The organism is Priestia sp. 10L35, from assembly GCF_056395685.1.
Map to the genome: position 1 here is coordinate 863,593 of NZ_JBFTKA010000001.1, position 55,457 is coordinate 919,049.

A 55,457-nucleotide genomic window follows, 5' to 3' on the forward strand; every position below is an offset into this window, starting at 1 on the left:
ACTTAGTGCTGAAACATTTAAAAAAGATAGCAAAATCCGAACAAGGAAAATAGCAGGTAGATGCCTAATAAATAAAAGATAGCCGAGATAGATCATTACATCTCTCTTAGCTATCTTTTATTGTGTATACGGCGATGGTAATGAAAAAAGAATGGGTATAATTACCTTTCTATTTAAACTGCTGAAATTTTAGACATACTATTGCCGAATTGTTCATAAATGTGTATAAGGTAAAACTTCAAGCAGAAGATGGAGTGAACCTATTTTTAAGAAAAATAAGGTACGCTAATCCGTTCAAACGGGATAAGGAGTGATATTGTGAAAGAAATCGAAGTGGTCATTGATACGGAAGAAATTGCGGAGTTCTTTTACAATGAACTAGTCAAGCGAGGCTATGTTCCCGCTGAAGAAGAGCTAGGCGAATTAGCGGATATAACTTTTGATTATCTCATTGATAAATGCATTATTGATGAGCAAGATGAAGAATAAAAAGATAGATACATCTGTAACGACGGGGAAACTCGTCGTTTTGTTTATGAGACAGCGGCTATGAAAAAGGGTTAGCAGCTTTAATAGCAGATTGCACTTTTATATGATGCTGAAGAGGAATTTTTTTAACGGAAGAAGCGGGAATAGACTCAAGGAGAGAAAATATGCTTTCTTCTTCAAACCACTCATCTTTTCTTAAAAAAAGGTGTACGCGGTCTCCCCAGCTCATATTTAACGTCGGGCTATACAGCTTTTTGGAATGAGTTCGATTTTTTGTAAATATATCTGAATTATAATCGCTTCGAGACCCTGTGTGGGGGTGTTTAAGGCTAAATGTATAGATAGAATCATGCAAGTTTGAATAAAAAAGAAGAACGTATAAAGTTTTTCCCACTTCAATCCGTTTTAAGACAGACTCGAAATGATACACTTTTGTGCCACTTAAATCAATGTTATTACCTGAATAATAGGGAAAGACGATTTGAGTCATACCGAGAAAGTTTTGAGTGTGAAACTGCCAAGAGTGAAGAACATCCCGCTGAAACTCTTTTTTAAAGAGAACATTTTTTTCGATATGATACTGTTCGTTCACAATCAGAGCTATTGATAAGAGCGTTTTGTTTCTATGCTGCCAAAAGTCATTCCAAACAGTTTTCATAAAAGAAGATATGTGAAAAGCGGAGAGTAAATGAAACAGATTGCTGTTTTGCTCTTTGCTTTTTTCATAGAGTAACAGCTGAGCGTAAGCATCATGAAAAATGGCGGAATTGGAATGTTCTAAAAACAAGAAGTACGCGTGCTGTTTTTCTGGAGAAAGCAGGGATTTTATTAAGGTAGTGGAGAGATCTGTCATGTAATAGCCGCCGTTCCGTGAAACCAAGTGTGCTAAAAAAGCCCAGTGAATTTCGGGATGTTTTTGATAATAGTCTAAATAAGCTTGGGTACGTGTAACATTGTTTTGATTAGCTTTTTTTACTTTTTTTCGAATCTCTTTAATCAATTTTACGTCTTCTCCGATAAAAGATAGCGGGAGGGTAGCAGGAGGTTTGAGCTGCATCATCTGCTGCAGGCGAAGAACATCCTCCAATCTAATGAGGGGATTTGTATTAGTAGAAGTCATGTTAAGCCTCCTTTGAAACGTTTAACTATATAAAAAAAGGGTAAGGGACTTTTTGAAACCTTTATAACATTTCGTACGTATAAAGGGTAACAAATGTTAAGAAAAGAGGTTTTCTTTATGTTCAGAAAAATTTTTGAATCATTAACTGGATCTAAACATCGACGCTACAGCAGCAGCGATCGACACTATCGACGTCCTCGTCACTACAGCAGCAGTGATCATCATTACAGACGTCCTCGTCACCATAGCAGTAGTAGCGATTATAGGCGAAGCAAATATTATGACAGCCACAGTCATTCAAAATATGGACACCACCACTATAAGCGTAAGCGTAAAAGCGGAAGTTTCTTCTCAAGCTTTTTCTCAAGTTGATTTATGATGAAAAATCGAATGTTCAAATATCTTCATCGCTGGCTAGTTGACCGCCCTTTTAAAAAAGGAAAAGTCATTTGCGGGCGCTATGAAATCATAGATGTACTGGGAATGGGAAGCTATGGTATAACATATGTTGCTAACGACATTGTGCAACAAAAAAAGGTAGTCGTAAAGCAGCTCCGTAAAACGAAGCAGTGCACGTCCCAGGGGCTGAAGTCTTATCATTATGAAGCAAAATTGCTGTCTCAATTAAATCACCCTCAAATTCCTTCACTGTATGAAGCTATCGAAACAGCTGAAGGCTGTTTCTTAGTGATGGAGTTGATTCAAGGGAAAACGTTTGAAGATTTAATTTTTGAAGAGAAGTGCGTGTATACGGAAGAACAAGCGCTTAACATTTTACTTAATATTCTAGACGTAGTTTCTGCTATTCATGAGCAAGGAATCGTTCACCGTGATCTTCGTATTCCAAATATTATTGATGTTAACGGAACCATCTATGTTATTGACTTTGGTCTTGCTAGATTTTTAGGAGACCATGAAGAAACAAGCACCCTTATAGAAGAACAGCAGTTTATGAGACAAACATCTGCTGCAAGCGATATCTATGCACTTGGTCATTTTCTTTTATTTTTATTATACTCTGGCTATGAGCCGACGGAAAAACAAGAAAGAAGCTGGGAACAAGAGTTACATTTGTCGGCGCCTATTAAGACAATCATTCAAAAAATGCTGAGAGCAGATGAATCGTATGAAAGCATTAAAAGTTTACAAAAAGATATTTATGACTATATAAATAGTAAGAACTCAGGGAGGGGAAAGTATGGCGCTATTTAATAAAGCGTTAGCCCGCATTGGAATTGGTGCAGCGCGAGTGGACGCTAAGCTTGTCAATGATGAATTTCGTGCTGGTGAAAAGATTGAAGGAATTGTTGAAGTGTACGGAGGCAATGTTGAGCAGAAAATTGACAGCATCTATCTGCGTCTATTCACAACTTATGTAAAAGAAAGGGACGATAAAAAATACAAGCAGGATATTGAGCTTAATACGTTTAAGATTAACGACCCGTTCACGATTCAACCATCTGAAACGAAGTCTATTCCTTTTACCTTTCAGCTGCCTGATGATACGCCTGTTACATTAGGGAGAACCCGGGTTTGGGTGGCGACGAGCCTTGATATTAAAGACGCCGTTGATCCGTCAGATATTGATCATGTAAAAGTGCTTCCTAACCTTATGGTAACAAGCACAATTGAAGCTATGGAACAGCTTGGCTTTCGCTTGCGCCAAGTCGAGTGCGAAGAAGCCCCTCGCCGGATGAGAAAAAGACTTCCTTTTGTTCAAGAATTTGAATTTGTTCCAAGTGGTGGAGTGTACGCTGGGAAAGTAGATGAAATTGAAATCATCGTACAGCCGAGCGGCTTACATGACTACGATTTATTTATAGAAGTAGATCGACGTGCCAGAGGGTTTGGCGGCTTTCTATCTGAAATGCTGGATGCAGATGAGTCGCTCGTTCATGTTCATGTTTCTGAAAAAGAAATTCCTCAGTTAAAAAATATATTAACCAGTATTATTTCACGCTATAGCTAACGTGCATAGCTCTCCTTTATTTTTCGTATATTAAAGACAGTAAAAAGAAAGGAGAGAGGTATATGCCGCAATCAAAGCAAACGAAAAAAATAAATGCAAAAGAGGAGTTTTCGGCTGAATTTGTCGTTCATCAAGCTCCTAAGCCAGAAGACTATATTCAGCCAAAACGTGTGAATAAGTAAAGCATGTAGAACACTACATGCTTTTTCTTTTAATAGGTTGGAGGAAATAAAAAATGGTAAACCGCACTACAAAATATTCTCTATTTATTGTATCGCTTTTAGCTTTCTTTTTACTGATTTTATTTACATTTAATACACCTTGGGTGAAACAGCTTGACTTTAATGTGCTTCATACCATTGAAGGATGGAGGACGGACACGTTAACACCCATCATCATATTTATAACAACCGTAGGATCTTGGTATGTTACTGCGCCAATATGGTTTGCAATTATAGTATTTCTTCTTTATAAACGAAAAGGATTGCTCGTTTTATATATCACGCTCGTTTTTTGGGGAGTTCGCGCTTTAAATTGGGGATTGAAGGAGATTTTTGCAAGACCAAGACCTGATTGGAGTCAAGTCGTTCCCGCCTCTCACTATAGTTTTCCGAGCGGACATGCCATGAACTCAATGGCGTTTTACAGCGGAGTACTTTTGTTAATATGGATGTATACAAGAAGCAGGGCTATCAAAACGGCAGCTGCATGCGTAATTGCTATTGTTATTTTATTAATTGGATTTAGCCGTTTGTATTTAGGCGTACACTTTTTAACGGATATACTAGCAGGATATTGTTTAGGACTTGCTTGGTCCTTAGGGGTCTACCTCCTTTCTAAGCACCTATATAACCAAAAATAGGAGCAATGGTTACATTTTTTTCGTTAATATTTCATTTTGTTTAAGTAGGCCTATTGATTCATCCATTCAAAAACAACTAATGATAAAATGGGAAACAAATATTTTATGTACATGTTTAATAAGAAAAAACTAGTAATTTCGACAAAAAACGTTTTGATTCGATAAAGGATTTTCGGATTTTATCACTAATTATATAAGAATACATGACGTAAAAGAGTAAATACTTGCTTTTGGGTGGAGGGAAGAATGTTGAGTGTGTGGACCACAATAAAAAAACAATTTAATATTAGCACAGAATATGATGTAACCATTATGCAAACAGAAGAAAAAGGCGAAAAGCGCGGATATAAGCCTGTCCATCGTCTAACGATTACAGCATTCGATCATCAAGACGCAGCAACACAAGTATTTCAGATGTTTAATATTGCTGATAATTTGCCAAAAGATTGTGATGCGAGGTTTATCAGCACAGGCGATATTTTGTTAATTGATGAAGGTACTCGAGGAAAGTATTACTACAAGCTATGGACAGACGGCTGGCAAAAAGTGAACCGCCTACACGTACGCTAAACATAAGGTAAAAGCGACCTACCTGGCCGCTTTTTATTTATATGTTGACCCTTAGTAATCACGAGTATGATGGCCAGGGCCATTTTTTCGGTTTGTTGCTGAATATTCATCTCCATGGGCTTCATGTTCTGCTATAATTGCTTCTTTTGGAATATGATTATTCTTTTTAGGCGAATTAATTCGATTGCGATGTTTTTTTCCCATACATATCACCTCAGCTAACGTTAGTAAATCCCTTGCGCTATTAGCGTACCCTTATATAAAAAGACATACTACGCCATTTTTTGGGCCGTATGTCTTTTTATTTTTGACGCATAATGTTAGAAGTAAATAGACAAGCAAGGGATACAATATGGTATAGTGAAAGCGTAAGATTTTTTACATATAGGAGGTACGAAATGAGCGTACATATTGGGGCAAAACAAGGTGATATTGCAGAAACGATTTTACTTCCAGGTGATCCACTTCGTGCAAAATACATTGCAGAAACATTTTTAGAAGATGTAACTTGCTATAACGAAGTGCGCGGTATGCTTGGATTTACAGGAACATATAAAGGAAAACGCGTTTCTGTTCAAGGAACAGGAATGGGTGTACCATCAATTGCTATTTATGTAAATGAACTAATGAATGAATATGGTGTCCAAAATCTAATTCGCGTTGGTACATGCGGAGCAATTCAAAAAGATGTAAAAGTACGTGACGTTATCTTAGCCATGTCTTCGTCAAGTGATTCACAAATGAACCGCGTTAAATTTGGTCCTATCGACTATGCACCGACAGCTAACTTTGATTTATTAAAGCGCGCTTACGATGCAGGTGTTGAAAAAGGCCTTCAGTTAAAAGTAGGAAGTGTATTTACATCTGATCAATTTTACAATGAAGACGGCCAGCTAGAAAAATTGGCAGCTCACGGCGTATTGGCAGTTGAAATGGAAACAACGGCTTTGTATACGCTAGCTGCTAAATACGGCCGTAATGCTTTATCGGTTTTAACAGTAAGTGATCACATTTTCACTGGTGAAGAAACGACGTCAGAAGAGCGTCAAACGACGTTTAACGATATGATTGTTGTTGCGCTTGAAGCAGCAATTAATGAATGAACATAAAGTCGTTTATTTGCTGAATGGCAGCGAAAAGCTGCGACGTAACAAATAAAAAGACGAGAAGCAATCAAGCTTCTCGTCTTTTTATTTGTGAAAATTAATTGTTTCCAAACGGGAAATTGTATGGTACGATTTGATACGTTAAAAACGGCTTTGATTTTCGTGAAAGTCGAAAATCGTATAAAAATTCATAAGAGGTGATAAACCATCATGATGGCAAGTATTAAACAGCAGTGGTTTTCAAACGTTCGAGCAGATATTTTGTCTGGGATGACAGTTGCTCTTGCGCTTATTCCAGAGGCCCTTGCTTTTTCCATTATCGCCGGTGTCGATCCCATGGTTGGCTTGTATGCATCTTTTTGTATGGCAATTGTGATTGCTTTTACAGGCGGAAGACCAGCTATGATTTCAGCTGCAACAGGAGCAATGTCTTTATTAATGATTAATTTAGTCAAAGATCACGGCATTGAGTATTTATTTGCAGCTACTGTTTTAACCGGAATTATTCAAATTTTACTTGGTGTTTTGAAAGTAGGAAGGTTTTTATCATTTCTTCCTCAAACAGTTATGATTGGATTTGTAAATGCGCTAGGTATTTTAATTTTCACAGCACAGCTTCCGCATTTTCAAGGAGCAAATTGGATGATGTACGCAATGGTAGCCGGAACGCTGCTCATCGTCTATTTGTTTCCGCTCATGACCAAAGCCATACCATCTCCGCTTGTTGCCATTGTCTTGATGACGATTGTAGCGATTGTCTTTCATTTAGATTTAAAAACGGTAGGAGATATGGGGAATATTACGCGTTCGCTGCCGGTTCTTCACTTTCCAAAGGTTGATTTATCAGTGGAGACACTGCTTATCATTTTACCTTATTCGCTTCCTTTAGCGATTGTAGGCCTACTTGAATCTATGCTAACGGCAACGGTACTGGACGAAATTACAGATACGCCTTCGAATAAAAATAAGGAAGCGCGCGGTCAAGGCATCGCTAATATTGTAACAGGTTTCTTCGGAGGAATGGCTGGCTGTGCCATGATTGGACAATCTATGATTAATGTAAAATCAGGGGGACGTGGAAGGTTATCTACCTTAGTCGCCGGAGTCTTTTTATTGTTCTTAATTATGGTGCTTGGCGATGTTGTTAAACAAATTCCAATGGCTGCTCTTGTAGGCGTTATGTTTATGGTAGCTGCTGGTACATTTGATTGGCAGTCCCTTAAAGACTTAACGAAATATCCGCTATCGGATGCTGTTGTAATGGTTGTTACGGTGGTTATCGTATTGTTTACACATAACTTAGCATTAGGAGTAATGGTAGGTATTGTTTTAAGCACCATTGTATTTGGCTGGAAGATGGCTAAAATCAAAACAACTTCACAAACAGAAGGCAATATGAAGCAATACAGGGTTTCAGGGCAATTATTTTTTGCCACGATCAGCTTCTTCATGGATGAATTTCAGTATGAAACAGACCCGGATGCCATCATTATTGATTTTAGTTCTTCTCATATATGGGATCAATCGGCCGTGATCGGCATCTCAAAAATTATCGATAAGTACGAGCGATTGAATAAAAAGGTTATTGTAAAAGGACTAAATGAAGATAGTAAAAAAATCGTAAGGCAAATTGGCATAACGTCGCTGTCGAACAAATAAAAGGTGTGCAGTAGCACACCTTTATTACTTGTTTCGTTTTAGTAGCTGTATGAGCCAGGTGGAAAAAGAAGTTGTAGATGGAGGTACGGATGTCTGTTTTAACAAAATAGCATAGGCTTTGCGCCGATATTGGTAATCAAGCATGCATATCTACTCCTTTTAAAACAGGATTTGGAAGCGTTTTCTTTATTGTAGCATGCTTAATAGGGAGATAAAAGAAAAAAGAGAGACCATCGTCTCTCTTTAATCATTTCCAAACATATAGCGTTTATGATGCCATGAGATTCCAAACATCAGACCCATTGCAAACATGTTCCCCATCAGTGAACTACCTCCATATGAAATAAAAGGAAGTGGAATTCCGGTAATAGGCAAGACTTGAATGGTCATACCGATATTTTGAAATACGTGGAACGTAAGCATTGAAATAACGCCTACACATAAGTAAGAATTGAATTCATTTTTTGTTTCAAGGCCTAGCTTGATCAAGTAATAAACGAGTACGAAGAAAAGACTAATAACAATGCTGGCGCCGATAAAGCCAAACTCTTCTCCAATAACCGCAAAAATAAAGTCGGTCTGCCCCTCTGGCAAATAGACAACTCCATTTCCGATTCCTTTACCGTTTACCATTCCTGATCCAATTGCATCTAACGATTTCTTTAAATGATAGCCCTCTCCCGAACTATATGACTCAGGATCAAGCCAAGAATAGATACGTCCAAATTGGTATTGCTTAACCCCTAGATACTTTTCTAATAGGCTAGGTGCATAAACAACAAGTCCCAAAATGACAGAACCAACCGCTGTAATACCTAAAAATGCAGGCGCGATGATTTTCCAGCTTACGCCTGAAACAAATACAAGTCCAACCGTGATTGCTAAGAACACAAGAGCGGTACCTAAGTCAGGCTGCTGCATGATTAATAATAAAGGTAAAGCAAGTACAGCACCCAGTTTACCAAGCAGTAAAAAATCTTCTCTTACTGTCCGAATACGATATTTTTCATTGTGTTTAACAATGACCGTACTCAGTGTGATAATCAAAAACACTTTCATAAACTCTGATGGCTGTAACGAAAAGCCGGGAAGTGTGAACCAACTTTTTGCCCCGTTAATTTCTCTGGCAATGCTTGACGGAGCCACTAGTAAAAGAAGCAATAAAAAGTTCCCAAATCCATAAAAAACCCACGTTAGCTTTTGAAGCTGATCGGAGTCAAAACGCATGACAAACCCTATAATCACCATTCCGATTATATAAAAAACAACTTGCTGCGCTACGAAGTTCTTATCATACTGCCCAATTTTTTCAGCACTATGGATTGCCACAACGCTTACGCAAAACAATAGGAAGATTAGGAAAGCCAAGTTCCAGTCAAATCTACTAACATTTCTTTGATTTTCACCCATATTATTCACCTGTCACTATTAAATCTCATTCTTTCTTTATGATAAAAGAAAAATGCTGGTTTTTAATGCAAAGTCGATTAATGAAGAGTCGCACTAACCCCACTTTGCAGTTTTTGCTTTGAATATAGACTTGCTAAAAGTAAGAAAAGATATGTCGCAAGCTGCGTTACCATACAGCCTTTTATTATACATGAATTATTCTATAACATAAATAGGAGAAATGATAACAATTTCTTTTTTCTAAAAACTCTATTTGTAGGGATTTATTCAATTCATCTTCTTTATCTCCTTAAAGGTTAATATGAAAACATATTATAGGAATTTATCTTTTTTTGCACGTGAAAAGATAAAGAAACGTGTATATATATAACGAAAGAAAGGGCAAATAGTTTCATATGAACGACTGAAAAATTCTAAACTGCGAGGACTAAATCTAGCAAGCTATACATATGAATAATAGTAAAGATAAGAGAAAGTGTTCTACACTATCTTTTTCTACATGCAGACATTCAACTTCTTAGCACTCCTACAAGTAAACAGTTGAGACAAGAATATAGTTATATTCGACTTTCTTGCTGATGAACGAACGTATGGAAGGTATATGGATAGATTATCGAATCAGACACATAGGATATTAGGAAAATAATAGATAGAGATTAATAGAATCATAACGTAGAGAGGTGTGTTTATGATTATAGGGGCAAGTGTGACAGCATTTTTATTATTATGGTGGACAATTTTTTATAGCGGGCGCTACTATCATTATGTTTCAGAGCCTGTTGGCAAAAGAATTTCCCTTCACGTAGGAATACATGTCACCTTAGTGGTTGGAGTGAATGCATGTCTCTGGCTTGAGCAGCCGCTGCTTTTTTCTAGCATTTTAGCAGGGTGTGCAGGACTAGGAGCCGGATGGTTTGTAGGGATTCCTTTTTCGGTAAAAAGTATTTTAAGTGGAATAATGGGGGGGATAGGAACGGGTGTTAGTTTTTATATCTCTATGAGCATGTGGATGGATCAATTTAACTGGCTATCTTTTTTATTGATAGGAACGAGCGTTATTTTTAGCGGAAGCTCGTTATTTCAAGTGTTAAAATCGATTCCGTCATTTGAAAAGGTACTGGTGAAAATGTGGATTCAACATCCTTTTCTGATAGCTCCTATTTTGATTACCGTATTTTGGCTGTATAATTTTATTGAAAAATATTTTCCGCAAGCAGATCCAACACGCAAGTAGTTTCCGTGTTGGATTTATTATTTCCTCTGATAAGACTCCCCTTTAAGTTTACCAAGTTTAACATCGTTCAATTAGTCTATAGAAGGTAAAAGTAGACATTCACCTATCTTCATTATGATGCATATTGTAACGTAGCAAGCATTATAAAGGGGGAGTGCGTATGTATCCATATCAATACGATCCACGTTTTCAAAATTTGTTTCCACCTGGAGGAGGCCAAGGGTTTCCATCGTTTCCGCCTGGAGGAGGAGGCCAAGGGTTTCCATCGTTTCCGCCTGGAGGAGGAGGCCAAGGATTTCCACCGCCGCCACCTGGAGGAGGAGGCCAAGGATTTCCACCGCCGCCACCTGGAGGAGGAGGTCAAGGATTTCCACCACCGCCACCTGGAGGAGGGGGCCAAGGGTTTCCGCCGCAGGGAGGAGCGCAGCCGCCTTCAAGTCCGCCGCCAGCTTTTACACCTGCACCAAAGCTAGGTTCAGGAGGTCCATCACTTTATGCTGTTGATCCAGGCGCTATTTCAGGGTGCTTATACCGATACACCTATATATGGCCGAGAAATGGTCGACCTTACTGGTTTTACCCAACCTTTGTAGGCAGACGCTCAGTTGCAGGATATCGCTGGACAGGATCTTTCTGGGTGTATGCTGGGGTAGATGTAAATCAAATTCGAGAATTTCAATGTGTATAAAACTCCGCTTGCGGAGTTTTTTTGTGCGAAAAGGTTGACGCAAAAAAAATGGCGTTATATAATAAATCTCGAATTAAAGATAATTTGTTTAGTAATATCTTGAACTAATGATAATAGACACTTTTTAGGAGATGACATTTATGGCAAATGTATTATATGTAAAAGTAAATCCGCAGATTGATGAAGCATCATTTTCAACTCGTTTAGCACAGGTTTTCTTGGATGAGTATAAAACAGCAAACCCGACTGATACAGTGACAACGCTTGATTTGTATAAAGAAACAGTTCCATTCATTGATGGAGATGTTTTAGCGGCATGGGGAAAAGCTGGAGCTGGTGAAGAATTATCAGCTGTTGAATTAGAAAAAGTAACGCGTATGGGTGAATTAGTAGAGCAGTTTTTACAAGCTGACAAAGTTATTTTCTCAGCTCCAATGTGGAACTTAAGCTTCCCTCCACTAATGAAAGCATATATTGATAACATTTTAATTGCAGGAAAAACGTTTAAATATACTGAAAATGGTCCAGTAGGATTAGCTTCAGATAAAAAAGTAGTATTACTAGAAGCTCGCGGAGGCGTGTATTCAGAAGGCCCTGCGGCAGAGCTAGAATTTACTCAAAGCTATTTACGTACAGTGATGGGCTTCATTGGGGTTCAAGATTTCCAATTGGTTGTTGCAGAAGGCATGGCTTACACACCAGCAGAAGCAGACAATATTCTAGCAAAAGCATCTGAAAGAGCAAAAGAAGTTGCATCAACGTTCTAATGTCAAAAGCCCTTTAAAAGGGCTTTTTTTTAGGTTTAAAATTTAATACCCCTCCTTCGGAAAATATGCAAAGGGTTACATAAAATGCAGCATAGAGAACGCACTTCTTATAAAAACGCTTATACATTTTTATTTACAAGACAAAAAAAGCATGGTTAAATAATGACCATGTTAACGTAACATCGGGATAGGGGAAGTTTTTCTGCAGAATCATTGGGGTATGCTACAAGTACAATCTAAAAAAGGGTGATTGAGATGTTTAAAAAATTATTTGGTAATAAGACAAAATCAAAAGAAACAACCGTTCTAGCTCCGCTTTCAGGTAATATCCTGCCAATCAGCGAAGTGCCAGATCCAGTGTTCGCACAGAAGATGATGGGAGACGGTTTTGCAATCGAACCTTCAGAAGGACAAGTTGTTTCACCTGTTGCTGGGGAAGTCGTTCAGCTGTTCCATACAAAACACGCGGTAGGCTTAAAAACAGAAGCCGGTACGGAAGTATTAATACATATCGGCCTTGAAACAGTGGCAATGGAAGGCGAAGGATTCGAAGCTCACGTGGCACAAGGTGACAAAGTAAGTGTAGGAACACCTCTTATCACATTTGATTTAGCGCTTATTCAAGAAAAAGCGAAAAGCATTATCACACCAATCGTTATTACAAACAGTGATGCAAGTGAAAGTTTCGAAATTTTGGCTCAAGGGACGGTTCAAAAAGGCGAAACGGCTTGTGCAAAAGTAACGATGAAGTAATTAGCAAAGCCTTTTCCTTTAAGAAAGGAGAGCGCATTTGAAGATTTTAAAAGTGTTAAATAACAACGCCGTTGTCTTTAAAGAAGGCGGAGTTGAAAAAATTGCGATGGGTCCCGGTATTGCTTTTCAAAAAGGTAAAAATGATCTTATTAATGCTGCAAAAGTGGAGAAAGTCTTTGTCATGAAAGAAGAGCAGGAGAAGTTTCAAGAACTATTAAAAAACCTTCCTGAAGAGCATATTCAAGTGGCGGAAGAAATCATTTCTTATGCTGAGCAGCAGCTTTCTGCTACATTAAGTCATCATGTGCATATTGCTTTGAGCGATCATTTATCCTTTGCTGTCGAAAGGATAGCCCGCGGAATTTCCATACAAAATAAATTGCTTAATGAAATTAAATCTCTCTATCAGCCTGAGTATGCAATAGGAGTATGGGCTCTTAAGCATATCAAAAAGAGACTAGATATCACGATGCCGATTGACGAAGCGGGATATATTGCGCTTCATATTCATACGGCGAAACTGAATTCACCGGGCATGCAGCAGCTCATGATGAATACAACGATTATTAATGAAATGGTTACGATTATAAAAAAAGAGCTGAATATGGAGGTTGATGAAAACAGCATGTCCTATCAGCGGCTGCTGACTCACTTGCGCTTTGCGTTAAACCGTTTAGCGCAAAATGAACCTTTTCATGAGATGGATGAAGAGATGCTTGACGTATTAAAAGTCAAATATAAAAAATCGTATCAGTGTGCTGAAACGATCAAGCAATTTGTCAAAGATGAGTACGAAATTAATTTTCCAGAAGCGGAGTTAGGATATATCACGCTTCACATTTGCCGAATAGAGCAAAGAATATAGAAAAAAGCATTGACGAATATTGTTGCTTTGAGTACAATGAAAGCGTATTAATTGAATAATCGGGATTGTGACTGGTAAAGCAGGCAAGACCTAGAATGCGCATGAAGGACAAGTATGTCTTTTATAAGCGTGTTTTAGGTCTTGCTTTTTTTATGACATACAACAAGGAGGAAGTAAGATGGACGTAAAAGAAATTGCTAAAAAGCTTGTTCCGCTTTTAGGAGGAAAAGAAAATATTGCTAGTACGCAGCACTGTGCTACGCGTTTGCGCCTCGTTATTCGAGATGAAAGCAAAATCGATCAAAAAGGTTTAGATGAAATAGAAGATGTAAAAGGGGCTTTTTCAAATTCAGGACAGTTTCAAATCATTTTTGGAACCGGTCTCGTTAATAAAATCCACGCTGCTTTTGTGAAAGAATTAGGTGCTGACGAGGCTGCTGCCCCAGCGGATCATCAAGAAGAAATGAAAAAGAAAATGAACCCATTTGCCCGTTTTGCCCGCATGCTTTCCAATATTTTTGTTCCGATTATTCCAGCCATTGTAGCCAGTGGTTTACTAATGGGGCTGCTCGGGATGATGAAAGCGTTCCACTGGGTCTCAGAAGATAGCGCGTTATTTGTGTTATTGGATATGTTCTCAGGCGCAGCATTTATCATTTTACCGATTTTAATCGGGTTTTCAGCTGCAAAAGAATTTGGTTCAAATCCTTATCTAGGAGCGGTTATCGGAGGGATCTTAACGCATCCGATGTTATTAAATCCGTGGACATTAGCAGATGCTAAGCCAGAATATATGGATTTGTTTGGCTTAAGTATTCCGCTGATTGGCTATCAAGGTACGGTCGTTCCGATTTTATTGGCTATCTACGTCATGAGCAAAATTGAAAAGGGACTCCGGAAAATTGTGCCGAATTCGGTTGATTTACTTGTTACGCCTTTTTTAACGGTTATTATCACAGGCTTTGTGTCACTTGTGTTTATTGGCCCTTTCGGTCGCTATATTGGAGATTTAATTTCGATCAGCCTTCAGTCTCTATACGATGTAGCCGGAGTGTTTGCAGGAATTTTGTTTGGTGGCTTGTACTCAACTATTGTATTAACAGGTTTGCAGCATAGTTTTCATGCTATTGAAGCAGGACTGCTTGCTAATCCGAAGATTGGCGTTAACTTCTTACTTCCTATTTGGGCCTGCGCGAATGTGGCGCAAGGAGGAGCAGGGCTGGCTGTTTACTTTAAGACGAAAAATGCCAAAACGAAAAAAATTGCGATTCCAGCGGCTATTTCTTCCTTCTTAGGAATTACAGAACCGATTATTTTCGGCGTCAACTTAAGACTTCGCAAGCCGTTTATTGCTGCGGCTATAGGCGGAGCAGCCGGGGGCGGCTACGTGGTACTTATGCACGTAGTAGCCAATGCCTACGGACTTACAGGTATTCCAATGATGGCCATTGCTGCGCCGCTTGGTATGAGCAATTTAATTCACTATATAATCGGCATGATTATTTCTGTAGGTGTAGCATTCGGCGTTACGTGGTTCATGAAACTAAAAGAAGACTGAGAAGCAGCAGTAAGCATACGAGAATAAATAATGGTATTAGATTTGCTCATCATATTTTATGGTGAGCAAATTTTGTGTCGTAAATATGAAACTTTTTAAAAAGTAATACGTAGAACAGTCAAAGAGATAAGTTGATGTTGTGTAACAGGAACGTAAATGCTACACTACATATATTGGATTGTACTATTATAGTCAGAAAGAGAGCTGGCACATGGAATTTTATCACGATCTTTTTCTATATGCGCCGTATTTATCTGCTTTCGTTTTATACATCCTCTGTTATTATATGCTTCGTGAAGCTAGGTTTACGGCTTTTCATGCGGAACCTGTCACCGACCATGTAAATGCAGGGATTGATCCTTCAGTATTAACAATATGGAAAAGACGAAATGTATTTATACATGTGTATAGAAAAACACCAGTTAAAGAGAAGAATAATGATGAAGAAGATCCTTTCCTTCTGAAAAACACTTCATACATTTAGTCATTATTAGGAGGAAAGAATATGAAAAGAAATAAAAAATTATTATTGCTTGGTTTAATGGGAGCGCTTCTTTTAGCTCTAGCCGGCTGTAGCAGTACAAAAACACCGGTCACGGCTACAAGCGGCGGATTCTGGGATCATTATTTTGTTTACCCTTTATCTATGGCATTAACGAAAATTGCTGAGTGGGCAGGCGGAAGCTATGGTCTGTCTATTATTATTGCGACGGTTATCATTCGTTTAGTTCTATTGCCGCTTATTTTAAAGCAGCAAAAGAGCACGATGGCTATGCAAGCACTTCGTCCAGAGATGGAAAAGATTCAAAAGAAATATGCTGGTAAAAAAGATCCTGAAACACAGCAAAAGCAGCAAAAAGAAATGATGCAGCTTTACCAAACGCATAAAATTAATCCGGTTGGCGGATGTTTGCCAATCTTTATTCAAATGCCTATTATTATCGCATTTTATAATGCCATTGCACGAACGCATGAAATTGCACAGCATTCATTCTTATGGGTAAGTTTAGGAAAGCCAGATCCTTACTTCATTTTACCGGTAGTTGCAGCGATTACGACATTCTTACAAATTCGTGTAAGTATGACAGATGAAATTCAACCTCCAATGAAAATGATGATGAACATTATGCCAATCTTCATCTTAGTAGCGGGAATTTCACTTCCATCTGCTCTTGCATTATATTGGGTAATTGGTAACTTATTCGGAATTGGACAAGGTTACTACTTGAAAAAACGTATGAGCTTATTAAAAGAAAAAGATGCGGCTAATAATACAGCACAAGCTAAAACAAAACCATCACCAAAATCTAAGTCAAAATCATAATATACAAAAAGCGCAGCTATTCGCTGCGCTTTTTTATTTTTTCAAAAATGTGATGAGATGAGGAGATTTGTGTAACGCTATAAAAAAAGACAGGAGTGAACATGGTGAAAAAAATAGCGTTATGTCTGCTTTTTCTTATGTTGTTCCCTATGCAAATAAATGCTGCCAATACAGTGAAAGTCAGTTTTATACGGCAAGGAAACCTATGGGTATATGATAACGGTACCGAAAGGCAGTTATCCTATGCCCTTCATGCCTCTATGCCTCAATGGTCATCACATGGAGATATGGTTGCTTATGCAGAAAATAATTCTTTAATGATTGCACCGTTAAAAGGAAAACCGCTACTTGTTGAACATGATGTGACTCATTATCAATGGTCACCGGTTGCTGAGGAACTTGCGTATATTTCGAATGGAATCTTAGTATATTACAACGTTAAAACGCATGAAAAGAAGCGTGTAGCCGTAGGGGTTGATCAGTTTTCATGGTTTCCAGAAGGAGATCGATTTTTAATTACGTCAGCTGCTGTGCTGGCGCCGACGGGATGGGGACCGGTAAAGCTATATACAGTGAGCAAATATGCAGGGTTAGATGTAAAAAAAGTGGAGGCTTTTACGACGCTCCCGGCAGAAAATGATTCGTTTTTTGCGTATACAACAAGCAGCTTCAAATGGTCTCCTAACGGTCAATGGATTAGTTTTATCGCTATTCCAACGGCTTCGATGTCTGCAGATGCAAATAAGCTGTGCATCATTACAAAAGAAGGGAAAGCTTTTCAAGTAGTGGGAGATATGCTTAATGTACCTAATTGGTTTAAGTGGAGTAATGAAGAGCAAGTACTGGCATTTATTAATGGAGAAGGAAGGTTTGCCACTGAAAATAAAAAGTTCACTTTAAAAGAGATGCCGGTTTTTAAAGAACATGTGTTTACTCCAAAAGGCTTCGCAGATTGGGATTTTACTTGGACAGAAAAAGATAACATCATCATTTCACGTGTGCCCGAAGCAAGGTGGTCGAATGATGAAAAAAAGAGGCCACTGCCTTTTTTGTATAGCATGGACGTAAAGACCAATAAGCAAAGTCAGTTCACATTTCCACAAAAAGGCTTAGGAGATTATGCGCCTGTTTATCATAAAGCAGCGAATCAAACGATGTGGATTCGTACAAATCGAAAACAAGCAAATCTTTTAACACGCCTAAAAGATACGAAAAATGATAAGGTGCTTATTTCAGGCTTAGACTTGCCGGGAAATTATTATGAGCTGTATCGGTGGAATGAAGTATTTAGCGTGTACCACCCTTAATAGCTAATTAAAACATAAGAAACTAAGGTGAAAAAATGAATATACGATTGTTGGTAAAAGAAGACGCTGACATATACTTTGAACTCCGGCTTCGTGCTTTAAAAGATCATCCCGAAAGTTTTATTTTAAGTTATGAAGAAGAATATGAAAAAGAAATTGCTGACATCCGAAATTATTTTCCGAGCAGCCAATCAGAATTTGTAGTAGGAGCTTTTATGGAAAAACAGCTTGTGGGGATCGTAGGGTTTCAGCAGCAAAAGCCTTTAAAAGTTCAGCATAAGGGAGATATTTGGGGGATGTACGTAGCCCCTGAAGCAAGGGGGAAAGGTCTTGGAAAGAAGCTGTTAAAAACAGCTGTTGAACAAGCTTTTTCAAAAACAAATGTTTTGCAAATCTACCTAGCCGTTGCTGCTAAAAATGAAGGAGCAAAAGCCCTATACAAAAGCCTCGGTTTTACTTCTTATGCGTATGAAAAAAGAGCTCTTCAAGTAGATGGTGAATTTATTGATGAAGAGCATATGGTATTGTGTATGAAAAGCCTTTGATCATATCAAAGGCTTTTTTGTGCGGGAAAAATTTAGCTGAAACGTATAGAGATGGAAGCACATTCCCCATAAATATGCTATGATTTAACATATAGGATTATGGAGAGGCGAGGCAGCAGATGGAAAAACTGATTGAATTAAAAAATGTTGCAAAAGTATACAAAAAACATACCGTATTAGAAAACATTCACACGACCCTTTATAAAGGAGAGACTGTGGCGATTGTTGGAAAAAACGGTGCGGGAAAAAGTACGTTTTTAAAGCTAATTGGCGGATTATCTAAACCGACTAAAGGGACAGTTCACCTTCATAAAGAAACCGGTACGCCTGGATTTGTGGTGGAACAATTTCCTCAGGAGCTGCGTTTTACGCTAGCAGGTTATTTGCAGCACATGGGACGAATTCAAGGATTGTCTAAGAAAAAGCGCAGCTCTAGAATTGAAGAGCTGCTCGAAACTTTCGAAATGGTAGAGTTTAGACATGAAGAAATCATTTCTTTTTCAAAAGGAATGAAGCAAAAAGTCAACATGATGCAAGCGCTGCTGAGTTCGTCTAAGCTGCTATTGCTTGATGAACCTCTATCAGGATTAGATGCTCGTGCTCAGCTAGAAGTAGAACGAATTTTTACAAAGCTCAAAGAACGAGGGATGACCATTGTATTTACGTGTCATGAAGAAAGGCTCATTCATGCTGTAGCTGATCGTGTTATCACCATTGGCTCACAGCGCATTTTAAAAAATGAGCGCGTTCAACTCATTGAGCATTTAACGGTTATTGAGGCAAATGTCATTCTCAATAAGCCGCTTCGCTTATTAAAAGAAAAGTGCACGAAAATTGAACAGCATGGAAACTACTGGATTTTTTATATAGATAAAAAATATGTAAACGAGTTTCTTGCAGAATTGCTTGCTGTTCAAGCTGAAGTTGTAAAGCTATATCATATGGAAAGGGAAGAAATTTAAGATGGGTGCATTGATTCGCTATCATTTTATTACATACATTAAATCGTATCGATATATTCCGCCACTTGCACTTTATATTATTTCGTTGTGTATGAACTATACATATAGACCGAACCCGGTGCTTGATAGCTTTTTTAATACGGCACTTTTCCTCTTTTTTCTAACCACTTGGTTTACGATGTCGCTGTTTCACGCGGAAGATTCCAGTCAAGAAGTTATTACAAAACTTCACGTAGGGAAAAAGAACAAGTACTTTATGAGCAAGCTTATTAGCTGTATGCTGCTGTTTACATTTTTATCAGCGGTTTCCATTGCTTATCCTGTGCTCCTTGATATGTTTGGAGTGGACATATCCACTAAGCAAATGGTGTTTGGGTTTATTATTCACTGGACGTTTAGTTTGCTTGGTATGAGCATAGGCCTTATTTTCACAAGAGATGTTGTAAGAGAAGGCAGCTTATCGTGGTTTGGACCTCTATTTATTTTAATCGTTACGCTTGCAGCGGCAGGCGTTTCATTTCCGTATCAAGGAGGGGGACTGCTGCTGTATGTTTTGCCGCCCGTATCTGCAATCATTCAATTTATTAACGAAGGATTAAATAAATTTTTGGTGTTTGGCTGGGCTTTGCTTTATGCCATAGCATTAATTAGCCTGTACTTGTGGAGAGCGAATAGAAGAGATGTATAAAGAATAAACACTTGCCGCGGCAAGTGTTTATTTATTATGAAGCACGTTATAAAGGCGATCCGGGTAATTAGTAAACATGCCGGTTACGCCCCACTCGATAAGCATTCTCATTTGCTTTTCATCATTTACGGTATAAGGATGAACGTCTAAATCATATGAGCGAGCTTTTTGTACATATGGTTTTGTCAGCGTGTTTGCGTTCGGACCGATGCCGTTCGCGTACGTTTTGATTTGTCTGAACTGCTGATCTGTTAACATATTGGTTTGCTTAGAACGAATCAGTTGAATTAGTTTCATAGTAGGTCGGTATCGATGGACGGTTTTTAAGCTTTCAGGACTAAATGATTGTACAATGACGTGATTGGTATGAATGTTGTACTTAGCCATCAGCGTCAGCAATTCCTTTTCCATACCTGGATATTCATGAGGAGATTTTGTTTCAATATAATAGTTTGTTCGATTGCCAAACGTAAGGAATATTTCTTCTAAAGTTGGAATGACGGCTTTTTTATTACCTTTTCCTGCGTTCAAACGCTGAAGCTGCTTCACTGTATACTGTTTTACATATCCTGTTCCATTTGTCGTTCGGTCAACTTTGTAGTCATGAATTGCTACAAGCTGCTGATCTTTAGACATATGAAGATCAAGTTCAATGTAATCCGCTTTTTGCTGAACGGCTGCGAGATAAGATTGCATCGTATGCTCTGGCTCATAACCTGATGCGCCTCGATGAGCAATAATGGCTACTTTTTCTGCTTGAGTAGAAGCTGCCTGCGTATGTATAAACATAAAAATACCGCATAAACAAAGAGTGAGTGAGCTTACAAACCACCATTTTCGTCTCATATCAAAACTCCTTTTTATTGAGGGGTCGTGCATTAGTTTACTAGCGAGATGTTGTGTTCATATTAAGGCTGTGTAAATATTTAAATAAAACGAACGAGTATGTAATTAAAAGTAATAAACGCCGATGTTTAGTGAGAAACATCGGCTGTTTTTTCCGGGCGGAGGCTTGTATAAATAACGAGCCTGCGCTCATGAGTTTTCTGTTTATGATCAAATGTTCCCGTACAGGTGATTAAATTAAGCTGGTGTTGAAAAGTTGGACCGAAAATCTCTCTGATAGGAGCAGAATCTCGAGGGTAAGAAGCTTTATTGGTAACAACAAAGGTCAGCTGATCCCCTTGCTGATCGGTTACAAAAATTTCATCTCCTTTTGTGAGCTTGTCGAGATGATAGAAGATAGCGGGTCCTTTTTGATCATCAACATGTCCTGCAATGACCGCATTTCCTTCCTCTCCGGGTCTTGCTCCAAGCTTAAACCAAGCTACATCATAACCATTATCAGGAACGCTCATTTCACCTTGGTTAGTAAGGCCCATTCCTTTTATAAAAGCCTTGATATGAAGTTTCGGAATAATAAGCTGAGATGGAAGAGGCGTAGAAGCATTTCCTGAAGATTTCAAGGATTGAGCTGATTTTGTTTCAGCCATCTTCACAACAAAATCCGTCGAGCTGTTTGCAATTGCTGATTGGGCAAACCAGCTGCTCATGAATAGTATAAAAGAAAAGGTGAAAACCCCTCCTATCCATTTCATTCGCTTTCGTATCCTCTGTGACGACGAACAACAAATATAGCGACCGCTCCAATTCCTAATAAAGTAAGAACTGGCACAATTGAATTATAATTATCCTGTGAAGCACCGCCCATACCTGTTTTTGGCATTTCGGAAGGCATAGCCGTATTATCTTTTAATAAAAGCGTTTCAAGACTGTCGGCTTTGTTAATAGCGAGCACTGTGTAAACCGTGTTGGCTTCTAAATTAAGGTTTGGGATGTCCAGTACTTTTTTATTGTCTTGACTAGTTGTAATGGTCAAATCATAGGTTCCGGCATCTACTTCAGAATAGTTTGTCATTTGTTTAAAAGCAGTGTCTTTAAACAAAGTAGGGCCGTGATTAATACCTACATCAACAGCAGGAGCGTCTGGAGAAAAGTGAGCAATTCGGATTTTACTCTTTCCTTTAGCTACGTTCATATCATCTTGAGCTACTTTTAATTCCAAGTGTGCAACTTGGTTAATAGCAGCAAGGGTATAGGCTTTGTTTGCTTCGACGGTTACATTAGTGGAAATGACAGGTTTTTCTTTTCCTTTTGTACCTATGGCATATACCTCTACTTTATGAGAACCTGCAGGTACCTTAAGGTAATCTGTCACATCTTTAAACGATGCGCCGACTACGATGCTTTGATTGTCCACATATATATCTACTTCAGGTGCATCAGGTGACGCATGGACAACTCGTATCATTGCCTCCTGCACAGCTGCAGAAGTGAAATTATCTGAAAAAGCTAGCAATAAAACTGCGAGTAAAGAAGCAGCAATAATCTTTACACGGTTCATAACGTTTTACTCTCCTTTTAATCTAAGTTTGTCCTGTTAGTCCCGTATGAAAAGTGGTGGGCATGCATTCACTTTTGAACGTACTCGGGCATTTATTCACTTGTTATCATCTACAATTTTATCCAATATATGCATAATTTATTTCATTAGATGAAATTTTTGTAAAAGAGCAGGTAAATAGTTTGAATTTTGTGATAATATTAAAATAAGGATTTGGTTAGTAGCTGATGTCTCTATCATAAAAGGAGGGGAAGTTATGTGCTGCAAACGAATCATGAAATAAAAAAGGTTGTTCATCGTTCGCTATCAGCTAAAATGATTGTAAAGCGCATGCTGTTTATTTTAGTGGGAGCCCTTTTAATGGCCGGCGGGCTAGAATTTTTTCTTGTCCCTAATGAGGTTATTGACGGTGGAATTGTAGGTATATCTATTATTTTATCCCACTTAACGGATGTTCAAATCGGCTTTTATATCTTCGTATTAAATCTTCCATTCTTTTTCATTGGCTATAAGCAAATTGGAAAAACATTTGCGCTATCTACGCTTTTAGGTGTTATCATTCTATCCATTGCTACCTCTATTTTTCACGACTTACCGGTCTTAACAGGTGACCCTCTTTTAGCCACTGTGTTTGGCGGAATTGTTCTCGGTGTGGGAGTAGGAATTGTTATTCGGTACGGAGGTTCGCTAGATGGCACCGAGATATTAGCTATTTTATTTAATAAGCGTACGCCTTTCTCCGTAGGTGAGACGATTATGTTTTTTAATTTATTTATTTTGGGAAGTGCCGGTTTTGTATTTGGCTGGGATCGCGCTATGTATTCTTTAATGGCTTACTTCATTGCTTTTAAAACGATTGATATTGTGATTCAAGGTTTAGATGAGTCTAAGTCAGCTTGGATTATCAGCGAACAATATGAACAAATTGGCGAAGCAATTCTTGCTCGTTTAGGGAGAGGCGTCACGTATTTAAATGGGGAAGGGGCGTATACGGGAGATGATAAAAAAGTCATTTTTTGTGTGATTACCAGGCTTGAAGAAGCAAAGCTAAAAGCGATTATCGATGAGATAGATCCATCTGCTTTTTTTGCTGTAGCAGCTATTGCTGAAGTTAGAGGAGGGAGGTTTAAGAAACGAGATATTCATTAGTGAAAGTTGTCTGCTAATGAGGCTGTCCCGTTATTACATGTAGCAGCCTTTTTAAATTTCTCTCTTTGTTTCGAGTATATGGAATGGTTTATGTCGCTTCTGCTGCGTCCTGCTTTGGGCATATCGAACTTCTCTTTTTTCTTGTATATCTTTAAAACAAACATGTAAAATGTCTAAAAGATATAAAAAGAGTACATAGTAAAAAACAGAAAGAGGGAGTGACATGAAAAAAACGTTAAAAATAGTAGGAGTCGGTCTTGCGGTTCTTGTTTCAGTAACCGTGGCTTTTTTTGTCATATGGTCAGGTTTTGATTATGAACCTTCAAAGGAGCTTCACTCACTAGTAGATGAGAAAAAAGTAGTGAAGAAAGACGATTATTACGTATTTAAGCCTCAAACGAACAAAGAGATAAAAGCCGGCTATATTATTTATCAAGGTGCTAAAGTAGAGCCGTTAGCATATGGCTATTATGCTCAGCAAATTGCAAATGAAGGATATCTTGTTGCTGTTGTAGATTCTCCGTTTAATATGAGTTTTTTTAGTCAAAATAAAGCGACGGATATTGTGAAAAGCTATCCGAAGATTTCCGCATGGTTTATCGGAGGGCATTCCCTTGGAGGAGTGAGTGCAGCCTCTTATGCGTATGATCATCAAAACTCAATAAAAGGCTTAGTTCTTTTAGCATCGTATCCGATGAATAAAAATAATTTTTCAACTTCCACTTATCCTATTTTGTCTTTAACCGGTGAGAAAGATGGTTTGTCGACGCCTGAAAAAATTAAAGAAACCAAGCATTTACTTTCAAAAAATACGGAGCTGGTCCAAGTAAAAGGAGCTAATCACGCACAGTTTGGAATGTACGGGAAACAAAAAGGCGATAACAAAGCCAGTATTTCCCCTAAAGAGCAGCAGGATGAGCTGGTAAAAAGAACGGTCAAGTGGTTAAACAGTCAAATAAAAAAGTCCGTCAGTAACTAACTGACGGACTTTTTTTCTTTTTTTGGAAATAACACTTGAAAAAATAACCAGTTAGTTATATAGTTAGTTACATGAGTAATGAACCACTTAAGTGAGGTAGTCAAAATGAAACAATCATTAGATCATCAGCGACCAATTTTTCAACAAATTAAAGAAACCATCGAAGAGAATATTTTAAATGATGCTTTTCCAGAAGAAGAAAGAGTACCGTCTACGAATGAATTTGCCAAAATGTATCGCATTAACCCTGCAACAGCAGCTAAAGGAATTAATCAGCTAGTTGACCACGGAATATTGTATAAAAAGAGAGGGATAGGGATGTTTGTATGTGCGGGCGCCAAAGAAGTATTGCTTACACAAAGAAAAGAAGAATTTTATAACCGTTTTATTGTTCCCCTGAAAAAAGAAGCACAGCATTTGGGGATTACGGTAAACGAGTTAAAAGAGCTGTTAGACAAGGGGGAAATAAAATGAATATAGAAGCGCAGCTGTTAAATAAATGCTATGGATCTAAACAAGTGTTAAAAGACATTTCACTTACGCTAGCAAAAAATAAAATATACGGGTTACTAGGTAGAAATGGAGCGGGCAAAACGACTCTGATGCAAATTGTAGCCGGGCATATTCCAGTTACGACAGGAGAGGTAAAAGTGGGCAATCAATCTCCATTTGAAAACCGCTCTGTCTTGCAAAACATCTGCTTAATTAACGAAAGCGGAAATTTCAAAAAAACATTAAAAATCAAAGACGTGTTAAAAATTGCGTCACTTTTTTATCCTTACTGGAGCGAAGAAGCTGCTGAGAGGCTTATGGAAGAGTTCGATTTAGATTGTAATATGAAAGTGAAAGCATTATCTAAAGGTATGGAATCAGCATTAGGAATTATTGTTGGGCTATCTTCCCGAACGAGCATCACAATCTTTGATGAACCTTATATTGGACTTGATGCTGCGATGCGAGCGCGTTTTTATGAGCTTCTATTGGATGAATATGAAGAATATCCACGCACGTTCATTATCTCAACGCATTTAATTGATGAGGTAAGTAATTTATTTGAAGAAGTACTCATTATGCAAAAAGGAAAGCTGATTCTTCAGGATACGGCAGAAAATTTGCAGCAGCGCTGTGTAAGTGTGAAAGGACCTAAAAGTCAAATTGAAGAATATGAAAAAGGAAAGCAAGTAATCCATGAACAAGTATTCGGAGGAGAGAAAAAAATAGTCCTCTTTAATGAAGATATTTATGCTGAGGAGCTTGTCGACAGTTCATTTCATATAGAAGCTGTTCATATACAGGATATTATGATTTATCTTACAGCAAATCGTGGAGGTGTAGCGTAATGAAAGGACAGTTTGCCGCCATTAGTTATTCGCTCTACGTTGAACTAAAGTATTTAATGATTCGCTTTTGGACGATTCTGTTAGCTTTTGTTGTAGTAGATATTTTAGTTTTCAGTCAGGTGAATGAGCATCTTCTATTAGTAACAAGTATGCCGCAGTACATCTTTTCAGGTATTGTAAGTTTTATTATCATTCGAAAAAGTTTTTCCTTTTGCTTAAAGTTAGGAGCTACTCGTAAAGCATATCTTTTAACGATGACCTGTGTTTTTGCTTTATTTGCAATTGTAATGTCCCTTATCAATGTTGTCATCATGAGCATTTCCATAAAGGTGATTAATAGTTTGAATTTAATGAATGTTCAGCTTTATTATGCGAGCGATTTTATCTTTCATGACCCTACTGTCACTGTTCACTTTTTAACGGACGCTGTATTTATTTTTTTTGTTACAGCAGCATCGTGTTTGCTCGGCAGCATCGTTTACAAATTCGGGCAAACAGGAGGGATGATCACCGGTGCTGTTTTAATTTTACTGTTTACGATTCCAGTGACAAAAGAACCGGTTATTCATTTTATAAAAAGCTTTTCGAACGGGTCGTTGTTACTTACATTCGGAACAATGGTTATCGTAAGCTTCTTATTCTTTCTTATCAACTGGCTGTTTTTAAAAAAAGCGTCTCCTGTCCATCAAGCCTAATAAAAAAAGCAATCATTCCTTTACTGAATGATTGCTTTTTTTATTGTACTTTTTTAGAGCAAGCTGCATCAATATCTAGAATCCAGTCGTGAAACTTTTGCTGAAGAAGTTGAAGAGAAGACTGATTGTTCGATACAATGTCCAGTCCGCGCTCGTCGTATAGGTGGAAGATGGTTTCTTTATTCAAATTCACAATGTAACACTCTTCTTCAATAGCCGGATGAATATGAAGATCGCGGTTGGCAATTGATTGCAAAAGAAGCTTTTCTTTCACATCATTTGTTTTACAGGCAATAATATACTCAGCGTTATTTAATAATGCTACGGATTGAACTTCTTGTTTCTTCAGGCGAGAGCGAATGAATTTTTTAATAGCTGTTTCTTTTTTCTTTTTTAAAAGTAAATCATCCTGTGCAGCATTCGCTTTGAAAACAAGTAACAGCTCATCATTTTTTTCATGGAGTGTCTCAAAAATTTCGTAAGCGCGTGCGTACACATTTTTCATGTATTCTCGTTCCCATACGCCTTTTTGATTGGTAAGCGTAAAACGGATACCTGCGGGCGCGTTATAAAAAAGAGGTCTTTTCATTTGAACATTTGGAAACATTGTTGTTAAGTATGATTGAAGCCGCATTGTAGTCATACGCAACACCTCATTTAGTTTAGTCCTGACTTAATATGTTGAGTTTAGTCTATCACGTGATTAGTTAAATTTGTAAAGAAGTAATGTTATTTAATCAAAAGGTAACCAAACTGTTATATTTTGTTGATTTTGCATTATTTCTTTACACAACCTTTGCGGATGAACAGGTTTTTTCATACGCCTGTCGTATTACTTAACGTAGTAACGACGTGAAGAAAGGATGATATACGGTGAAAAAACAGCTTGTTCTTATTTCAATTATTACAGCTGCTTTCTTTGTGCTCATTTTTCACAAAACGATCTTTCAAGAAGGTAATCCTCTTCCTATTGCATGGAGTATTGTAAAATTAAAATCTTCGGATGAAGATGTTGTTCAAATATCCGATAAGCCTAAAAGGTATCTCATTCATTCAAATGACTACTTAACGTTTATTAAACAAATGAAAAAGAAAAAAGTGAATTTTCAATATCAAGATGATAAAAAATTTTATTTTAATAACGACAATGAACGCCAGCTGTTCGTCAGCAAAAACTATACCGATAAGTTCACGATTATGGAACTAAAGAAAAAAGAGCTGACTGAAGCTGGCGTTGAGTAATAAGAGCTAATCTCTACCCTGTGTTCCAAAATCTTTAATTTGAACATGAATATGATAGTCGATGGTCGACTGGCTAAATATTTCATCCCATTCATGCTGATGTTTTTTCCAAAAATGAGGATGATGAATTCGTACGTAATCATGCAGGTCAATCACATCAGCTTTGTAATTATTTTGTAATAAGCGAAGTGTTTTTTCTGCATCTTTTCGAATGATTTTTTCTATTTTTTTTTCGGTGTTCTTTACATTAGAGGCGGCAAGAGCCTGTTTTGAAGTCTCCCAATCTTCTGATACCCTGCCGCTTGCTTGAACGTTGATGTCAAAATGAACGGAGTGATTTGAATCAATGCGGGCCTTCACATCTTGCTGAACATCTCCAATTTCATAGGAAAAGGGGTATGGACCGTGTTTGCCGTAAATAATTCCGCCTTTAATATTCCCCGTTAACCACGTTAATGCCTCCACTTGGTGCTGAGTTAAGGTGAATTTTGCTTTTTTATCTTTTATGATTGCCGCGCCGTCTATTTCAACGCTATTTTTTATTTTAGAAAGCCGCTGTATTAAAAAGCTTTGATCTGTTTTTAACTTAGCCGATAGCTCTCCCATGGTTAGGGGATTTAGAATTTTGTTCGTTTTGAATTTATTATAAACAAGCTCGTAAATTAAGTTTATAGGCGGTACAGACATTCCTTGAATCGTTAAAACGTTTTTAGCATCGCCTTTTGTAACAAACGCAAGGCTGCTGCGGCGTATTTCATTATCACGTACAAACTGATTGATAAGCGCATCAAGAGGGATGGTCTTGCTTGCTTTTTCTCCTATTAAAAGTGCTCGCTGATGCTGGCTGTATATAGGATCAGATTTCAGCGAAATATTTCGCGTGATTTCATGAATTGTAGGACCAGCTGTTGTAATGTTTTTGTATGGAATGGAAGAAGACATATTTCCGGACTCTGTCTCGGTTAACGTTTGATGAGTCAGCACAAGCTGATTTTTTCCTGTTTTTGGTTCTATTTTCGATGTGATATCCATTGCCACGCCTATAACAAGAGCAAGTTGTTCAATGTTTCGATGATTTGTACAGCCGCACAATAAAAAAATGGTCATCATGACAGGAAGACATTTTTTCGTCATTTGAACACAACCTTTTTTATTTTCATTAACATGCTGAAAAAAAGAGGGATAACCAAAAATGTCACTAAAAATGCCCAGCCTAGAACAGTTGAATAATTCGACACGTCGCTTGCTGTTTTGGGGGCTAAAGAGCTCATAAATAAAACGGGTACAAGAAAGATAATATTAGTAGTTGATCGGTTTTTGAAAATCTTTTTAAATCCTGAAACAGCTAAAAAGAAATACATTACAAAGGTTAAAAAAAACTGAAGAAGCCAGACAATAAGTAAAAATAATTCAAGCCTCTCAAAGAAAATTCCTTTTACTTCATGCGTCTGAACAAATTCAATCGTAGGCCAGACGGTCGTTTTTACCTCCGGAACGGATAACGCGCCGACAACTAATACGTAAGTGATAATATATAAAAGTAAAGGAATGGAAAATCCGATGATAGAAACTTTTCGTAAATGATTTTTGTTTTTCATATGCTTTGGAAGAAATACAATCGTTTCAATCCCTAAAAAGGAAACAGAGACGGTTGTAAAAGCAGCAAGAAGCGGGCTGAATCCATCGGCTAACACGGGCTGTAAGTTTTTTAAATCGACCATTCCGATACTAAGAAGATATAAGATAAGAAGAATGATGACCGTTACAGGAAAACATAGGGCCATTACTTTTCCAATAGAATTAATACCCCCAGTGATTAAATAGACGCCTGTCAAAATAAACGAAAGGATAATTAACTCAATGGGCATCGTTTCCAGTAAATAGAAATGGATCATTTCTGCCATAGCTCTTACTTCAAAACTTGCTACAGATGTGAAATAAACGACTATAGCGAAGTTGAAGATATTTCCAATCAACTTGCCGGTTACTTCTTGCGTGAAGTCAAACATACAGCTAATCGTAAAATATTTAACCATCCAGACTAAAAAAAGAACAATTCCAATAAACAAAAGGCCGTCCATAATAAGTACAATCCATCCGTCTGCATTATTTGTCTGGTTTGTAATGCTGCTTGGCAGTGTTAATAAACCGACGCCCAGCATGGTTGAAGAGATAATTGAAATGGCATAAAAGTCTGAAAGAAGCTTGCTTGATTGTGACTGTGATTGTTCCATATGGTCCTCCTTTTGTCAGTTTTATTTGGCTTTATTTTTAGACTGTTTTAGACTTTTGTTTGGCAGACGAATATAAGAATCTTTCCACGCTTTTTTATTTAACGCAAAAAACGGTTTGAAGTAAGCCATACCAAAACTTTCGAGCTTGGTTAGATGAATGACGAGAACAAGAAAAAACATGGTAACTCCGTATAATCCAAATATTGCTGCAATCATCATAGATACGAAACGCAAAATTCGAAACGAAAGGCCAATTCCGTACTGAGGAACGGTAAAGGACGCAATTGCCGATACAGATACAACAATAATCATAACGGAGCTAACGATATGGGCTTCCACCGCTGCTTGACCAATCACAACCCCGCCTACAAGTCCAACTGTTTGTCCCACAGGAGTAGGGAGACGCAGACCGGCTTCGCGCAATAATTCAAGCGTCACTTCCATAACCACTGCTTCGATAAAAGGAGAAAAAGGAACGTTTTCTCGTGTGGCCGCAATAGTAATAGCAAGCTCCGTCGGAAGCAGACCTTGGTTAAACGAAACGAGTGAAATATAAATAGCTGAAAAGAATAGGGTAATAAAAATAGACAAGTACCTTAGTAATCTTAGCAACGAACCAGCTATCCATCTTTCGTAATAATCGTCGGGTGATTTCATAATCATATCGAAAGTTGTAGGCACTAAAAGAGCAAAAGGAGAGCCATCTACTAAAATGGCTACTCGCCCTTCATTCACCGCAGCGAGAACACGATCCGGTCTTTCTGTATTTTGTACTTGAGGGAACGGTGAGTAAGGTGCTTCTTCTAAAAATTCTTCAATCATTCCTGAGTCTTGAATGTTATCTAAAGGAATGTCTAATAATTTCTCTCGGACTTGATTCACGATGTGAGTTTGACAGTGTTTATTATGAAAAACGATACTTGTTCGATGTTCCTTTGTATTTCCAATATAAATGTCTTCAATCACCATTTCTTCTTCGGTAGAACGCTGCCTTAAAAGACCAAGGTTTTCATCTAAGTTTTCGATAAGAGCAATTTTAGGGCCGCGCACTACTTTTTCTGTTGTAGGTTCACTTAAAGAGCGCTGTTTGGTCATAGACATATTCAGCGAGTATGCCGTGGTGCTTTCGCTAATGAACAGCAAGGGCTGACCTTTAAAAAAACACGAGATCGCTTGCTTGTATGTATAAACTTCTTTGTCTTTAATGACAGAAATAAACGAATCGATGTCATCGAGTGTTTGCGTTTCACTTTTTGCTTTTGTCTCAACAACATGCTGAGTAAGATTATCAAGTTTTTCTCCGTCTACTAATCCTTGGAGATAAATAATACATATATATTTTGTGGGAGACAGCCATAATTTTTTGGAACCAACGTCTGTATTTTGACCCACCAAATCTAGAAACGTTTGAACGGTGTAGTCTGCATTGGGCTGAAATTTTGAATCGAGCATAAATAAACTCACCGCCTGTTGTGTTAATGAGCTTAGTGTTTACGATGTAAAAACGAGTTATGCGAAAAATGTGGAAGAATAGAAAAGATATGTTATGGTAAAGAAAAGAGGTGATGGTATGCTACATTCATTTACGTTAAAAACGAATAAGCGTGACGAAATGATTGACGTGACGAGTCAGGTACAAGCATTAATAAGAACAGAAGGATTAAAAGAAGGGGCTGTAGTTGTTTACTGTCCTCATACAACCGCTGGTATAACAATTAATGAAAATGCGGATCCGGATGTAAAAACCGATATGATCCGACGCTTCGATGAAGTATATCCTTGGGAACATAAGTTAGATCTTCATATGGAAGGAAATACGGCGGCGCATCTCAAAGCGAGCACGGTCGGCTCCTCTCAGCATATAATCGTTCACGATGGGCAGCTGCTGTTAGGAACGTGGCAAGGAATTTATTTTTGTGAGTTTGATGGACCGAGGACTCGTACGTATTATGTAAAAATTTTATCGGCACAATAACTTTTTTTCATACGTCATTGTCCAACTTTTTTCTGAAAATTGTTATAAAACAAAGTTAATTTAATATAAATGTTATATAACAGTTAAAGGGAGAGATTGAACAATGGAAAAGATAAGTGCAGAACAAGAAGCAGTAAAAAAAGAAAATGAAAAAACAAATTTTACATGGGTGGAAGAATACCCAACCATTTTAGACATTGTCAATGAATATTACAGTACGTGTCGATAAATAAAGTGAAGAGACAAAATTATTTTAATTGAAAGAAGATCCGAATGAGTTTGATTCTTGCTTGAGAATTTAACGCGTTCGGATTTTTTCATTGGTAGGGTGGACGTAGGTTTCGTATATGTAGACGAGGAGGCTCATCGGACGCTGACGGAAAACGAAGTCTTACACGGAAATCAACAGCGATGCAACAAGCGGTCGAGATCATTTATCTCACTTGTTCGTCTTTAGGTTGGATTGATTTAGTTATGTCTTAATATCTTTTTTTATAAAAAAAGATATAATAGTAGCAATTTTCCTAAAAGGTTTAATATAATAAATATTAGGGTACTGAATTGTATGAAATAAAGATAAGACGCATCGTTTCATACTATTTCCTTTTTTACCGCTAGTATAGCCTTGAAGAAAAAGTTTCATTTGATATACTAACTATACGCTTAGTCTTTAAGAGAAAGATGAAGATTCATTGTCATTGTTACACGCAGTGAATGAGCTGCCTTTGCTTGGCGAAAACGTCGTACAAACAAAGACAGATAGCGAATTGTTTTGGGTGCGTTCATTTAGTTCAAAACAGGGAGGCGATTAGTCTATGTTACTTGTACGTATGGCCATGATTGGTTTCTTTTCATTAACAGCCATATCATTGTTTTCTTTTCAGTCCGTTGAAATTATCCATGCCATTATGGACTTTTTCTCATCAGCTGATAAGTACTAAAAAACGATATCTTTTTTAAATAAAAAGCGGATAACCCTTAGGGGCTATCCGTCAAAAACCGCCCAAAAGGCGGTTTTTTTATGCTTATAGCTGTGCTAACAAACGCACTGCATTCATTCTCTGATGACAAAGTCCACGTGTTTTTTAGCTTAACATTCGTTAAAATAAGTATTTACGTACTGTTCAAACTGAAGCCAATCGTCCACGCGAGGGACATTTACTTCTTCGTTATACGGGTAGCTCATGGCAACAGCATGGCGACCTGTAGCTTGAAAAGCCTTCAAATTATGCGGTGCATCATCAAATAGCAAGTCTCCGTATATTTTATCTTTTTGGTGTGTAAAAACGATATTGTATTTTCCGATAAACGGAAGGTGTTTTTCAACCCACTGCTCTTTTTCTGTATAAGCATAGGTACGGCTGCTTGTGACAATTAAAATGGAAAACCTTTCATAAAGTCGTTTAAGAACCTCAACAGCATGAGGCAGAGGTTGTAAATGTAAAAAAAGCCCCGGCTGATCGAGGTAGTCATAAATTTTTGTCCCGCATTCCGGCTTTACATACTTTTCTGATTCCCAGCATTTTAACTTTTCAACCGATAAGCTGTCGCAATAATCTTTGTTATATTGGTTATGCCAATCCGTCATAAGATCACAAATGACAGAATCCATGTCAATTAAAAGGGTGTGCATTTATTCAACTTCCTTTACAGTATTCATCTACACGCTTGGTTTTGCAATGTAATGTGCTGCTTCTACTATACCAAATCTTTTACATGCAGAAAAAGAGCAAGCCGCATCAAAATCGCACAGCTTGCCCTTTTTATAGAAACTACATTCTTTTAGCACCTAAATAGCGTTTGCTCCAATAGCTCTCTTTTAGAGAAGAGATGCTCACACCTTTAGATGAAGAGCAGTGAAGAAACTGGTTATTTCCTAAATAAATTCCTGCATGAGAAGGCCCTTTTGTATAGGTTTGGAAGAACACAATATCTCCAGCTTTTGGACTTGAGACGCGCGTTCCTTTTTGATAAATTTGAGCTACTGTTCGAGGAAGCTGAACCCCGCCGCCATGTTTGAACGCATAGCCAATAAAACCGCTGCAGTCAAAGCCGCTTGGCGTTGTTCCGCCCCAGCGATATCGAACGCCCATATACTGTTTTCCTTTGTTAATCACTGCGTTAGGGTTATAGCGCGCTGAGCTAGAAGGCGATTTGCCCTTTGCTGAAACGCCTAGTTTAGCATACGTTCCTTTTCCGACAATACCATCTGCTGCTAGTCCATTTTTGCGCTGAAATGATTTTACAGCAGAAGTTGTAACAGTCCCAAAGTATGTAGTCGTATTCCCTTTAAAATAACCTTTATTTTTCAACGTTTGTTGTAGTTGTTTAACATCTTGGTGATTCATGCCTTGGCGAAGCGTTTGGTCGCCTAGAGCCGCTTGGCTGACAATCGGGCTAGTAGAAACAATAACGCCAGCAAGCGTAAGAGCTGCTATTACTTTTTTCATAAAACTAGTACCCCCTGAAAATTTTTCCTGATTTGAGTAAATTCATCATATCATCTTTCGACAGTGTTCTACGTTACAATTTCATTACATATATGAAAAAAATGAAATATAAAGGTGAATATAGTCTTATAAAAGCTGTAACTAAAAGGGTTCTTTAGATGTGCAATATTGCTAGAAAAACTTTGAATATTTGACGGTAAATAACTAAAAGATATGAAAAAGTATGTACATTTAAAATTTAACAAAGAAATATGTTGTGAATTACTACACAAAAAGTTCGAACTCGGGTAAAATGTAGAACTATAATATAGTAGTCATGTATGTGACTTTGATGAGGTGAAAGTAATGAAAAGAATAGGTGTATTAACAAGCGGCGGAGATTCTCCAGGTATGAATCCTGCGGTTCGTGCTGTTGTGCGTAAAGCAATTCATGAAGGTATGGAAGTTTACGGTATCTATCAAGGGTATCAAGGATTAATAGAAGGAAATATTAAAAAGCTAGAAGTTGGAGATGTCGGTGACATCATTCAACGCGGCGGAACTATGCTTTATTCTGCAAGATGTCCAGAATTCAAAACAGAAGAAGGGCGTTTAAAAGGTATTGAAAACCTTAAGAAGCACGGTATTGAAGGCTTAGTAGTTATTGGTGGAGACGGATCATATATGGGAGCTGTAAAACTAACAGAGCTTGGTTTCCCTTGTATCGGTATCCCAGGAACAATTGATAACGACATTCCAGGAACAGATTTTACATTAGGATTTGATACGGCTCTTCATACGGTTATCGATGCTATTGATAAAATCCGTGATACGGCGACTTCTCATGAACGTACGTTTATTATTGAAGTTATGGGTCGTAATGCAGGAGACATTGCTCTTTGGTCAGGTCTTGCTGGCGGTGCGGAAACAATCCTTATTCCAGAAGCAAAAGATGAGTTCCAAGAAATGGTTGACCGTTTGAGAAAAGGACAAGAGCGCGGTAAAAAGCACAGCATTATCGTAGTAGCTGAAGGCGTAGCCAATGGTAATGAAGTAGCGAAGCAGCTGCATGAAGCTGCAGGTATTGAAACGCGTGTAACAGTATTAGGACACATTCAGCGCGGTGGTTCCCCAACTGCTCAAGATCGTGTGCTAGGAAGCCGTTTCGGCGGTCGTGCAGTCGAGCTTCTGCTAGAAGGTAAAGGCGGCCGTGCAATCGGTATCCGTAAAAATGAAATTGTAGATTATGATATTATGGAAATTTTAGGTGAACCTCACCATATCAATGCTGATATGTACCGTTTATCTAAAGAGCTTTCAATCTAATCACAGTATGGCTGAGGCGAAACTTCTTATATGGAAGGAGTTTCGTCTTTTTTTGATTGCATCCCTGTTCCTTCGCAGTGTTTGCATGTTTTCATGTAACCGATACCAGGAATAACGGCTAGCTTTCCGAGTCCTTTGCAAAAGGTGCAAATTAATTCAAAACCAAACATCGTTCCATCCCCTCTGTACAAGTTTTCTTTCAGTTTATCATAAAAGTAGACAAATAATTTTAAAAATTATAGAAATAATCAAAAAAATGATTACATTTGAACAGCGAGTGATATAGTAAAGAGAGAAGACCATTTTACAAAAGAGGAGAGGAAGCGTGATGTTTAAACGAATTTTACTTGCCTCAGATGGCTCAGAGCATGCAGCTAAAGCAACAGAAAAAGCCGTTCAGCTCGCTCAGCTGACGGAAAACAGTTTTATTCAGGTCATTTATGCAGTAGAGGGTGATTCAAGATTAAAATCACTTAGCCGCGATGAGGAACGTGAAAGCCGGATACATACAACAGATGAAATTTTAAAGCAAGGAAACGTGGAGTATGAGATTACGTTTATGCACGGAGACGCGGCTAAAACAGTGATTCAATTTGCTAATCAAAATTCATTTGACCTTGTAGTAATAGGAAGCAGAGGGTTAAATCCTGTAAAAGGCATGCTGCTTGGAAGCGTGAGTTCTAAGATTGCACAGCAAGTAACGATTCCTGTGCTAATTGTTAAATAGGAGAGAAATGCAATGGTAAAACAGTACAAAGAATTAAAACAGCTCATTAATGATGCTAAACACATTTGTTTTTTTACGGGAGCAGGAATGAGCACAGAGTCGGGCATACCGGACTTTCGCTCTCAAAATGGCTTATATCGCCAAAATAAAAGCTTTGTGGACATAGTAGCTGCTGACTTCTATGAGCAATATCCTCATGAATTTTGGCCGCTGTTTAAAGAAATTTTTCATATTAAAATGCTGCATCAGTATAAAGCAAATACGGGCCATCGCTTTATTGCTGAACTAGAAGAAGCCAAAACCGTGCATGTAATTACGCAAAATATTGATGGCTTGCACCAAGATGCAGGAAGCACGAACGTTTTTGAAATTCATGGGTCCATTAAGAGAGCTCATTGTCCGAGCTGTAAAGAAGAGTATGACTTAGCGTATTTAAATCAGTCAGCTCTCCCACAATGTACAGCGTGTGAGCGCCTTTTAAAGCCAAATGTTGTTCTTTTTGGAGATGCCATTCATCAGTTCGATGAAGCAGTTACAGCAGCGCTGTCATCTGATTTATTCATCGTGCTTGGTTCATCGCTTGAAGTAGCACCGATTAATCAGATTCCGCTGCTTGTGAGCCGGTACAATCGTACAAACATGGTGATGATTAATAAAGAACCTACGCATTACGATTATTTGTTTGATTTGGTTATCTATGATTCCATTGGACAAGTGGTCGCAAATTTATAAGCGTCTATGCATGGACATAGCGCTTTTTTAGCATTTAGTGATAAAGTGTAGGGATGTATCATATGGTGTAGTACATCATCCATTCGCTAATGGATAGAAGGGATGTTTGCGCATATGAGTGGAGGCTTGAGAGTTTGTCTCTTCATTGTTGGTATTGCACTCAAAGTGACAGCTGTTTTGACTTTGATTTTTGAAATGAATCTTGTCCCTATTCACGGAAGGAGTCTCACTTATTATGCTGAAGCAATAGGTATGAAACTCCCCATTATCTGTTTTGTCCTTGGGTTTTTTTGTGTAGCAGCAAGCTTTTATTTACCTGCTAAAAATCGCCGTACCAGTAAATAGCAAGGGCAGGAGACTAACTAAAACGTTTGACTGCAAAGTTTTTAACATTTAAAATAAAGTCAATAAGTTTAAAAAGAAATAGGATAATTATTCCTTATTCTTTTTAGATATACGGAAATAGAGGTGATTGGATGGGGCAGTGTACCACGTTGGCGAAGTAGCATTATATGCACCAGTGTCAAAGCGTACAATACAGTATTATATAAACCTACATTTGCTTCACGCATATCGCTCTTTATCACATAATCGCTCTTTTAAGACGTTAACAGACTTTAACTTTATAAAGATTGTAAACTACTAAATTTTTTATAAATGAATGGAAGAGAGAATCAGCGCTGAAGCAACATCATGAAATGAAGCGATGTGAGCCATTGCTTCACATCTAGAACAGCTGAATAAAGAATGACCTGCTACATTAACGAGTGAAACGTGAGATAAGGAAGAAAGACTGGCAGTTTTGCTCCATATAAAAATGTTTATACATTTATCATTTGATTCCTCCTTATATGCACTTTTCCAAGTGATCAGTACAGGGATAGAGTTCTTTATCCAAATTTTTTATTTTTTAGGAGGTGAGTCCTTACTCGTTTTTAAACGAGCTAAGGAACTTGATTGGACATATTTAACTTGATTTTACTAGCGGTACTGATTGCATTAACTGCTTTTTTCGTTGCTACCGAGTTTGCGATTATTCGCGTGAGGAGTTCCAAAGTGGATCAGCTTATAGCAGAAGGGAGCAGCAATGCAAAAGCTGCGAAGCAAGTTATTTCAAACTTAGATGAATACTTATCTGCGTGTCAGCTTGGTATTACGATTACTGCGCTGGGAATTGGTTGGTTAGGAGAGCCTACACTTTCGCATCTCCTGTCCCCATTACTTGATCAACTAGGGATAAGCGGAGCTTTAACAAAAGTACTATCTGTTGCGATTTCTTTTGCGGTTGTTACATTTATAAACGTTGTGGTCGGAGAGCTTGCTCCGAAAACATTTGCAATTCAAAAAGCAGAGAAAGTCACTTTATTATTTGTTCGTCCGCTTATACTCTTTTATAAAGTAACCTATCCTTTCATTTGGCTATTAAACAGTTCTTCTCGTTTAATAACAGGGTTATTTGGTCTAAAGCCTGCTTCAGAAAATGAGCTTGCACACAGTGAAGAAGAGCTTCGCATCTTGTTATCAGAAAGCTATAAAAGCGGTGAAATCAATCAATCGGAGTTTAAATATGTAAGTAAGATTTTTGACTTTGATGATCGCGTTGCCAAGGAGATTATGGTGCCGCGTACGGAAGTCGTTTCGATTGACCAGGAAGATACGGTCGAATACATCCTTGAGATGGTCCAAGAAGAGCGGTTTACCCGCTATCCGGTCATCGATGGAGATAAAGACCATATTATTGGAATGGTCAATATGAAAGAGATTTTAACCGAGATTGTCATGAACAACAGCAAGGAAAAAATAAATTTAAAACAGTATATCCGTCCTGTTATTGAAGTAATTGAATCGATTCCTATTCATGATTTATTGCTTAAGATGCAGCGTGAACGCATCCATATGGCTATTTTAATTGATGAATACGGAGGAACAGCAGGGATTGTAACAGTAGAGGATATTTTAGAGGAAATTGTCGGTGAAATTCGTGATGAATTTGATGCGGATGAACTTCCATTAATTCAGAAAGTCAAACCCGATCATTATATTGTAGATGGAAAATTATTAGTAAGTGAGCTTAACGAGTTGCTTGGCACAACAATTGATGATACGGATGTTGATACAATTGGAGGCTGGGTCTTGACGGAAAAATATGACGTCAAGCAAGGAGAAAGCCTTAGCTTTGATCAGTATGACTTTACCGTTACGAAAATGGAAGGCCATCATATTCAATATATTGATGTGATCAAAAAACGTCAGGTGCATCAAAGCACGGATGAAGCGGTTAATGTTTCAGACATGAATCAGTCACAGGCTTTATCTTCGTAACAAAAAGGCGCATTGCAAAAGAGCAATGCGCCTTTCTTATGGAAAAAGCGTGCTGGGAAGATGATAAAGTAATATGATGGAACTAAGGGATAATATTACCGCTATGAATCTTAAAATCAATTTGCTTTAATAAAAGTATGAAAACTCTATCAAAACTTTTATTAGTAACACTGTTGTCTGTCACTCTAGCTTTTGGTCTTAATAACACTGCGCAAGCAGCAACCGTACATACCGTTCAATCGGGAGATACGATGTGGAAAATAGCAGTAAAATATCAGGTTGGCGTTTCCGAGCTGATTGAAGCGAATTCTGCTATTAAAAATCCTAATTCGATCTATCCGGGACAGAAAATTACTATTCCAACGAATAAAGCAGGAAGTTCATACGAAGAGCAAGTAGTTCAGCTAGTGAATCAAGAACGTGCTAAAGTAGGACTTAAGCCTTTAAAGTCTAATTGGGAAGTAGCTCGCGTTGCTCGCTATAAATCGCAGGATATGATTGATAAAAATTATTTCAGTCATACATCGCCTACATATGGAAGTCCGTTCGACATGATGAAAAACTTTGGTATTACATACAGTACAGCAGGTGAAAATATCGCTGCTGGACAAGCAACTCCAAAAGAAGTGGTTAACGCATGGATGAATAGCGAAGGTCACCGTAAAAACATACTGTCGAGTCAATTTACCGAAATTGGAGTAGGTTACGCTAAAGGTGGAAGCTACGGTCATTACTGGACTCAAATGTTCATTTCAAACTAAAAAAGAAAGGAAAAAAAGCTGACTTAGTAGTCAGCTTTTTTTAGCTTCGAGCACTTTCTAGAAATTCTTTTGGATTGCCAGAAAGCTTTCCGTCCTGCTCAACGATGAGTGTGCGCGTAGGGAAAGCAAATTCTACGCCTTCTTCTTCAAGAATGTCCATAATTTCGAAGTTTATATTTTCTTTTACATCTAAATAATCAGCAAAAACGGTTGTATTTGTAAAGAAATACAGATAGATATTTAGACTGGATTCATAAAAGCCGTCAAAATTTACAAGAATCGTTTCATTGTGAATTTCTTCGTGCTCCGTCAGCATCTTTTTAATTCTTGTCACTACGGTTTCTAACTTTTCTTTTGGTGTATTATAATTCAAGTTTAAATGAAAGGCAATTTGACGTTTTCCCATCTTAGCCCAGTTAATAATAGGTTCATTAGAAAGAGTAGCATTTGGAACCGTTACGACTGCTTGAGCGAACGTTCGAATTTTGGTGCTTCGAAACGTAATATCTTCTACAACGCCTTCAACACTCGGTGTTTTAATCCAATCTCCAATGGTAAAAGGCTTTTCGGTAATAATCACAATTCCGCCGAATAAATTACTAACGGTGTCTTTAGCGGCTAGGGCAAAAGCAAGACCACCTAAACCAAGACCCGCTACAAAGCCGTTTACGTTAAAACCCCACTCTTCTGCGATGATGGAGATAGAAAGCATAACAACAACGATGCGGATGAACTTTTCAATAAAAGGAATAATGATTCGATCCACTTGGATATCGAAATTTTTGGCAAACGTTGCAAAAAATAAATTGGTAGAAGCAGCTAAATTATACAAGCCCCATCCTGCAAGGCCAACAGAAGCTGAACGAACTAAATGTCTTTCCGTGTCGGCTGTTAAAACATCAAAGGGAAGATAGGGAAGAGCAAGCTTGAAACCAATAATTACAAAAATCCAGCGCAGCGGCTTTTCAAAAGCTTCCAAAACGCTCGTAATTAAATTGATTTTTTTATTTTTGACAAAACCAATAATAAACTTAAACAAATAAGTCGTGAAAAGCTTGCGAAGAATTAAAAAGATCAAAAAGATCCCAATCGCAATCACGATTTTTTTCCAATCATCTAACGATGATAGAGACTTCAAAAAATCCATACAATCCTCCTAATTACCAAAACTGTGCTACAGTCCATTTATATCCGTCGATCGAAAGCATTTCTATGTAGAGTGTTCTTTACCCTAAATTCATGCTTTTTAAAAGCTTCTTCCCTATTAAAATAGCACAAAAATACCTTTAAATCTATTTAAGTGATAATTATGAATATATCTCTTTTTAGTAAAAGAGACAGACAACAGTCTGAAAATAAGTTGTATAATAAATAGGTGATATTATAAACGTTAATGTATCTTATTATTTATTGAAAACGTTCGTTGGAGGGAGAAGTTTTGTTAAGTCAATTGAATAGAATGCTAGAAAAATTGATGCCGTTTATTACGCCGGTCAGCTTGCTCATAGGAGTTCTTATCGGTTCGTCATTAAGTCAGTATGCCTTCTTAATTCCATGGCTTTTTGCATTAATGACGTTTGCCGGAAGTTTGAATTCAAATTTTCACCAGTTAAATGCCACGATACACCGTCCATTTCCAATCATTATGGCCCTGTTTGTTTTACATATTTTTATGCCAGCGTGGGCTTGGAGCGTTGGCCAAGTGATTTTTCCACATGATGTATTTACAAGCACAGGTCTTTTGCTAGCAGCGATCATTCCAACAGGAGTGACTAGTTTTATATGGGTCTCGATTTACAAAGGAAGCATTCCTCTTGCGCTATCCATTATTTTAATTGATACTCTTTTGGCGCCGCTTATCGTTCCTTATACACTTTTATTGGTAGTTGGAGACACCGTGCATTTGGAAGCGCTAAAGTTAGTCAAAGATTTGTGTTTTATGATTGTCCTTCCATCTTTGTTAGGCATGTGCTTAAATCAATATACAAAAGGAACAATTAAGCAGACATTAGGACCAAAGCTGGCACCTGTTTCGAAAATAGGGCTAAGTGTGATGGTTATGATAAACGGGGGAGTAATTGCACCTTATTTAAAACATATTGATAAAAAACTGCTGTTTATTATCGTGATCGTCTTTTTAATGAGTTCAGCTGGTTATTTCTTCAGCTGGATGATTGGCAAATGGCTAAGATGGGACCGAGCAAAAGTTGTGACGCTTACGTTTTGCGGAGGCATGAGAAATATTAGCGCCGGAGCCGTGTTAGCCGTATCTTATTTTCCAGCTCCCGTTGCTGTACCCGTTGTGCTGGGGATGTTATTTCAGCAGGTATTAGCTGCTTTATCAGGGCGTTTAGTTCAAAACTATTACGAGAAAAAAGACGCTGAATTTGTTTCATTAAAATAAATGGAAGAAGCAAGGGAGGAACCATAGTAATCATAAAGTAAGCACTCTGTTTTAATGACGAGGGATAAGGTGCTTTTACGCTTGCTGCGTTCAAGATAACGAGGTGATTAGAAAAAGAAACGGTGTGGCATACTAGAAAGAAAAAGGTCGGATATTTTTGCTTATCAATATAGCGCTGGCGTTTGTTTTACCTTGGATTTTTGGCACGTTCTATTTACATCCTAAAAATCGTCGTTTACTGCCTTTAGTAGGAACTGCTTTTTGCATTTTAGCAATCGTTATCAATGAATTAGGGAGCTATTATGGTTTTTGGAAACTCCGGACTTCTTTAGAAAATGAAGCATTAGAAGCGCTGCCTTTTAATTTAGGCGTCTATCCTGTATTGGCTAGCTATATGATTTTTTTAATCCAGCGAATTGGAAAGCCTCATTTTTTTATTTTTCTTATTGCGCTGTTTACAACATGTTTAGAAGGAACGTATGTGCATATGGAAAGAGTTACATACGGAAACGGATGGAATCTCGGCTGGACATTTTTTTCCTACTGGATTCCGTACGGCGTGATTTATTTATACTATAGGTATTTGGTTAGTCTTAGACTGCTTCACTAGAAGAAAGAAAAAGAAGTAAATTTGCACAATAAAAAAAGCCGTGAATATTCACGGCTTTTTTTATTAGATCGCTTCTTTCGAGCTAGATTTATCTTTTGAATGATCCCATGCATCAATATTATCAAGTCCAGAAATGCTGTCTTGGTAGAAGACAGGGTCTTTTCCAGCTTTCTTTTGAGCAAGATAATCTTTCAGTGCTGCAAAAGAAATTTTCGAGAGCAAGAGAATCGCGATTAAGTTGACCACTACCATCAAGCCCATAAACAGGTCTGCTAAATCCCATACAAGCTGAATTTGAGAAATAGAACCGAACACAATCATTGCAAGTACAGCAACACGGTAAGTTACTAGCCAAGCTTTATTTGTGTTCAAGAACTCAATATTTGTTTCTCCGTAGTAGTAGTTACCGATTAATGTACTAAAAGCAAATAGGAAAATCATAATTGCAAGAGCACCTGTTGCCCAAGAGCCAATGTGAGTGCTTAAAGCAGCTTGTGTTAACTCAATACCGCTTAAATTTTTATTTGTATAAGTACCTGAAAGCAAAATGATAAAGGCAGTACTACTACAAATAATAAGCGTATCTGTTAATACACCAAATGCTTGAATCAATCCTTGCTTTACCGGGTGGCTTGTTGTTGCAGCTGCGGCTGCATTTGGAGCACTACCCATACCAGCTTCGTTTGAGAATAATCCGCGTTTAATTCCTTGCATAAGAGCTGCTCCAAGAGAACCGCCGGCAATTTGATCGAAACCAAATGCATTTTTAACGATTAACGCAATAAGAGAAGGCATCTCTTGAATGTTCATGATAATAATGAAAAGTGCTACTGCAATATAGGCAACAGCTAGTACCACAACAATGTATTCTGACATTTTTGCAATACGCTTAACTCCGCCAAAAATAATGGCAGCGAAAGCCACTGTCATAATAATTCCTAACACTAAACGATTTGTTCCGAACGCATTTTCAAACGCAAGAGTAATCGTGTTCGATTGTACAGCATTAAAAATTAAGCCGAATGATAAAGTGATTAAGACAGCAAACAGTCCGCCCATCCAGCGCTTCTTTAACCCTTTTTCCATATAGTAAGCCGGTCCGCCTCGGAAGCCGCCGTCTTTGTCTTTTACTTTGTATATTTGTGCTAATGTACTTTCGATAAATGCTGAAGCTGAGCCAATAACGGCAAGCACCCACATCCAAAATACAGCACCAGGTCCCCCTAAAGCGATCGCAATCGCAATACCTGTAATGTTCCCCGTACCAACGCGGGCTGCCATACTGATACAAAACGCTTGGAATGGCGAAATTCCGTCTTTAGAAGAGCTATCCGCACCTTCTTTTAATACACGAATCATTTCTTTTAATAACCGAATTTGTAAAAACTTTGACCTGAATGTAAAAAACAAACCAAATGCAATCAGCATCGCAATCAGTAAGTAGGACCAAAGAAATTCGTTGATTGAACTAACAAAACCTTGAACTACTTCTTGCATAGTTTCACCTCTTCATGAATTATAGTAGAATAATAATAAAAAACGTGAATTTATAGAATTTTCCCTCTATTTAGATAGATCTCCCTATTTCCCCGCTGTTTTTCTTCATTATCCTTGTCGAATCTTGTTGCTAAATCTGAACCTTATATATATATAAAATAATAATTTTGGTCTTTTGTCAACTAACCTCACATGGAAAAATAGGGTGATATGACAAATGAAGCGGGTATGAAAAGGCGATAACAGCAGGGGTGAAAGAAATTTCAGTTTGTTTTACTTAATTGTTGCTAGAAAATAAAAGTTTTAGGCCAAGTACGCCAAAAACCGTTCCTTTTACATATTTTAATGTGTGCTGAAAGATACGGCTTTTTTTGACTTTTTTCCCAAGGCCAGAAGCAAATAGCGCAATAAGTGAAAAGATGATGAGCGTTTCGGCGATAAAGATGATACCAAACAAAATCATTTGCAAACTTACATGTCCAAGAGACGAATTAACAAACTGCGGTAAGAACGTAATGAAGAAAATAGCTACTTTTGGATTGGTTAAGTTGCTAACAAATCCTTTTCTAAAGTGATGGTGCTGCTGAACGTTTTCTGTTAATTCCAACGGACCGCTTTTCTCGCGAAACGATTGGTAGGCTAAAAACAGCAGGTACAGAACACCTATAACCTTTAGAATCGTAAAGGCAATAATTGATTTTTGAAAGATAATAGATAGCCCCACTGCGGCTAAAAGAGTATGTACAAATGTTCCCGTAATAGATCCTAATACGGTTTTGATGCCTGCTTTGACGCCTGAAGCAATACTTTGTGTCATTACGAAAATCATGTCTTGTCCTGGTATTAAGACAATGATAAGTGACACGGCTATGTAAGGTATAAGCCAAGAAAATGTCATGATGATTCCCTCCCAACAGAATTTTAACCATTTCGACAAAAAGTTCTCAAGAGTGTGTGCTAATGAATTAATAGATTAATGGAGTAAAGTTAAGAAGGTGTAAAAGCGTAAAAAGAGGTTATTCTCCTTAATAAAAATCAATAAAAGTGTAGGAAAAAAATAGGTGGTGTTGTATAATAATTCGATATACTTAATTTTTATAGAAAGAGGGTGAAAATTTATGAAGTACTGTTTAGCACAGCCGGAGGACGCTGCTACAGTTCATGATCTTATGCTGCAAGCCTTCTCCGTCTATCGCGATTCTGTCCCACCATCCAGTGCTCTTGATGAAACAATCGAATCTATTATACAATCGTTAAAGCACGGAAAAAAAGCTGTCATTTTATACGTCGAAAATAAGCCGGTAGCGATGGCGCGTTTTACGCTAGAAGAAACAAGCTTATATTTTTATCGCCTGTCTGTTATTCCTGCTTTTCAAGGAAAAGGAATGGCTAAACAGCTTATTCAATGGTTAGAAACATACGCCAAAGAGTGTGGCAAGGAAAGTTTATTATGCAAGGTGAGAATGAGTGTTTTTCGTAATATAGCTTTGTATGAATCAATCGGCTTTTACATAGAGCAAAAAGAAATCGTACATAGAGACGGAGTGGATATTCCCGTAGTAAATATGAAAAAAGAGATTCTAAAAGGAGTAATGGCATGAATAAATCAACTCTTCCTTTACCGCCTCCTGTCTTTCTTTTAATCGGTGTATTAGCCGTTTCTTTTTCTTCTATTTTAATTAAATGGTCGGACGCGCCTGCTTCTATTTTAGGAATGTATAGACTGCTGTTTACGGTCCTTTTATTTTTACCGTTTTTACCATGGAGGCAAATGAAAATTCTTTTTAAAAACAGCACGGTAAAAGAATGGCTAATGCTAGCTGTATCAGGCGTGTTTTTAGGGCTTCACTTTCTGTTTTGGATGGAGTCTTTTTCACATACAACAGTTGCTAGCGCTATGATTTTGACTGCGCTTGAGCCGGTCTTCGTAGTGATAGGAGCTTATTTTTTATTTAAAGAAAAAACAAGCAAAGTAGGAATCATCAGCATTTTAATTGCTGTTAGCGGCTCGGTAATTATTGCATCGGGAGATATCGGAGTAACCAAAACGGCTCTTTACGGAGACTTACTTTCTATTTTAGGTACAGTAGCTGTTTCTGTTCATATGCTCGCGGGGCAAGAATTATGCAGGAAAATGCCTTCAACCATCTATAGCTTCGCCGTTTTTTTTATCGGTGGCCTGGTTCTATTTGTCTACAATATTTGTACAAATGTATCGCTGACTCAATATGACATAAAAGATTGGTGGATCTTTTTGCTTTTAGCGCTTATTCCTAATATTTTTGGTCATGCCTTATTTAACTGGCTGTTAAAGTACGTAGGTGCTACGACAATTTCAATGGCTATTTTAGGCGAGCCAATTGGTGCCATCATTCTCGCTTATTTCTTGCTTGGAGAAATGACAACTGTTTCTCAGCTAGTGGGAGGAATGATTGTGATGATTAGTGTGATGATCTTCTTAAAGTACAAAGCAGCAGAGCCGGAAAAAGTCATGGCTCTTCAAGGAAAGTCCAATATCAGCTAATTGGATAGGCAAGCAGCACCGAGTATGATACAGTTTATTTATCATTATTTACCATTTGGTAAAGAGGCTTTTATTAAACTACATAAAGCGGGTGTAAATATGCTGAAAAAACTAACGGACCATGTTTATTACTTTCCTCATTCTGAAGAAACGGATCGGCCGGTGCTCGGGCTTATCTGCGGGGAGAAGTATAGTTTCATCGTAGATGCCGGGAATTCTCCTGCGCATGCATCATCATTTTTAGAAGAAGTGGAAAAAATGGGCGTCCCTCCAATCAAAGGAGTAGCTATTACGCATTGGCACTGGGATCATACATTTGGTATTCATGCAATGAATAAGTATACAATCAGCCATCATTTAACAAAGAAAAAGCTGGCCTATTTAAAGACACTGCGCTGGGACGATGATTCCTTGGATAAACGCGTCCAGGAGGGGGAGGAAATCGAGTTTTGCCGGGATATGATCAAGAAAGAAATGCCGAGTCGAGAGACGTTAATTTTACAGGAGCCGGACGTAACGTTTCATCATCATATGGAAGTTGACCTAGGTGGAATCACTTGTTGCATTCAGCATATTGGCGGAGTACACGCGCAGGACTCGTCCATTGTCTACATACCCCAAGAAAAAGTCCTGTTTTTAGGTGATTGTCTATGTCCAGATTTTTATAGCGGTGACTGGAGTTATGATAAAGAAGACTTTGAGCGGATTCAGAGAGAGCTTAAGAAATATGATGCGCAGTATTATCTCTCATCTCATTTTGACCCTGAAACTCCTGAGGAACTTTGGCAAGATTTAAACCAATTGAGTGCGATTGGAGAAATTGTAGGAAATGAAGTCGATTTAGAAAAAGCATGTTTTCAGTTTGAATGTGAAACGTATAAAAAACCAACAAATGAGCAAAAAGAGAGAATACAGTATTTTGTTAATGGAAATGTCAAACGCAAAAGCAGAGAACTGTTTTGATAGTTTATGCCTAATGATAAATAAGCCCGCCTGTTCATACTATGTTATGAGCAGGCGGGCTTATTCAATTGGTTGTGCAGTGATATAAGTTTTAAGTTATGATAGTAAAATAAATAACTTGACGAAATAAAGTTATAAAAATATAATAAGTTACATAAAGTAAGTTGATTAAAAAATGATACATTCAAAAGGAGAAATAATCATGAACTTTCACCGTGCACCTCATGTATTTGTTGGGAAAGTAAATTTAAAAGTAGAAAATTTAGAGCGTTCACTTGCTTTTTATCAGCAAATAATCGGGTTTAAACTTTTAGGGAGAAAAGAGAACAAAGCTCTGTTAACAGCTGATGGACGCACGGCGCTGTTATCGATTGAACAGCCGGAAAACGTTACAGCAAAACAGCCTCGTACAACAGGCTTATATCATTTTGCTCTATTGTTGCCGACTCGTTCTGATTTAGGAAGTATACTGCAGCATTTGTTAAATAGCGGTTATCCGCTTCAAGGGGCGTCTGATCATCTAGTGAGCGAAGCGCTGTACTTGGCAGATCCAGATGGAAACGGCATAGAGATTTATCGAGATCGTCCGTCAAGTACATGGGAATGGAATGACAGTGAAGTAGTAATGGCTACAAAACCTTTAGATGCAGAAGCGATATTAGCTGAAGGAAACGGTAAACCATGGACAGGATTACCTTCTGCTACCTTAATGGGACATATTCATCTTCACGTTTCTGAATTAGAGCAAACGGAAAACTTTTATCGAAATGGATTAGGTTTTGAGGTTGTGAGCAATTACCATAATCAAGCATTGTTTATTTCAACTGGGCGCTATCATCATCACATCGGACTAAACGTTTGGAATGGAATTGGAGCGCCTAGTCCTCTTGAAAGCAGCGTTGGTTTAGAGTCATTTACACTTGTTTTTCCAGCTGAAGAAGAAAGGGAGCAGGCAATAAATAAGCTTCGTGAAATCGGAGTAGCTGTGTCTAAAGAAAACCAAGATTTCATCACAAAAGATCCATCAGGCAATATAATTAGATTAGTCCTTTAACATAAAAGCTGCCGCAATTGGCAGCTTTTATTTATCGCAATGTTCGTCAAAATAGGAAAGAAATGTACACTTTTTTCTCAAATAGTAAGATGATAATGGCGAAAACGGTGTTATTTTCAGGGAAATAAACGAAGAGTCTTACGTTTAAAAAAGTTTGTAAACAAGCGGGCGTGGGAATAAAATACATATCAAGCATCATTTCTTATCGTTATTGAATTTTTATATAAAGTCTTTTCATATAAAACCTTGAAAGAAGGGAGCGGAAACCTGTGAGATATAAAGTGAAACATTGGCTTAGATTAACTTCAGACGAGCGCTATCTTGTATTGTTTGCTACTGCTGCTTTGCAAAAAGAAAAGCGATAAAAGAGTTGTTAATAGTAAGGAAAGTAGCTTTATATGCTAACGAAAAGGTAATAAAAGGCCTGAAAATAATATATTTATTTTCAGGCCTTTTATTGTTTTCAAACATTTTTTAAGTCAACTGTTGAGAGATAGCTTCAGCCGTTTGTTTGCCGTTTGTCATACACGCTGCAATGCCTACTCCATAGTAAGAACAGCCGGCTAATGTAATAGCGGGGTGCTTGTCATGCAATTTTTGAGTCAAGCTGCGTACAAGTTCACCGTGTTTAAGGTGATAGGTAGGCATCAATTTATCCCAATTGGTTACGTCGCTTTCAATAGGCTCCTCTTTGATTCCTAAGCTGTTTTCAATGTCCTTTTGTGCCACTGCTAGCAGCTCTTCTTTTGACATCGTCCGCAGGCTGTCAAAGTGGTGACTCGTACTTTTATAAAACAGGCGAACTAACAAATTCCCTCGCTTAGAAGTGTGAGCCCATTTTTTGCTCGTCCACGTGCAGGCATTGGCGATTAAGTTGCTTGATTGAGAGACAATAAATCCAGTGCCTTCAGCGGGAAGGTATTCGTCTGGAACGTCATAGCCGATGTATACGCTAATGAGAGAAGAATCTTTTAACTGCTCAAAGTCTTCGTTTAATTCGGGATCGTTCAACAGGTGCTGAGCAGCCGTGTGCGGTGTAGCTAACACCACATAATCTGCTGAATAGGCTTGCCCCGGCGTACTGATTTGGTAGCGTTCACCGTCCCGTTTTATGCTGGTAGTTGGCGTATCTTTTAAAATCGTTACATCAGAAAGCTCTTCTTCTAAGCGGTGAATAATCGTTGATAAACCTTGTTTAAACGAAATGAATTTTTTATTTCCTGCCGTTTTAAATTTTTTTTCATTGGCTCCCATTCCTTTGATGATGCTGCCGTACGTGTTTTTGTAGTCGAGCAGATACGGGAGAGTCGAAGAAATCGTAAGTTTGTCTAAATCCCCAGAGTAGACGCCGGATAAAATAGGTGCAATTTGCTTTTCTACTAGCTCTTCTCCTAAAAAATGTTTTAAAAAGAGTCCGATTGAGCTGTCTTTCGTAAACGTTGTATTTTTAGTGATTAAGTCTTTTAAAGCTGTAATTTTAGCTTTTGAAGAAATCAGCTCGCTTTTAAAAAGAGATTCCACGCTTGTTGGAATACCGAACATGGTATCTTCAGGAATTGGAAGCAGCTCATTAGCAGAGTAAATAAACGATTTGCCCGTTTCGTTATATACTAAATCGTTTGTTAAGTACAGCTCTTCTAGCAGAGGCATAACGTTTTCTTTTCGAGCTACAATAGAATCCGCCCCTGTTTCCATGATAAATTCCCCAGCTTCACGCGTATTGATTTTCCCTCCTAAATAGGCATGTTTCTCTAGTAATAATAATTTAACCGGGAGATTACGTTCTCGTTTTAGTTTCTGCAAATAGTACAGAGTGGTTAAGCCCGTAATTCCTCCTCCAATAACAGCGACCGTTTTCAAAATATTCACTCCTACATTTTCAACAATTAGTCTGTAATATACGAAAATCATACCACTATGACTAGGAAAAGTGTAATGAATTGATTGTGAACATAGTGTGTGCAAACACGAAAAGAAATATTGAAACTATACGATTAGATATTTTGAAATTACATAAAATAAAAGCTCATACACGTAGAGAAAATGACTGAGACGCAGCAGTGAAGAAAGGAGGAAGCATCATGCTCGGCGGTTTTATGGAAACGCTGAAAAAAGACTGGCTCGCTTTAGTATTAATAAGTGTTCTTATATGCGGTATTACCTTAAACGTACGAGCCGAAGAGAAGAGCGGACGAAGCGGATACATCGAACCAAAGCTAGTTTTTCCTGTGATCAGTGATGTTCATATTAAGGAAACAGGAACGCTTGATTTGCGTACTTTTCAACATGCATTAACGCAATTAAATGAACAGGCACCGAAACAAGATGCATTTGTAGTAGTAGGAGATTTGGCTGATACCGGCGCGTTAAAAGAATACGACCGCTTTTTTTCTATTTATAATCAAAATAAACAGCCGCAGGCCGTATCTCTTTTTACGATTGGTAATCATGAATACAGGGACAGCGTAACTAATCAGCAAGCGCAGCAGCGTTTTTTATCTAAAACTAAAATGAAAGCTCTTTATTTTCATCAAGTGATAAAAGGATATCATTTTATCATGCTTGGAACAGAAAGCCGTCTGACCGCCGGTGATTATTCAGTCAAACAAATTAACTGGCTTGCTGAACAGTTGAAGATAGCAAAGCGAGACGATCCTAAAAAACCGATTTTTGTCTTTATTCATCAGCCTATTAACAATACACTTTACGGGAAAAACAGATGGGGGATAGAAGTGAATGAAAAGCTTCTTTACAATACGTTAAAACCTTATCCGCAAGTCATTACATTTTCTGGTCATACCCACCATCCGTTGGACGATCCTCGTACTATTTTTCAAAGAGATTTTACATCTCTTGCAACGTCTTCTGTTCGGTATATATGGCCTGGTGCCGGATATTTACAAGGTGAACTTCCTCCTGGCTACCGAGATGTGAGTCAAGGTCTTCTTGTAGAGGTTTATAATCGAAAAGTAGTCGTTAAAAGGCGAGATTTTCACGCAAATAAGTGGACAGGAGAAGCGTGGGAAATTAACATACCTGCAGATGCAAAAAAGTTTCACTACACGAATGAACGAGATTTAGTAAAACCGATTTTTCTCCCAAGCTCTACTATTTCTGTTATACAAGAAAAAGCTTCATCGAATCAGCTGTATATCCAGTTTACGCAAGCAGTGGATAATCTGATGGTTCATTCTTATCGCATTACCGTCAAAAATAAACAAACTGGAGAAGTGGTCAAAACATATAATGCATTTTCTCAATACTACAGCGATCCTGTTCCGGATGTTCTAAGTCTTCCGTTATCAGGTTTACAGCCTCATACTGCGTATCAAATAGAAGTAGCGGCAGTGGATGCGTTTGACAATCAAAGCGACCAAAAATTAATCATTGAAGGCTCTACTAAATAGCTAAAAGAATCCTAATTTTTATTGATTCTTTTAGCTTTTTTTCATCTGTTTTTAATGTTATTTTCATTAGATTTTTAAGTGGAGTTGCTACACTGAAACTGTATTTAAAGTCATAATATGTAATTTTAATGAAAGTATCAAAAATCAAAAGGAGTTTGTATGAAAGGATCTTTTGTACGTTTTTTAGTAGTGGGACTGGTCAATACAGCAGTAGGTCTTTCCATTATGTATGTGCTGCTTCATATTTTTCATCATTACTGGGCAGCAACGTTTATCGGAAACGCAGCAGGAGCAGTCGTCAGCTACGTGTTAAATCGAATATTTACGTTTAAAAGCGGAGTTCATTTATCTACAAGCATACTGCGTTTTATTTTGGTTATCGGCGTTTGCTACGGCTTGTCTTACTATATTGGACTGCAGTTCTCCAGCTGGTTATTGCATCAACTTCCTGCTGCTGTGCGTCCGTTCAAAAAAGACGTCGGTATATTAATTGGAACAGGTCTGTATACACTTTTAAATTATACGGGTCAAAAATATTTTGTATTCAATACAAAAAAAGAAGCAGTCGTCGTACACGATTAGCTTCTAGCAATTATGAAATGGAAATAGGTGTTAACAGATGAAGAAAGAAACAGCTATGAATAAAGAAAAAACATTGCTTATTATCGCTTTCCTTTTGCTGCTTGCGTATGTATCTCCTATGTTTTTGCTCGGGGAAAATTCACATATACGCGTGCATGATAATTTAGACTCAAATATTACGTGGTATAAAGTTCTGCATCGAAGCGGAGAGCTGTTTGGCTCCAGTCATGCCGTATTACCTCAAATTATTAATGGATTGCCGAGGAATACGTTTGGAACAGAATTTAGCGGTATTCAGTGGCTGTATGGTTTATTTCCGACCATGCTTGCGTACAGTCTCAGCCAAACGATCACGCGCGTATTTGCTTTAATTGGAATGTACTTATTATTAAAAAAGCATTTTATTAAAAGTGAGGATGCTTATGCGATTCGAGTGCTTGTATCACTTGCTTTTGCACTTACGCCATTTTGGCCTTCGGGCATGCTGAGTACATTAGGACAGCCGCTGGCGCTGTGGGCGTTTTTAACCATTCGAAACCGCGAAGGAACGTGGAAGGAATGGCTTACTCTTTTATTACTTCCGTTTTACGCGAGCTTTGTTCTAGGATTTTTCTTCTTTTTAACGGCGATGGGAATGCTGTGGCTAAGAGATGCAGTTAAAAAACGAGTTTGGAATATTCCTTTTTTAAGCAGTATTGCAGCGATGACTGCTGTCTTTCTGCTCATTGAATACCGTCTTGTTGATTCTCTTTTATTTCCCGAGGCCCCGACGAGTCGAAATGAATTTTTAAGCTCTACTCTAAGTTTCGGACATTCCGTTCGCCTTGCTTTTAAGAACTATACGCTTGGACATACACATGTAATGACACTTCATACTTTTGTCATTTTGCCGCTTTCTTTTATTGTACTGTGGATTGTTGCTCGGAATCAGAAAGGAAAGCTTGAAAAAACGTTTTTGCAGTTATTTATTCTTAATCTCCTACTGTCGATTTGGTATGCGTTTTGGTTTTATAAAGGATGGGAGCCGTTAAAAGAAAAATATCAGCTTTTTAATACGTTTAACTTTGCTAGATTTCATTTTTTACGCCCGCTCATTATTTATTTGATGTTTGCAGTTGGCAGCTATGTTTTATGGAAACGGAGCAAGGCGTGGAAAAAGTTTGTGTGGGTGTGTTTGATTTTACAGCTGCTTGTGTTATTTATAGCGAACCCTGAGCTTTATTATCGCTACAATCACGAGCCGTCAGTCAAAGAATTTTATGCTGTCCATCAATTCGATGAAATCAGCAGATATATAGGGAAACCTAAATCATCTTATCGGGTAGCAAGCATTGGGCTTCATCCATCAATTGCTCAGTATAACGGCTTTTATACGCTCGATACGTATAACAACTTCTATCCGTTAACGTATAAACATGAGTTTCGCAAAATCATTGCCAAAGAGCTTGATAAAAATAAAAAGTTAGAAAGTTACTATGATCACTGGGGCAACCGCTGCTATGTGTTTGTTAGCGAGCTAGGGAAAAAATATGATTATCGAAAAGACTCAACGAAAAAAATCCGTCATTTGCAGCTTAATATCAGCCAATTTAAAAAAATGGGCGGTCGCTATATCTTTTCAGCTGTGCCAATCGAAAATGCTGAAAGTGACGGTTTGCACTTTTTAAAAGCGTTTAACGATAAACAGTCCGCTTGGAAAGTGTATGTATATGAAGCAAAGTAAGGGGGCAATAACATGAACAGACCTATTTTAACGATTGTTGTTCCATGTTACAACGAAGAAGAAGTATTCACAGAAACATCTTTTCAATTAACTACTGTAGTAAAAGAACTGATAAATGAACGTCTTGTATCAAGTGAAAGTACCATTTTATTTGTAGACGATGGAAGCAAAGACAGCACGTGGTCGCTTATTGAAAAAGAAAGCTGCAGCAATTTGTTTGTAAAAGGGTTGAAGCTAGCGCGGAATGTAGGACATCAAAATGCTTTGCTCGCAGGACTAGAAGCAGCCCATAAGCAATCTGACTGCGTCATTTCTATTGACGCAGATTTACAAGATGATATCAGCGTTATTCGTACTTTTATAGAGAAATATTGGCTCGGGTATGAAGTCGTATATGGTGTTCGAGACAGCAGAGAAACTGATACATTTTTTAAACGAACCACGGCAGTAGGGTTTTACCGTTTTATGAATAAGCTAGGAATTCAGCTCGTTCAAAATCACG

The 55,457-nt window shown here is 37.9% G+C and carries 62 protein-coding genes (2 of these 62 only partly in view); 45 read left to right on the top strand and 17 right to left on the bottom strand.

Annotated features, from left to right (window positions below):
- Both AC1DEF_RS04380 and AC1DEF_RS04385 read left to right on the top strand, forming a co-directional pair.
- Nucleotides 1-53: the 3' portion of a hypothetical protein gene (locus AC1DEF_RS04380; protein ID WP_097824460.1), read on the top strand. It extends 634 nt beyond the left edge of the window; the window shows 53 of its 687 coding nt (coding positions 635-687); its start codon lies off the left edge, out of view; its stop codon occupies nucleotides 51-53.
- A 265-nt stretch (nucleotides 54-318) separates the two neighbouring features.
- Nucleotides 319-489: a YozD family protein gene (locus AC1DEF_RS04385; RefSeq protein WP_013058720.1), complete on the top strand. Its 171-nt coding sequence runs from the start codon at nucleotides 319-321 to the stop codon at nucleotides 487-489.
- A gap of 58 nt (nucleotides 490-547) precedes the next feature.
- On the opposite strand, the gene AC1DEF_RS04390 is transcribed toward AC1DEF_RS04385, so the two are convergent.
- Nucleotides 548-1,609: a DUF2515 family protein gene (locus AC1DEF_RS04390; RefSeq protein ID WP_097824459.1), complete on the bottom strand. Its 1,062-nt coding sequence runs from the start codon at nucleotides 1,607-1,609 to the stop codon at nucleotides 548-550.
- A 117-nt stretch (nucleotides 1,610-1,726) separates the two neighbouring features.
- Here AC1DEF_RS04390 and AC1DEF_RS04395 point away from each other — a divergent pair, with 117 nt between their 5' ends.
- The 5 genes from AC1DEF_RS04395 (at nucleotide 1,727) to AC1DEF_RS04415 (ending at nucleotide 5,010) form a co-directional block, all read left to right on the top strand.
- Complete coding sequence (locus AC1DEF_RS04395) at nucleotides 1,727-1,981, top strand: hypothetical protein (protein WP_097824458.1); 255 nt, start codon at nucleotides 1,727-1,729, stop codon at nucleotides 1,979-1,981.
- Between the two features lie 3 nt (nucleotides 1,982-1,984).
- On the top strand, nucleotides 1,985-2,821 hold the full coding sequence (locus AC1DEF_RS04400; protein WP_097824457.1) for a serine/threonine protein kinase: 837 nt from the start codon (nucleotides 1,985-1,987) through the stop codon (nucleotides 2,819-2,821).
- Nucleotides 2,808-3,578, top strand: coding sequence for a sporulation protein (locus AC1DEF_RS04405; protein ID WP_043976625.1), 771 nt, complete (start codon nucleotides 2,808-2,810; stop codon nucleotides 3,576-3,578). Before AC1DEF_RS04400 ends, AC1DEF_RS04405 begins: the two co-directional genes overlap by 14 nt.
- Before the next feature lie 235 nt (nucleotides 3,579-3,813).
- Complete coding sequence (locus AC1DEF_RS04410; protein ID WP_097824456.1) at nucleotides 3,814-4,440, top strand: phosphatase PAP2 family protein; 627 nt, start codon at nucleotides 3,814-3,816, stop codon at nucleotides 4,438-4,440.
- Nucleotides 4,441-4,686: 246 nt separating this feature from the next.
- Complete coding sequence (locus AC1DEF_RS04415) at nucleotides 4,687-5,010, top strand: hypothetical protein (protein WP_013058713.1); 324 nt, start codon at nucleotides 4,687-4,689, stop codon at nucleotides 5,008-5,010.
- A 51-nt stretch (nucleotides 5,011-5,061) separates the two neighbouring features.
- Here AC1DEF_RS04415 and AC1DEF_RS04420 read toward each other — a convergent pair whose 3' ends face one another.
- Nucleotides 5,062-5,214 carry a hypothetical protein gene (locus AC1DEF_RS04420; protein ID WP_013058712.1) on the bottom strand — a complete coding sequence of 51 codons (153 nt, stop codon included), beginning with the start codon at nucleotides 5,212-5,214 and terminating at the stop codon, nucleotides 5,062-5,064.
- A gap of 194 nt (nucleotides 5,215-5,408) precedes the next feature.
- Here AC1DEF_RS04420 and deoD point away from each other — a divergent pair, with 194 nt between their 5' ends.
- A complete protein-coding gene (gene deoD / locus AC1DEF_RS04425; protein ID WP_013058711.1) occupies nucleotides 5,409-6,113 on the top strand; it encodes a purine-nucleoside phosphorylase in 705 nt (234 codons plus the stop codon).
- Nucleotides 6,114-6,326: 213 nt separating this feature from the next.
- Nucleotides 6,327-7,775, top strand: a complete 1,449-nt coding sequence (locus AC1DEF_RS04430) for a SulP family inorganic anion transporter (protein WP_097824455.1) — start codon at nucleotides 6,327-6,329, stop codon at nucleotides 7,773-7,775.
- Nucleotides 7,776-8,018: 243 nt separating this feature from the next.
- Here the strand turns inward: AC1DEF_RS04430 and AC1DEF_RS04435 are convergent, their stop codons facing one another.
- Nucleotides 8,019-9,185 (bottom strand): FtsW/RodA/SpoVE family cell cycle protein, encoded by a 1,167-nt coding sequence (locus AC1DEF_RS04435; protein WP_013084672.1) that lies wholly within the window; start codon nucleotides 9,183-9,185, stop codon nucleotides 8,019-8,021.
- A 688-nt stretch (nucleotides 9,186-9,873) separates the two neighbouring features.
- On the opposite strand from AC1DEF_RS04435, the gene AC1DEF_RS04440 reads away from it, so the two are divergent.
- The 11 genes from AC1DEF_RS04440 to AC1DEF_RS04490 all read left to right on the top strand — a co-directional run bounded on the left by AC1DEF_RS04440 (nucleotide 9,874) and on the right by AC1DEF_RS04490 (nucleotide 19,876).
- Nucleotides 9,874-10,419: a hypothetical protein gene (locus AC1DEF_RS04440; protein WP_097824454.1), complete on the top strand. Its 546-nt coding sequence runs from the start codon at nucleotides 9,874-9,876 to the stop codon at nucleotides 10,417-10,419.
- A 160-nt stretch (nucleotides 10,420-10,579) separates the two neighbouring features.
- Complete coding sequence (locus AC1DEF_RS04445) at nucleotides 10,580-11,107, top strand: transporter (protein WP_477727303.1); 528 nt, start codon at nucleotides 10,580-10,582, stop codon at nucleotides 11,105-11,107.
- A 140-nt stretch (nucleotides 11,108-11,247) separates the two neighbouring features.
- Complete coding sequence (locus AC1DEF_RS04450) at nucleotides 11,248-11,874, top strand: FMN-dependent NADH-azoreductase (protein WP_097824452.1); 627 nt, start codon at nucleotides 11,248-11,250, stop codon at nucleotides 11,872-11,874.
- Nucleotides 11,875-12,129: 255 nt separating this feature from the next.
- On the top strand, nucleotides 12,130-12,627 hold the full coding sequence (locus AC1DEF_RS04455; protein ID WP_013084668.1) for a PTS sugar transporter subunit IIA: 498 nt from the start codon (nucleotides 12,130-12,132) through the stop codon (nucleotides 12,625-12,627).
- Between the two features lie 37 nt (nucleotides 12,628-12,664).
- The gene (locus AC1DEF_RS04460) at nucleotides 12,665-13,492 is read left to right on the top strand and encodes a PRD domain-containing protein (protein WP_097824451.1); all 828 of its coding nucleotides are present in this window, start codon (nucleotides 12,665-12,667) and stop codon (nucleotides 13,490-13,492) included.
- A 178-nt stretch (nucleotides 13,493-13,670) separates the two neighbouring features.
- Nucleotides 13,671-15,050, top strand: a complete 1,380-nt coding sequence (locus tag AC1DEF_RS04465; protein WP_097824450.1) for a sucrose-specific PTS transporter subunit IIBC — start codon at nucleotides 13,671-13,673, stop codon at nucleotides 15,048-15,050.
- 505 nt (nucleotides 15,051-15,555) lie between these two features.
- Nucleotides 15,556-16,374 carry a membrane protein insertase YidC gene (gene yidC, locus AC1DEF_RS04470; RefSeq protein WP_013058701.1) on the top strand — a complete coding sequence of 273 codons (819 nt, stop codon included), beginning with the start codon at nucleotides 15,556-15,558 and terminating at the stop codon, nucleotides 16,372-16,374.
- A 101-nt stretch (nucleotides 16,375-16,475) separates the two neighbouring features.
- On the top strand, nucleotides 16,476-17,681 hold the full coding sequence (locus AC1DEF_RS04475; protein ID WP_097824449.1) for a TolB-like translocation protein: 1,206 nt from the start codon (nucleotides 16,476-16,478) through the stop codon (nucleotides 17,679-17,681).
- Nucleotides 17,682-17,716: 35 nt separating this feature from the next.
- The gene (locus AC1DEF_RS04480; protein ID WP_097824448.1) at nucleotides 17,717-18,226 is read left to right on the top strand and encodes a GNAT family N-acetyltransferase; all 510 of its coding nucleotides are present in this window, start codon (nucleotides 17,717-17,719) and stop codon (nucleotides 18,224-18,226) included.
- A 119-nt stretch (nucleotides 18,227-18,345) separates the two neighbouring features.
- Nucleotides 18,346-19,188 (top strand): ATP-binding cassette domain-containing protein, encoded by an 843-nt coding sequence (locus AC1DEF_RS04485; protein ID WP_043976644.1) that lies wholly within the window; start codon nucleotides 18,346-18,348, stop codon nucleotides 19,186-19,188.
- Between the two features lies 1 nt (nucleotide 19,189).
- Nucleotides 19,190-19,876, top strand: coding sequence for an ABC transporter permease (locus AC1DEF_RS04490; protein WP_097824447.1), 687 nt, complete (start codon nucleotides 19,190-19,192; stop codon nucleotides 19,874-19,876).
- A 27-nt stretch (nucleotides 19,877-19,903) separates the two neighbouring features.
- Here AC1DEF_RS04490 and AC1DEF_RS04495 read toward each other — a convergent pair whose 3' ends face one another.
- The 3 genes from AC1DEF_RS04495 to AC1DEF_RS04505 all read right to left on the bottom strand — a co-directional run bounded on the left by AC1DEF_RS04495 (nucleotide 19,904) and on the right by AC1DEF_RS04505 (nucleotide 22,280).
- Nucleotides 19,904-20,722, bottom strand: coding sequence for a glycerophosphodiester phosphodiesterase family protein (locus tag AC1DEF_RS04495; protein ID WP_097824446.1), 819 nt, complete (start codon nucleotides 20,720-20,722; stop codon nucleotides 19,904-19,906).
- Nucleotides 20,723-20,850: 128 nt separating this feature from the next.
- Complete coding sequence (locus AC1DEF_RS04500; RefSeq protein WP_477727304.1) at nucleotides 20,851-21,429, bottom strand: class F sortase; 579 nt, start codon at nucleotides 21,427-21,429, stop codon at nucleotides 20,851-20,853.
- 41 nt (nucleotides 21,430-21,470) lie between these two features.
- Nucleotides 21,471-22,280 carry a DUF4397 domain-containing protein gene (locus tag AC1DEF_RS04505; RefSeq protein ID WP_043976651.1) on the bottom strand — a complete coding sequence of 270 codons (810 nt, stop codon included), beginning with the start codon at nucleotides 22,278-22,280 and terminating at the stop codon, nucleotides 21,471-21,473.
- Between the two features lie 258 nt (nucleotides 22,281-22,538).
- Here AC1DEF_RS04505 and AC1DEF_RS04510 point away from each other — a divergent pair, with 258 nt between their 5' ends.
- The 5 genes from AC1DEF_RS04510 (at nucleotide 22,539) to AC1DEF_RS04530 (ending at nucleotide 26,443) form a co-directional block, all read left to right on the top strand.
- Nucleotides 22,539-23,429 (top strand): YitT family protein, encoded by an 891-nt coding sequence (locus tag AC1DEF_RS04510; protein ID WP_097824444.1) that lies wholly within the window; start codon nucleotides 22,539-22,541, stop codon nucleotides 23,427-23,429.
- Nucleotides 23,430-23,652: 223 nt separating this feature from the next.
- Entirely contained in the window at nucleotides 23,653-24,408 is a 756-nt protein-coding gene (locus tag AC1DEF_RS04515) for an alpha/beta family hydrolase (protein WP_097824443.1), read from the top strand.
- A gap of 105 nt (nucleotides 24,409-24,513) precedes the next feature.
- Complete coding sequence (locus tag AC1DEF_RS04520) at nucleotides 24,514-24,882, top strand: GntR family transcriptional regulator (RefSeq protein WP_013058691.1); 369 nt, start codon at nucleotides 24,514-24,516, stop codon at nucleotides 24,880-24,882.
- Entirely contained in the window at nucleotides 24,879-25,748 is an 870-nt protein-coding gene (locus AC1DEF_RS04525; protein WP_097824442.1) for an ABC transporter ATP-binding protein, read from the top strand. Before AC1DEF_RS04520 ends, AC1DEF_RS04525 begins: the two co-directional genes overlap by 4 nt.
- Nucleotides 25,748-26,443 carry a hypothetical protein gene (locus tag AC1DEF_RS04530; protein ID WP_043976658.1) on the top strand — a complete coding sequence of 232 codons (696 nt, stop codon included), beginning with the start codon at nucleotides 25,748-25,750 and terminating at the stop codon, nucleotides 26,441-26,443. The genes AC1DEF_RS04525 and AC1DEF_RS04530 overlap by 1 nt, the downstream gene beginning before the upstream one ends.
- 40 nt (nucleotides 26,444-26,483) lie before the next feature.
- Here the strand turns inward: AC1DEF_RS04530 and AC1DEF_RS04535 are convergent, their stop codons facing one another.
- Entirely contained in the window at nucleotides 26,484-27,086 is a 603-nt protein-coding gene (locus tag AC1DEF_RS04535) for a DUF3885 domain-containing protein (protein WP_013058688.1), read from the bottom strand.
- Between the two features lie 230 nt (nucleotides 27,087-27,316).
- Between AC1DEF_RS04535 and AC1DEF_RS04540 the strand changes: the two genes are divergently transcribed.
- Complete coding sequence (locus AC1DEF_RS04540) at nucleotides 27,317-27,685, top strand: hypothetical protein (protein ID WP_097824441.1); 369 nt, start codon at nucleotides 27,317-27,319, stop codon at nucleotides 27,683-27,685.
- 6 nt (nucleotides 27,686-27,691) lie between these two features.
- On the opposite strand, the gene AC1DEF_RS04545 is transcribed toward AC1DEF_RS04540, so the two are convergent.
- Genes AC1DEF_RS04545 through AC1DEF_RS04555 form a run of 3 tightly spaced genes read right to left on the bottom strand, consistent with a single transcriptional unit; the run spans nucleotide 27,692 to nucleotide 31,371 of the window.
- Nucleotides 27,692-28,819, bottom strand: a complete 1,128-nt coding sequence (locus AC1DEF_RS04545) for a Ger(x)C family spore germination protein (protein ID WP_097824440.1) — start codon at nucleotides 28,817-28,819, stop codon at nucleotides 27,692-27,694.
- Nucleotides 28,816-29,919, bottom strand: a complete 1,104-nt coding sequence (locus AC1DEF_RS04550; RefSeq protein WP_028410927.1) for a GerAB/ArcD/ProY family transporter — start codon at nucleotides 29,917-29,919, stop codon at nucleotides 28,816-28,818. The genes AC1DEF_RS04545 and AC1DEF_RS04550 overlap by 4 nt, the downstream gene beginning before the upstream one ends.
- 21 nt (nucleotides 29,920-29,940) lie before the next feature.
- On the bottom strand, nucleotides 29,941-31,371 hold the full coding sequence (locus tag AC1DEF_RS04555; protein ID WP_016765285.1) for a spore germination protein: 1,431 nt from the start codon (nucleotides 31,369-31,371) through the stop codon (nucleotides 29,941-29,943).
- Nucleotides 31,372-31,489: 118 nt separating this feature from the next.
- Between AC1DEF_RS04555 and AC1DEF_RS04560 the strand changes: the two genes are divergently transcribed.
- The 3 genes from AC1DEF_RS04560 (at nucleotide 31,490) to AC1DEF_RS04570 (ending at nucleotide 32,835) form a co-directional block, all read left to right on the top strand.
- Nucleotides 31,490-31,894: a secondary thiamine-phosphate synthase enzyme YjbQ gene (locus AC1DEF_RS04560; RefSeq protein WP_043976663.1), complete on the top strand. Its 405-nt coding sequence runs from the start codon at nucleotides 31,490-31,492 to the stop codon at nucleotides 31,892-31,894.
- 103 nt (nucleotides 31,895-31,997) lie between these two features.
- A complete protein-coding gene (locus AC1DEF_RS04565; protein ID WP_255255768.1) occupies nucleotides 31,998-32,123 on the top strand; it encodes a hypothetical protein in 126 nt (41 codons plus the stop codon).
- 586 nt (nucleotides 32,124-32,709) lie between these two features.
- Nucleotides 32,710-32,835: a hypothetical protein gene (locus tag AC1DEF_RS04570; protein ID WP_013058681.1), complete on the top strand. Its 126-nt coding sequence runs from the start codon at nucleotides 32,710-32,712 to the stop codon at nucleotides 32,833-32,835.
- 149 nt (nucleotides 32,836-32,984) lie between these two features.
- Here AC1DEF_RS04570 and AC1DEF_RS04575 read toward each other — a convergent pair whose 3' ends face one another.
- Nucleotides 32,985-33,527, bottom strand: coding sequence for a 5' nucleotidase, NT5C type (locus tag AC1DEF_RS04575; RefSeq protein WP_028415087.1), 543 nt, complete (start codon nucleotides 33,525-33,527; stop codon nucleotides 32,985-32,987).
- A gap of 139 nt (nucleotides 33,528-33,666) precedes the next feature.
- Nucleotides 33,667-34,344 carry a C40 family peptidase gene (locus AC1DEF_RS04580; RefSeq protein WP_016765281.1) on the bottom strand — a complete coding sequence of 226 codons (678 nt, stop codon included), beginning with the start codon at nucleotides 34,342-34,344 and terminating at the stop codon, nucleotides 33,667-33,669.
- 345 nt (nucleotides 34,345-34,689) lie between these two features.
- On the opposite strand from AC1DEF_RS04580, the gene pfkA reads away from it, so the two are divergent.
- Nucleotides 34,690-35,649 carry a 6-phosphofructokinase gene (pfkA, locus tag AC1DEF_RS04585; protein WP_013058678.1) on the top strand — a complete coding sequence of 320 codons (960 nt, stop codon included), beginning with the start codon at nucleotides 34,690-34,692 and terminating at the stop codon, nucleotides 35,647-35,649.
- Between the two features lie 26 nt (nucleotides 35,650-35,675).
- Here pfkA and AC1DEF_RS04590 read toward each other — a convergent pair whose 3' ends face one another.
- Nucleotides 35,676-35,819 (bottom strand): hypothetical protein, encoded by a 144-nt coding sequence (locus AC1DEF_RS04590; RefSeq protein ID WP_013058677.1) that lies wholly within the window; start codon nucleotides 35,817-35,819, stop codon nucleotides 35,676-35,678.
- Between the two features lie 158 nt (nucleotides 35,820-35,977).
- Here AC1DEF_RS04590 and AC1DEF_RS04595 point away from each other — a divergent pair, with 158 nt between their 5' ends.
- The 5 genes from AC1DEF_RS04595 to safA all read left to right on the top strand — a co-directional run bounded on the left by AC1DEF_RS04595 (nucleotide 35,978) and on the right by safA (nucleotide 40,191).
- Nucleotides 35,978-36,376, top strand: a complete 399-nt coding sequence (locus AC1DEF_RS04595; RefSeq protein WP_013058676.1) for a universal stress protein — start codon at nucleotides 35,978-35,980, stop codon at nucleotides 36,374-36,376.
- 12 nt (nucleotides 36,377-36,388) lie between these two features.
- On the top strand, nucleotides 36,389-37,108 hold the full coding sequence (locus AC1DEF_RS04600) for an NAD-dependent protein deacylase (RefSeq protein WP_097824439.1): 720 nt from the start codon (nucleotides 36,389-36,391) through the stop codon (nucleotides 37,106-37,108).
- Nucleotides 37,109-37,222: 114 nt separating this feature from the next.
- On the top strand, nucleotides 37,223-37,453 hold the full coding sequence (locus AC1DEF_RS04605) for a YuzI family membrane protein (RefSeq protein ID WP_016765278.1): 231 nt from the start codon (nucleotides 37,223-37,225) through the stop codon (nucleotides 37,451-37,453).
- 612 nt (nucleotides 37,454-38,065) lie between these two features.
- Nucleotides 38,066-39,430: a hemolysin family protein gene (locus AC1DEF_RS04610; RefSeq protein ID WP_025750170.1), complete on the top strand. Its 1,365-nt coding sequence runs from the start codon at nucleotides 38,066-38,068 to the stop codon at nucleotides 39,428-39,430.
- Nucleotides 39,431-39,567: 137 nt separating this feature from the next.
- The gene (safA, locus tag AC1DEF_RS04615) at nucleotides 39,568-40,191 is read left to right on the top strand and encodes a SafA/ExsA family spore coat assembly protein (protein ID WP_097824438.1); all 624 of its coding nucleotides are present in this window, start codon (nucleotides 39,568-39,570) and stop codon (nucleotides 40,189-40,191) included.
- Between the two features lie 40 nt (nucleotides 40,192-40,231).
- Here safA and AC1DEF_RS04620 read toward each other — a convergent pair whose 3' ends face one another.
- Nucleotides 40,232-41,338, bottom strand: a complete 1,107-nt coding sequence (locus AC1DEF_RS04620; RefSeq protein ID WP_043976672.1) for a mechanosensitive ion channel family protein — start codon at nucleotides 41,336-41,338, stop codon at nucleotides 40,232-40,234.
- Between the two features lie 291 nt (nucleotides 41,339-41,629).
- Here AC1DEF_RS04620 and AC1DEF_RS04625 point away from each other — a divergent pair, with 291 nt between their 5' ends.
- On the top strand, nucleotides 41,630-42,595 hold the full coding sequence (locus AC1DEF_RS04625; protein WP_043978279.1) for a bile acid:sodium symporter family protein: 966 nt from the start codon (nucleotides 41,630-41,632) through the stop codon (nucleotides 42,593-42,595).
- A 157-nt stretch (nucleotides 42,596-42,752) separates the two neighbouring features.
- A complete protein-coding gene (locus AC1DEF_RS04630) occupies nucleotides 42,753-43,205 on the top strand; it encodes a CBO0543 family protein (RefSeq protein ID WP_097824437.1) in 453 nt (150 codons plus the stop codon).
- A gap of 63 nt (nucleotides 43,206-43,268) precedes the next feature.
- On the opposite strand, the gene AC1DEF_RS04635 is transcribed toward AC1DEF_RS04630, so the two are convergent.
- Nucleotides 43,269-44,702: an alanine/glycine:cation symporter family protein gene (locus tag AC1DEF_RS04635; protein ID WP_043978284.1), complete on the bottom strand. Its 1,434-nt coding sequence runs from the start codon at nucleotides 44,700-44,702 to the stop codon at nucleotides 43,269-43,271.
- A 277-nt stretch (nucleotides 44,703-44,979) separates the two neighbouring features.
- The gene (locus AC1DEF_RS04640) at nucleotides 44,980-45,600 is read right to left on the bottom strand and encodes a LysE family translocator (protein ID WP_043978286.1); all 621 of its coding nucleotides are present in this window, start codon (nucleotides 45,598-45,600) and stop codon (nucleotides 44,980-44,982) included.
- 220 nt (nucleotides 45,601-45,820) lie between these two features.
- Here AC1DEF_RS04640 and AC1DEF_RS04645 point away from each other — a divergent pair, with 220 nt between their 5' ends.
- From AC1DEF_RS04645 to AC1DEF_RS04660, 4 genes are all read left to right on the top strand, one after another.
- Nucleotides 45,821-46,303 (top strand): GNAT family N-acetyltransferase, encoded by a 483-nt coding sequence (locus tag AC1DEF_RS04645; RefSeq protein ID WP_477727305.1) that lies wholly within the window; start codon nucleotides 45,821-45,823, stop codon nucleotides 46,301-46,303.
- Nucleotides 46,300-47,226 (top strand): DMT family transporter, encoded by a 927-nt coding sequence (locus tag AC1DEF_RS04650; protein WP_097824435.1) that lies wholly within the window; start codon nucleotides 46,300-46,302, stop codon nucleotides 47,224-47,226. The genes AC1DEF_RS04645 and AC1DEF_RS04650 overlap by 4 nt, the downstream gene beginning before the upstream one ends.
- A 24-nt stretch (nucleotides 47,227-47,250) precedes the next feature.
- Nucleotides 47,251-48,189, top strand: a complete 939-nt coding sequence (locus tag AC1DEF_RS04655; RefSeq protein ID WP_043978291.1) for an MBL fold metallo-hydrolase — start codon at nucleotides 47,251-47,253, stop codon at nucleotides 48,187-48,189.
- Nucleotides 48,190-48,391: 202 nt separating this feature from the next.
- The gene (locus AC1DEF_RS04660) at nucleotides 48,392-49,243 is read left to right on the top strand and encodes a VOC family protein (RefSeq protein WP_097824434.1); all 852 of its coding nucleotides are present in this window, start codon (nucleotides 48,392-48,394) and stop codon (nucleotides 49,241-49,243) included.
- Between the two features lie 474 nt (nucleotides 49,244-49,717).
- Here the strand turns inward: AC1DEF_RS04660 and AC1DEF_RS04665 are convergent, their stop codons facing one another.
- Nucleotides 49,718-51,103: a protoporphyrinogen oxidase gene (locus AC1DEF_RS04665; protein WP_097824433.1), complete on the bottom strand. Its 1,386-nt coding sequence runs from the start codon at nucleotides 51,101-51,103 to the stop codon at nucleotides 49,718-49,720.
- A 221-nt stretch (nucleotides 51,104-51,324) separates the two neighbouring features.
- Between AC1DEF_RS04665 and AC1DEF_RS04670 the strand changes: the two genes are divergently transcribed.
- From AC1DEF_RS04670 to AC1DEF_RS04685, 4 genes are all read left to right on the top strand, one after another.
- Entirely contained in the window at nucleotides 51,325-52,650 is a 1,326-nt protein-coding gene (locus AC1DEF_RS04670; RefSeq protein WP_097824432.1) for a metallophosphoesterase, read from the top strand.
- 159 nt (nucleotides 52,651-52,809) lie between these two features.
- Entirely contained in the window at nucleotides 52,810-53,232 is a 423-nt protein-coding gene (locus AC1DEF_RS04675; RefSeq protein ID WP_013084632.1) for a GtrA family protein, read from the top strand.
- A gap of 37 nt (nucleotides 53,233-53,269) precedes the next feature.
- Nucleotides 53,270-54,955: a DUF6044 family protein gene (locus tag AC1DEF_RS04680; protein ID WP_097824431.1), complete on the top strand. Its 1,686-nt coding sequence runs from the start codon at nucleotides 53,270-53,272 to the stop codon at nucleotides 54,953-54,955.
- Between the two features lie 12 nt (nucleotides 54,956-54,967).
- Nucleotides 54,968-55,457 carry the 5' end (the start) of a glycosyltransferase family 2 protein gene (locus AC1DEF_RS04685; protein ID WP_043978303.1) on the top strand. The gene runs 500 nt beyond the window's last position, so 490 of the gene's 990 nt are visible here — the first part of the coding sequence; it begins with the start codon at nucleotides 54,968-54,970; its stop codon lies off the right edge, out of view.

What these genes read in the sequence shown, in the direction of transcription:
- AC1DEF_RS04390 (WP_097824459.1), bottom strand. Translation starts at nt 1,609, where the DNA reads ATGACTTCTACTAATACAAATCCCCTCATTAGATTGGAGGATGTTCTT.
- AC1DEF_RS04395 (WP_097824458.1), top strand. Translation starts at nt 1,727, where the DNA reads ATGTTCAGAAAAATTTTTGAATCATTAACTGGATCTAAACATCGACGC.
- AC1DEF_RS04400 (WP_097824457.1), top strand. Translation starts at nt 1,985, where the DNA reads ATGATGAAAAATCGAATGTTCAAATATCTTCATCGCTGGCTAGTTGAC.
- AC1DEF_RS04405 (WP_043976625.1), top strand. Translation starts at nt 2,808, where the DNA reads ATGGCGCTATTTAATAAAGCGTTAGCCCGCATTGGAATTGGTGCAGCG.
- AC1DEF_RS04410 (WP_097824456.1), top strand. Translation starts at nt 3,814, where the DNA reads ATGGTAAACCGCACTACAAAATATTCTCTATTTATTGTATCGCTTTTA.
- AC1DEF_RS04415 (WP_013058713.1), top strand. Translation starts at nt 4,687, where the DNA reads ATGTTGAGTGTGTGGACCACAATAAAAAAACAATTTAATATTAGCACA.
- AC1DEF_RS04420 (WP_013058712.1), bottom strand. Translation starts at nt 5,214, where the DNA reads ATGGGAAAAAAACATCGCAATCGAATTAATTCGCCTAAAAAGAATAAT.
- deoD (WP_013058711.1), top strand. Translation starts at nt 5,409, where the DNA reads ATGAGCGTACATATTGGGGCAAAACAAGGTGATATTGCAGAAACGATT.
- AC1DEF_RS04430 (WP_097824455.1), top strand. Translation starts at nt 6,327, where the DNA reads ATGATGGCAAGTATTAAACAGCAGTGGTTTTCAAACGTTCGAGCAGAT.
- AC1DEF_RS04435 (WP_013084672.1), bottom strand. Translation starts at nt 9,185, where the DNA reads ATGGGTGAAAATCAAAGAAATGTTAGTAGATTTGACTGGAACTTGGCT.
- AC1DEF_RS04440 (WP_097824454.1), top strand. Translation starts at nt 9,874, where the DNA reads ATGATTATAGGGGCAAGTGTGACAGCATTTTTATTATTATGGTGGACA.
- AC1DEF_RS04445 (WP_477727303.1), top strand. Translation starts at nt 10,580, where the DNA reads ATGTATCCATATCAATACGATCCACGTTTTCAAAATTTGTTTCCACCT.
- AC1DEF_RS04450 (WP_097824452.1), top strand. Translation starts at nt 11,248, where the DNA reads ATGGCAAATGTATTATATGTAAAAGTAAATCCGCAGATTGATGAAGCA.
- AC1DEF_RS04455 (WP_013084668.1), top strand. Translation starts at nt 12,130, where the DNA reads ATGTTTAAAAAATTATTTGGTAATAAGACAAAATCAAAAGAAACAACC.
- AC1DEF_RS04465 (WP_097824450.1), top strand. Translation starts at nt 13,671, where the DNA reads ATGGACGTAAAAGAAATTGCTAAAAAGCTTGTTCCGCTTTTAGGAGGA.
- yidC (WP_013058701.1), top strand. Translation starts at nt 15,556, where the DNA reads ATGAAAAGAAATAAAAAATTATTATTGCTTGGTTTAATGGGAGCGCTT.
- AC1DEF_RS04475 (WP_097824449.1), top strand. Translation starts at nt 16,476, where the DNA reads ATGGTGAAAAAAATAGCGTTATGTCTGCTTTTTCTTATGTTGTTCCCT.
- AC1DEF_RS04480 (WP_097824448.1), top strand. Translation starts at nt 17,717, where the DNA reads ATGAATATACGATTGTTGGTAAAAGAAGACGCTGACATATACTTTGAA.
- AC1DEF_RS04485 (WP_043976644.1), top strand. Translation starts at nt 18,346, where the DNA reads ATGGAAAAACTGATTGAATTAAAAAATGTTGCAAAAGTATACAAAAAA.
- AC1DEF_RS04490 (WP_097824447.1), top strand. Translation starts at nt 19,190, where the DNA reads ATGGGTGCATTGATTCGCTATCATTTTATTACATACATTAAATCGTAT.
- AC1DEF_RS04495 (WP_097824446.1), bottom strand. Translation starts at nt 20,722, where the DNA reads ATGAGACGAAAATGGTGGTTTGTAAGCTCACTCACTCTTTGTTTATGC.
- AC1DEF_RS04500 (WP_477727304.1), bottom strand. Translation starts at nt 21,429, where the DNA reads ATGAGCAGCTGGTTTGCCCAATCAGCAATTGCAAACAGCTCGACGGAT.
- AC1DEF_RS04505 (WP_043976651.1), bottom strand. Translation starts at nt 22,280, where the DNA reads ATGAACCGTGTAAAGATTATTGCTGCTTCTTTACTCGCAGTTTTATTG.
- AC1DEF_RS04515 (WP_097824443.1), top strand. Translation starts at nt 23,653, where the DNA reads ATGAAAAAAACGTTAAAAATAGTAGGAGTCGGTCTTGCGGTTCTTGTT.
- AC1DEF_RS04520 (WP_013058691.1), top strand. Translation starts at nt 24,514, where the DNA reads ATGAAACAATCATTAGATCATCAGCGACCAATTTTTCAACAAATTAAA.
- AC1DEF_RS04525 (WP_097824442.1), top strand. Translation starts at nt 24,879, where the DNA reads ATGAATATAGAAGCGCAGCTGTTAAATAAATGCTATGGATCTAAACAA.
- AC1DEF_RS04530 (WP_043976658.1), top strand. Translation starts at nt 25,748, where the DNA reads ATGAAAGGACAGTTTGCCGCCATTAGTTATTCGCTCTACGTTGAACTA.
- AC1DEF_RS04535 (WP_013058688.1), bottom strand. Translation starts at nt 27,086, where the DNA reads ATGACTACAATGCGGCTTCAATCATACTTAACAACAATGTTTCCAAAT.
- AC1DEF_RS04545 (WP_097824440.1), bottom strand. Translation starts at nt 28,819, where the DNA reads ATGACGAAAAAATGTCTTCCTGTCATGATGACCATTTTTTTATTGTGC.
- AC1DEF_RS04550 (WP_028410927.1), bottom strand. Translation starts at nt 29,919, where the DNA reads ATGGAACAATCACAGTCACAATCAAGCAAGCTTCTTTCAGACTTTTAT.
- AC1DEF_RS04555 (WP_016765285.1), bottom strand. Translation starts at nt 31,371, where the DNA reads ATGCTCGATTCAAAATTTCAGCCCAATGCAGACTACACCGTTCAAACG.
- AC1DEF_RS04560 (WP_043976663.1), top strand. Translation starts at nt 31,490, where the DNA reads ATGCTACATTCATTTACGTTAAAAACGAATAAGCGTGACGAAATGATT.
- AC1DEF_RS04565 (WP_255255768.1), top strand. Translation starts at nt 31,998, where the DNA reads ATGGAAAAGATAAGTGCAGAACAAGAAGCAGTAAAAAAAGAAAATGAA.
- AC1DEF_RS04570 (WP_013058681.1), top strand. Translation starts at nt 32,710, where the DNA reads ATGTTACTTGTACGTATGGCCATGATTGGTTTCTTTTCATTAACAGCC.
- AC1DEF_RS04575 (WP_028415087.1), bottom strand. Translation starts at nt 33,527, where the DNA reads ATGCACACCCTTTTAATTGACATGGATTCTGTCATTTGTGATCTTATG.
- AC1DEF_RS04580 (WP_016765281.1), bottom strand. Translation starts at nt 34,344, where the DNA reads ATGAAAAAAGTAATAGCAGCTCTTACGCTTGCTGGCGTTATTGTTTCT.
- pfkA (WP_013058678.1), top strand. Translation starts at nt 34,690, where the DNA reads ATGAAAAGAATAGGTGTATTAACAAGCGGCGGAGATTCTCCAGGTATG.
- AC1DEF_RS04590 (WP_013058677.1), bottom strand. Translation starts at nt 35,819, where the DNA reads ATGTTTGGTTTTGAATTAATTTGCACCTTTTGCAAAGGACTCGGAAAG.
- AC1DEF_RS04595 (WP_013058676.1), top strand. Translation starts at nt 35,978, where the DNA reads ATGTTTAAACGAATTTTACTTGCCTCAGATGGCTCAGAGCATGCAGCT.
- AC1DEF_RS04600 (WP_097824439.1), top strand. Translation starts at nt 36,389, where the DNA reads ATGGTAAAACAGTACAAAGAATTAAAACAGCTCATTAATGATGCTAAA.
- AC1DEF_RS04605 (WP_016765278.1), top strand. Translation starts at nt 37,223, where the DNA reads ATGAGTGGAGGCTTGAGAGTTTGTCTCTTCATTGTTGGTATTGCACTC.
- safA (WP_097824438.1), top strand. Translation starts at nt 39,568, where the DNA reads ATGAAAACTCTATCAAAACTTTTATTAGTAACACTGTTGTCTGTCACT.
- AC1DEF_RS04620 (WP_043976672.1), bottom strand. Translation starts at nt 41,338, where the DNA reads ATGGATTTTTTGAAGTCTCTATCATCGTTAGATGATTGGAAAAAAATC.
- AC1DEF_RS04635 (WP_043978284.1), bottom strand. Translation starts at nt 44,702, where the DNA reads ATGCAAGAAGTAGTTCAAGGTTTTGTTAGTTCAATCAACGAATTTCTT.
- AC1DEF_RS04640 (WP_043978286.1), bottom strand. Translation starts at nt 45,600, where the DNA reads ATGACATTTTCTTGGCTTATACCTTACATAGCCGTGTCACTTATCATT.
- AC1DEF_RS04645 (WP_477727305.1), top strand. Translation starts at nt 45,821, where the DNA reads ATGAAGTACTGTTTAGCACAGCCGGAGGACGCTGCTACAGTTCATGAT.
- AC1DEF_RS04650 (WP_097824435.1), top strand. Translation starts at nt 46,300, where the DNA reads ATGAATAAATCAACTCTTCCTTTACCGCCTCCTGTCTTTCTTTTAATC.
- AC1DEF_RS04655 (WP_043978291.1), top strand. Translation starts at nt 47,251, where the DNA reads ATGATACAGTTTATTTATCATTATTTACCATTTGGTAAAGAGGCTTTT.
- AC1DEF_RS04660 (WP_097824434.1), top strand. Translation starts at nt 48,392, where the DNA reads ATGAACTTTCACCGTGCACCTCATGTATTTGTTGGGAAAGTAAATTTA.
- AC1DEF_RS04670 (WP_097824432.1), top strand. Translation starts at nt 51,325, where the DNA reads ATGCTCGGCGGTTTTATGGAAACGCTGAAAAAAGACTGGCTCGCTTTA.
- AC1DEF_RS04675 (WP_013084632.1), top strand. Translation starts at nt 52,810, where the DNA reads ATGAAAGGATCTTTTGTACGTTTTTTAGTAGTGGGACTGGTCAATACA.
- AC1DEF_RS04680 (WP_097824431.1), top strand. Translation starts at nt 53,270, where the DNA reads ATGAAGAAAGAAACAGCTATGAATAAAGAAAAAACATTGCTTATTATC.